General features: G+C 55.7%; 55 protein-coding genes, 1 pseudogene and 1 other annotated feature (1 of these 57 only partly in view). Of the genes and pseudogenes, 14 read left to right on the top strand and 42 right to left on the bottom strand.

The features are described from left to right. The 8 genes and pseudogenes from carA to IPZ49_RS23440 all read right to left on the bottom strand — a co-directional run. Nucleotides 1–405 carry the 5' portion of a glutamine-hydrolyzing carbamoyl-phosphate synthase small subunit gene (gene carA / locus IPZ49_RS09760; RefSeq protein WP_063146409.1) on the bottom strand. The gene continues 744 nt to the left of window position 1, outside the view, so only the first 405 of its 1,149 coding nucleotides appear in the window; the start codon lies at nt 403–405; its stop codon lies off the left edge, out of view. Between the two features lie 454 nt (nt 406–859). Continuing rightward, nucleotides 860–1,681 carry a 4-hydroxy-tetrahydrodipicolinate reductase gene (gene dapB, locus IPZ49_RS09755; RefSeq protein WP_022647011.1) on the bottom strand — a complete coding sequence of 274 codons (822 nt, stop codon included), beginning with the start codon at nt 1,679–1,681 and terminating at the stop codon, nt 860–862. 205 nt (nt 1,682–1,886) lie between these two features. Further along, on the bottom strand, nt 1,887–2,837 hold the full coding sequence (gene ispH / locus IPZ49_RS09750) for a 4-hydroxy-3-methylbut-2-enyl diphosphate reductase (RefSeq protein WP_022647010.1): 951 nt from the start codon (nt 2,835–2,837) through the stop codon (nt 1,887–1,889). 1 nt (nt 2,838) lies between these two features. Further along, nucleotides 2,839–3,288: an FKBP-type peptidyl-prolyl cis-trans isomerase gene (gene fkpB, locus IPZ49_RS09745; RefSeq protein WP_063146408.1), complete on the bottom strand. Its 450-nt coding sequence runs from the start codon at nt 3,286–3,288 to the stop codon at nt 2,839–2,841. A gap of 116 nt (nt 3,289–3,404) precedes the next feature. After that, nucleotides 3,405–3,905 (bottom strand): signal peptidase II, encoded by a 501-nt coding sequence (lspA, locus tag IPZ49_RS09740; RefSeq protein ID WP_048966494.1) that lies wholly within the window; start codon nt 3,903–3,905, stop codon nt 3,405–3,407. Next, nucleotides 3,905–6,721 carry an isoleucine--tRNA ligase gene (gene ileS / locus IPZ49_RS09735; protein ID WP_063146407.1) on the bottom strand — a complete coding sequence of 939 codons (2,817 nt, stop codon included), beginning with the start codon at nt 6,719–6,721 and terminating at the stop codon, nt 3,905–3,907. Before ileS ends, lspA begins: the two co-directional genes overlap by 1 nt. A 45-nt stretch (nt 6,722–6,766) precedes the next feature. Then, entirely contained in the window at nt 6,767–7,693 is a 927-nt protein-coding gene (ribF, locus tag IPZ49_RS09730) for a bifunctional riboflavin kinase/FAD synthetase (protein ID WP_023299293.1), read from the bottom strand. Nucleotides 7,694–7,700: 7 nt separating this feature from the next. After that, a pseudogene (locus IPZ49_RS23440) lies at nt 7,701–7,918 on the bottom strand (DUF2575 domain-containing protein). 101 nt (nt 7,919–8,019) lie between these two features. On the opposite strand from IPZ49_RS23440, the gene rpsT reads away from it, so the two are divergent. Beyond that, a complete protein-coding gene (gene rpsT, locus IPZ49_RS09725; RefSeq protein ID WP_003856458.1) occupies nt 8,020–8,283 on the top strand; it encodes a 30S ribosomal protein S20 in 264 nt (87 codons plus the stop codon). A 58-nt stretch (nt 8,284–8,341) separates the two neighbouring features. On the opposite strand, the gene nhaR is transcribed toward rpsT, so the two are convergent. The 4 genes from nhaR to dnaK all read right to left on the bottom strand — a co-directional run bounded on the left by nhaR (nt 8,342) and on the right by dnaK (nt 13,795). Beyond that, nucleotides 8,342–9,241 (bottom strand): transcriptional activator NhaR, encoded by a 900-nt coding sequence (gene nhaR / locus IPZ49_RS09720; protein ID WP_003856462.1) that lies wholly within the window; start codon nt 9,239–9,241, stop codon nt 8,342–8,344. 58 nt (nt 9,242–9,299) lie between these two features. Beyond that, complete coding sequence (gene nhaA / locus IPZ49_RS09715; RefSeq protein ID WP_023299292.1) at nt 9,300–10,475, bottom strand: Na+/H+ antiporter NhaA; 1,176 nt, start codon at nt 10,473–10,475, stop codon at nt 9,300–9,302. 173 nt (nt 10,476–10,648) lie between these two features. Continuing rightward, nucleotides 10,649–11,794: a molecular chaperone DnaJ gene (gene dnaJ / locus IPZ49_RS09710; protein WP_008502040.1), complete on the bottom strand. Its 1,146-nt coding sequence runs from the start codon at nt 11,792–11,794 to the stop codon at nt 10,649–10,651. A gap of 87 nt (nt 11,795–11,881) precedes the next feature. Beyond that, nucleotides 11,882–13,795 carry a molecular chaperone DnaK gene (gene dnaK / locus IPZ49_RS09705; RefSeq protein ID WP_006810169.1) on the bottom strand — a complete coding sequence of 638 codons (1,914 nt, stop codon included), beginning with the start codon at nt 13,793–13,795 and terminating at the stop codon, nt 11,882–11,884. A 296-nt stretch (nt 13,796–14,091) separates the two neighbouring features. Between dnaK and satP the strand changes: the two genes are divergently transcribed. Continuing rightward, on the top strand, nt 14,092–14,658 hold the full coding sequence (satP, locus tag IPZ49_RS09700; RefSeq protein ID WP_022647004.1) for an acetate uptake transporter: 567 nt from the start codon (nt 14,092–14,094) through the stop codon (nt 14,656–14,658). Here satP and IPZ49_RS09695 read toward each other — a convergent pair. The 3 genes from IPZ49_RS09695 to tal form a co-directional block, all read right to left on the bottom strand. After that, a complete protein-coding gene (locus IPZ49_RS09695; protein ID WP_023305417.1) occupies nt 14,635–15,957 on the bottom strand; it encodes an MFS transporter in 1,323 nt (440 codons plus the stop codon). The genes satP and IPZ49_RS09695 overlap by 24 nt on opposite strands. A gap of 122 nt (nt 15,958–16,079) precedes the next feature. After that, nucleotides 16,080–16,667, bottom strand: a complete 588-nt coding sequence (gene mog, locus IPZ49_RS09690) for a molybdopterin adenylyltransferase (protein WP_003856479.1) — start codon at nt 16,665–16,667, stop codon at nt 16,080–16,082. Between the two features lie 110 nt (nt 16,668–16,777). Then, nucleotides 16,778–17,731 (bottom strand): transaldolase, encoded by a 954-nt coding sequence (tal, locus tag IPZ49_RS09685; RefSeq protein ID WP_003856481.1) that lies wholly within the window; start codon nt 17,729–17,731, stop codon nt 16,778–16,780. 262 nt (nt 17,732–17,993) lie between these two features. Here tal and IPZ49_RS09680 point away from each other — a divergent pair, with 262 nt between their 5' ends. Further along, the gene (locus IPZ49_RS09680) at nt 17,994–19,427 is read left to right on the top strand and encodes a sodium:alanine symporter family protein (protein ID WP_063146406.1); all 1,434 of its coding nucleotides are present in this window, start codon (nt 17,994–17,996) and stop codon (nt 19,425–19,427) included. A 66-nt stretch (nt 19,428–19,493) separates the two neighbouring features. Beyond that, nucleotides 19,494–20,267, top strand: a complete 774-nt coding sequence (gene yaaA / locus IPZ49_RS09675) for a peroxide stress protein YaaA (RefSeq protein ID WP_063146405.1) — start codon at nt 19,494–19,496, stop codon at nt 20,265–20,267. Between the two features lie 31 nt (nt 20,268–20,298). Here the strand turns inward: yaaA and IPZ49_RS09670 are convergent, their stop codons facing one another. The 7 genes from IPZ49_RS09670 to yjjY all read right to left on the bottom strand — a co-directional run bounded on the left by IPZ49_RS09670 (nt 20,299) and on the right by yjjY (nt 27,104). After that, entirely contained in the window at nt 20,299–20,586 is a 288-nt protein-coding gene (locus IPZ49_RS09670; RefSeq protein ID WP_022646999.1) for a DUF2502 domain-containing protein, read from the bottom strand. A 247-nt stretch (nt 20,587–20,833) separates the two neighbouring features. Continuing rightward, complete coding sequence (thrC, locus tag IPZ49_RS09665; protein WP_063146404.1) at nt 20,834–22,120, bottom strand: threonine synthase; 1,287 nt, start codon at nt 22,118–22,120, stop codon at nt 20,834–20,836. Between the two features lie 3 nt (nt 22,121–22,123). Continuing rightward, complete coding sequence (gene thrB / locus IPZ49_RS09660; protein WP_023299286.1) at nt 22,124–23,053, bottom strand: homoserine kinase; 930 nt, start codon at nt 23,051–23,053, stop codon at nt 22,124–22,126. A gap of 1 nt (nt 23,054) precedes the next feature. Continuing rightward, nucleotides 23,055–25,517, bottom strand: coding sequence for a bifunctional aspartate kinase/homoserine dehydrogenase I (gene thrA / locus IPZ49_RS09655; protein WP_023305415.1), 2,463 nt, complete (start codon nt 25,515–25,517; stop codon nt 23,055–23,057). A 24-nt stretch (nt 25,518–25,541) separates the two neighbouring features. Next, nucleotides 25,542–25,659, bottom strand: a sequence feature (Thr leader region). Then, on the bottom strand, nt 25,598–25,666 hold the full coding sequence (gene thrL / locus IPZ49_RS09650) for a thr operon leader peptide (protein ID WP_015572623.1): 69 nt from the start codon (nt 25,664–25,666) through the stop codon (nt 25,598–25,600). It overlaps the preceding feature by 62 nt. A 211-nt stretch (nt 25,667–25,877) precedes the next feature. Further along, entirely contained in the window at nt 25,878–26,564 is a 687-nt protein-coding gene (locus IPZ49_RS09645; RefSeq protein ID WP_063146403.1) for a tRNA/rRNA methyltransferase, read from the bottom strand. A gap of 399 nt (nt 26,565–26,963) precedes the next feature. Continuing rightward, nucleotides 26,964–27,104: a protein YjjY gene (gene yjjY / locus IPZ49_RS09640; protein ID WP_001541509.1), complete on the bottom strand. Its 141-nt coding sequence runs from the start codon at nt 27,102–27,104 to the stop codon at nt 26,964–26,966. Nucleotides 27,105–27,199: 95 nt separating this feature from the next. Between yjjY and arcA the strand changes: the two genes are divergently transcribed. Next, entirely contained in the window at nt 27,200–27,916 is a 717-nt protein-coding gene (gene arcA / locus IPZ49_RS09635) for a two-component system response regulator ArcA (RefSeq protein WP_003856501.1), read from the top strand. Between the two features lie 48 nt (nt 27,917–27,964). Here arcA and creA read toward each other — a convergent pair whose 3' ends face one another. Next, nucleotides 27,965–28,435, bottom strand: coding sequence for a protein CreA (gene creA, locus IPZ49_RS09630; RefSeq protein ID WP_003856503.1), 471 nt, complete (start codon nt 28,433–28,435; stop codon nt 27,965–27,967). Nucleotides 28,436–28,649: 214 nt separating this feature from the next. Between creA and robA the strand changes: the two genes are divergently transcribed. After that, the gene (gene robA / locus IPZ49_RS09625) at nt 28,650–29,519 is read left to right on the top strand and encodes an MDR efflux pump AcrAB transcriptional activator RobA (protein WP_022646995.1); all 870 of its coding nucleotides are present in this window, start codon (nt 28,650–28,652) and stop codon (nt 29,517–29,519) included. Here robA and gpmB read toward each other — a convergent pair. Next, on the bottom strand, nt 29,516–30,163 hold the full coding sequence (gene gpmB / locus IPZ49_RS09620) for a 2,3-diphosphoglycerate-dependent phosphoglycerate mutase GpmB (RefSeq protein WP_006810187.1): 648 nt from the start codon (nt 30,161–30,163) through the stop codon (nt 29,516–29,518). The genes robA and gpmB overlap by 4 nt on opposite strands. 48 nt (nt 30,164–30,211) lie before the next feature. On the opposite strand from gpmB, the gene yjjX reads away from it, so the two are divergent. Beyond that, nucleotides 30,212–30,727, top strand: a complete 516-nt coding sequence (gene yjjX / locus IPZ49_RS09615; RefSeq protein ID WP_022646994.1) for an inosine/xanthosine triphosphatase — start codon at nt 30,212–30,214, stop codon at nt 30,725–30,727. 27 nt (nt 30,728–30,754) lie between these two features. Here the strand turns inward: yjjX and trpR are convergent, their stop codons facing one another. Together trpR and sltY are read right to left on the bottom strand one after the other, a co-directional pair. Beyond that, nucleotides 30,755–31,084: a trp operon repressor gene (gene trpR, locus IPZ49_RS09610; protein ID WP_003856511.1), complete on the bottom strand. Its 330-nt coding sequence runs from the start codon at nt 31,082–31,084 to the stop codon at nt 30,755–30,757. A gap of 55 nt (nt 31,085–31,139) precedes the next feature. Next, complete coding sequence (gene sltY, locus IPZ49_RS09605) at nt 31,140–33,077, bottom strand: murein transglycosylase (RefSeq protein ID WP_063146402.1); 1,938 nt, start codon at nt 33,075–33,077, stop codon at nt 31,140–31,142. Between the two features lie 226 nt (nt 33,078–33,303). Here sltY and ettA point away from each other — a divergent pair, with 226 nt between their 5' ends. After that, entirely contained in the window at nt 33,304–34,971 is a 1,668-nt protein-coding gene (ettA, locus tag IPZ49_RS09600; protein ID WP_014882470.1) for an energy-dependent translational throttle protein EttA, read from the top strand. A 128-nt stretch (nt 34,972–35,099) separates the two neighbouring features. On the opposite strand, the gene IPZ49_RS09595 is transcribed toward ettA, so the two are convergent. Then, the gene (locus IPZ49_RS09595; RefSeq protein ID WP_063146401.1) at nt 35,100–35,999 is read right to left on the bottom strand and encodes a LysR family transcriptional regulator; all 900 of its coding nucleotides are present in this window, start codon (nt 35,997–35,999) and stop codon (nt 35,100–35,102) included. A 107-nt stretch (nt 36,000–36,106) separates the two neighbouring features. Between IPZ49_RS09595 and IPZ49_RS09590 the strand changes: the two genes are divergently transcribed. Next, nucleotides 36,107–37,108 (top strand): zinc-binding alcohol dehydrogenase family protein, encoded by a 1,002-nt coding sequence (locus IPZ49_RS09590; protein ID WP_063146400.1) that lies wholly within the window; start codon nt 36,107–36,109, stop codon nt 37,106–37,108. A 111-nt stretch (nt 37,109–37,219) separates the two neighbouring features. Here IPZ49_RS09590 and nadR read toward each other — a convergent pair whose 3' ends face one another. The 3 genes from nadR to serB form a co-directional block, all read right to left on the bottom strand. After that, nucleotides 37,220–38,452, bottom strand: a complete 1,233-nt coding sequence (gene nadR, locus IPZ49_RS09585) for a multifunctional transcriptional regulator/nicotinamide-nucleotide adenylyltransferase/ribosylnicotinamide kinase NadR (RefSeq protein ID WP_063146399.1) — start codon at nt 38,450–38,452, stop codon at nt 37,220–37,222. Between the two features lie 35 nt (nt 38,453–38,487). Next, a complete protein-coding gene (gene radA, locus IPZ49_RS09580) occupies nt 38,488–39,873 on the bottom strand; it encodes a DNA repair protein RadA (RefSeq protein ID WP_003856523.1) in 1,386 nt (461 codons plus the stop codon). Nucleotides 39,874–39,948: 75 nt separating this feature from the next. Continuing rightward, nucleotides 39,949–40,917, bottom strand: a complete 969-nt coding sequence (gene serB / locus IPZ49_RS09575; RefSeq protein ID WP_003856524.1) for a phosphoserine phosphatase — start codon at nt 40,915–40,917, stop codon at nt 39,949–39,951. A gap of 117 nt (nt 40,918–41,034) precedes the next feature. On the opposite strand from serB, the gene IPZ49_RS09570 reads away from it, so the two are divergent. Continuing rightward, nucleotides 41,035–41,679 carry a YtjB family periplasmic protein gene (locus tag IPZ49_RS09570; RefSeq protein WP_015572615.1) on the top strand — a complete coding sequence of 215 codons (645 nt, stop codon included), beginning with the start codon at nt 41,035–41,037 and terminating at the stop codon, nt 41,677–41,679. Nucleotides 41,680–41,718: 39 nt separating this feature from the next. Then, nucleotides 41,719–42,735, top strand: a complete 1,017-nt coding sequence (gene lplA, locus IPZ49_RS09565) for a lipoate--protein ligase LplA (RefSeq protein ID WP_063146397.1) — start codon at nt 41,719–41,721, stop codon at nt 42,733–42,735. An 85-nt stretch (nt 42,736–42,820) separates the two neighbouring features. On the opposite strand, the gene deoD is transcribed toward lplA, so the two are convergent. From deoD to deoC, 4 genes are all read right to left on the bottom strand, one after another. Next, on the bottom strand, nt 42,821–43,540 hold the full coding sequence (gene deoD / locus IPZ49_RS09560; RefSeq protein WP_003856538.1) for a purine-nucleoside phosphorylase: 720 nt from the start codon (nt 43,538–43,540) through the stop codon (nt 42,821–42,823). A 125-nt stretch (nt 43,541–43,665) separates the two neighbouring features. Then, nucleotides 43,666–44,889, bottom strand: a complete 1,224-nt coding sequence (deoB, locus tag IPZ49_RS09555; RefSeq protein ID WP_063146396.1) for a phosphopentomutase — start codon at nt 44,887–44,889, stop codon at nt 43,666–43,668. Nucleotides 44,890–44,942: 53 nt separating this feature from the next. Continuing rightward, complete coding sequence (gene deoA, locus IPZ49_RS09550) at nt 44,943–46,265, bottom strand: thymidine phosphorylase (protein ID WP_023299277.1); 1,323 nt, start codon at nt 46,263–46,265, stop codon at nt 44,943–44,945. Between the two features lie 100 nt (nt 46,266–46,365). Beyond that, the gene (gene deoC, locus IPZ49_RS09545; protein WP_003856543.1) at nt 46,366–47,145 is read right to left on the bottom strand and encodes a deoxyribose-phosphate aldolase; all 780 of its coding nucleotides are present in this window, start codon (nt 47,143–47,145) and stop codon (nt 46,366–46,368) included. A gap of 263 nt (nt 47,146–47,408) precedes the next feature. Here deoC and IPZ49_RS09540 point away from each other — a divergent pair, with 263 nt between their 5' ends. Both IPZ49_RS09540 and IPZ49_RS09535 read left to right on the top strand, forming a co-directional pair. After that, nucleotides 47,409–48,944: a YjjI family glycine radical enzyme gene (locus tag IPZ49_RS09540; protein WP_063146395.1), complete on the top strand. Its 1,536-nt coding sequence runs from the start codon at nt 47,409–47,411 to the stop codon at nt 48,942–48,944. After that, nucleotides 48,919–49,779, top strand: coding sequence for a YjjW family glycine radical enzyme activase (locus IPZ49_RS09535; protein WP_046619840.1), 861 nt, complete (start codon nt 48,919–48,921; stop codon nt 49,777–49,779). Before IPZ49_RS09540 ends, IPZ49_RS09535 begins: the two co-directional genes overlap by 26 nt. Here IPZ49_RS09535 and IPZ49_RS09530 read toward each other — a convergent pair. From IPZ49_RS09530 to IPZ49_RS09495, 8 genes are all read right to left on the bottom strand, one after another. Next, complete coding sequence (locus IPZ49_RS09530) at nt 49,774–50,556, bottom strand: TatD family hydrolase (RefSeq protein ID WP_063146394.1); 783 nt, start codon at nt 50,554–50,556, stop codon at nt 49,774–49,776. The genes IPZ49_RS09535 and IPZ49_RS09530 overlap by 6 nt on opposite strands. After that, a complete protein-coding gene (locus IPZ49_RS09525; protein WP_023299272.1) occupies nt 50,553–51,605 on the bottom strand; it encodes a patatin family protein in 1,053 nt (350 codons plus the stop codon). The genes IPZ49_RS09530 and IPZ49_RS09525 overlap by 4 nt, the downstream gene beginning before the upstream one ends. A 122-nt stretch (nt 51,606–51,727) precedes the next feature. Next, nucleotides 51,728–51,889, bottom strand: a complete 162-nt coding sequence (locus IPZ49_RS09520) for a DUF1328 domain-containing protein (protein ID WP_003856556.1) — start codon at nt 51,887–51,889, stop codon at nt 51,728–51,730. Between the two features lie 125 nt (nt 51,890–52,014). Next, complete coding sequence (gene osmY, locus IPZ49_RS09515; protein WP_022646982.1) at nt 52,015–52,632, bottom strand: molecular chaperone OsmY; 618 nt, start codon at nt 52,630–52,632, stop codon at nt 52,015–52,017. A gap of 304 nt (nt 52,633–52,936) precedes the next feature. Further along, nucleotides 52,937–54,526 carry a peptide chain release factor 3 gene (gene prfC, locus IPZ49_RS09510; protein WP_022646981.1) on the bottom strand — a complete coding sequence of 530 codons (1,590 nt, stop codon included), beginning with the start codon at nt 54,524–54,526 and terminating at the stop codon, nt 52,937–52,939. A 92-nt stretch (nt 54,527–54,618) separates the two neighbouring features. After that, nucleotides 54,619–55,296 (bottom strand): pyrimidine 5'-nucleotidase, encoded by a 678-nt coding sequence (gene yjjG / locus IPZ49_RS09505; RefSeq protein ID WP_063146393.1) that lies wholly within the window; start codon nt 55,294–55,296, stop codon nt 54,619–54,621. 19 nt (nt 55,297–55,315) lie between these two features. Further along, a complete protein-coding gene (rimI, locus tag IPZ49_RS09500; protein ID WP_022646979.1) occupies nt 55,316–55,759 on the bottom strand; it encodes a ribosomal protein S18-alanine N-acetyltransferase in 444 nt (147 codons plus the stop codon). After that, the gene (locus tag IPZ49_RS09495; RefSeq protein ID WP_022646978.1) at nt 55,728–56,141 is read right to left on the bottom strand and encodes a DNA polymerase III subunit psi; all 414 of its coding nucleotides are present in this window, start codon (nt 56,139–56,141) and stop codon (nt 55,728–55,730) included. The genes rimI and IPZ49_RS09495 overlap by 32 nt, the downstream gene beginning before the upstream one ends. A gap of 102 nt (nt 56,142–56,243) precedes the next feature. Here IPZ49_RS09495 and rsmC point away from each other — a divergent pair, with 102 nt between their 5' ends. Beyond that, the gene (rsmC, locus tag IPZ49_RS09490) at nt 56,244–57,272 is read left to right on the top strand and encodes a 16S rRNA (guanine(1207)-N(2))-methyltransferase RsmC (RefSeq protein WP_023299269.1); all 1,029 of its coding nucleotides are present in this window, start codon (nt 56,244–56,246) and stop codon (nt 57,270–57,272) included. The last annotated feature ends 163 nt before the right edge of the window (nt 57,273–57,435 follow it).

Raw genomic sequence — 57,435 nt, 5'->3', positions numbered from 1 at the left:
CCCTGCGATGATGCAGCCATTTTGTGCACCCTTCTCGCGCAGCAGACGCGTCAGCTTACGGGTATCGATATCGGCAATCGCCACAATGTTATGGCGCTTCAGGTAAGAAGAGAGGTCTTCGGTGTTGCGGAAGTTGCTGGCAATCAGCGGCAGGTCGCGAATGACCAGGCCTTGCGCATGTACCTGAGAGGATTCTTCGTCAGCCGCATTGGTGCCGACATTGCCGATATGAGGATAAGTAAGAGTAACGATTTGGCGAGAATAGGAAGGATCAGTGAGGATTTCTTGATAACCGGTCATTGAAGTATTGAAAACGACTTCCCCAACCGCCGAACCCGTTGCCCCTATGGCCCGACCGATAAACTGGGTTCCGTCTTCCAGAACCAATAGCGCTGACTTAATCAAAACACCCTCCAGAGAATATTCACTCACTTTATTTGCATATTAATTCATAACCATGTCATGGATCAATGCAAATGTGTTGCCAGCGGATTTTTGGCAAACGGCGGCATTCTGGGGATTTGCCATGTAAAAGTCAACTTAAAACGGGGATTTTGTTTATTCTTTTGCAGGCCTGATGGCTTGATTTCAAATTAAGCGGCAAAAAGATCAACTAAATTACTGTGGAAACCGCTTGCGCAGGCAGTTTAAAAGAAACAATCGTCTTGCGGGAATAAAAAGTGGACCAGATGGTCAAAATTTACAGTACAGCAACATAAAATAGCATGAAAACACTTACTTTAAATGAGTTAATTGCAATAATCCTTTGAAATAGACAAAATAAAAGGGCAATAAAATATTGCCCTATGCAATCAAATAGTTACGACTGCAATAACCACATCACGATGGGTAATAAAGCTTACAAATTGTTGAGTTCGAGCACATCTCGCATATCAAAAAGACCATTTGGCTTACCTTTTAGCCACAGTGCGGAGCGTACCGCCCCGTTTGCAAACGTCATGCGGCTGGATGCTTTATGTGTGATTTCGACCCTTTCACCAATATCGGCGAACATAGCGGTATGTTCGCCGACGATATCACCCGCGCGAACGGTGGCAAAACCAATGGTGCCAGGCACGCGCTCGCCAGTGTGACCTTCGCGAGAATAGACCGCGATGTCTTTCAAATCTTTATCCATTGCATAAGCAATCGCTTCGCCCATCGCCAGCGCCGTGCCAGATGGGGCATCGACTTTATGGCGGTGGTGCGCTTCAATAATCTCAATGTCGGTATAGTCGCCCATCACCTTCGCTGCCTTTTCCAGCAGTTTCAGCATAACGTTAACGCCTACGCTAAAGTTCGCGGCGAAGACAATTGCAATGTCGGCGGCTGCTTCCTGAATGGCCTGTTTACCGGCATCATCGAAACCGGTGGTGCCAATCACCATCCCTTTACCGTGCTGGCGGCAAAACGCCAGGTGAGTCAAAGTGCCTTCCGGACGGGTAAAGTCGATGAACACGTCAAAGTCTTCTTTCACCGCCTCCAGGTTGCTCTGCACGGTAACGCCTGTCTTGCCCGCGCCTGCCAGCTCGCCCGCATCGGAGCCCAGCAGGGATGAACCTTCACGCTCCAGCGCCGCGCCAAGTGCCACGCCATCCATCTGTAGTGCCGCCTGAATCAGCTGGCGACCCATACGTCCACCCGCGCCCGCAATGGCGACACGGATCTGTGCATCATGCATAGTTATTCTCTTACGTTAAAATGATGTAAACCGTTTTCAGATTAACCAGCCTTCGCTAAGGCTGCCAACTGAAAACACCAATAATTAGAATTTAACGTGAAACCGACTCAGATATCAGTAAAAGACATGATTTTGTCGTCACGATAAGATACGAAGCAAAAAAAAGGCCAGCACAGAAGGTGCTGGCCTTTCATCAGAAAAGAAATTATTCCACTTCGCGGGCGTCGATTCGCAGCTCTTTCGGCACTTCAAAGACAATGTTCTCTTCACGGCCTTCCAGCGGCACCGCTTCGCCACCACCCAGCTCTTGCAGGCGGGCAATGACGTTTTGCACCAGAATATCCGGCGCTGAAGCACCTGCGGTAACACCGACGCAGGCCGCGTTTTTCACCCACGCTTCCTGAATGTCCGTTGCGTCGTCGATCAGAAACGCCGCTTTCCCCATACGCTGCGCCAGTTCGGCCAGACGGTTAGAGTTAGAGGAGTTTTTTGAACCGACCACCAGCACCACGTCCGCCTGTTCAGCCAACGCGCGCACGGCTTCCTGACGGTTGGTGGTTGCGTAGCAGATATCATCTTTGCGCGGCCCGACGATTTTTGGGAAGCGCTGGCGCAGGGCGTCAATCACGTCTGAGGTGTCGTCCACGGAAAGCGTCGTCTGGGTCATAAACGACAGACGCGCTTCGTTTTTCACATTCAGCGTAAAAACGTCTTCCGGCGACTCAACCAGATACATGCCCCCTTCCGGGTTGCTGTACTGACCCATGGTGCCTTCAACTTCCGGGTGACCGGCATGGCCAATCAGAATCGACTCTTCACCACGACGGCTTGCACGCGCCACTTCCATATGCACCTTGGTCACTAACGGACAGGTGGCATCGAATACGGTCAGATCGCGGCTTTTGGCTTCGTTACGTACGGCCTGGGATACGCCGTGCGCGGAGAAGATGAGGATTGCGCCGTCCGGCACTTCGCTGATCTGCTCGATAAAAATCGCACCGCGCTCGCGCAGGCTGTCGACCACGTAGCGGTTGTGCACCACTTCGTGACGCACGTAAATCGGCGCGCCGTAAATCTCCAGCGCATTTTCAACAATGCTGATAGCGCGGTCTACACCGGCGCAAAAACCGCGCGGGTTAGCCAACAGGATCTGCATTTCAGTCCTCCAGCGCCGGATCGATCTCCAGCACTTCTACATCAAAATGAACGGTACGCCCGGCAAGCGGATGGTTGAAGTCAACGGTGATGGAATCCCCGTTGATTTCGCGGATCACGCCAGGCATTTCGCTGCCGTCCATAGCGGTAAAGAGCATAATCGCCCCGATCTCCGGTTCACCCGCATCCATAAACTCACGGCGCGAGAAGTACTGAATCAGATCCGGGCTTGGCACACCGAATGCCGCATCCGGCTCCAGTGAGAACGCTTTTTTCTCACCCTCTTTCAGCCCGAGAATCTGTTGTTCGAGGCCTTCAGACAGGGAGGTGTCGCCCAGACGAAACAGCGCCGGTTTGCCATTGTTGCGGGTGGACTCGGCCGTGGAGCCGTCATCCAGCTTCAGCGTGAAATGAACGAGAACCGCGCTGTTGCTCTGTACGGATTTAGACATGCAAATTGCTCGCTTGTTTTGGGTCACCTGTTGCCCGGTGGCGCTACGCTTACCGGGCCTACGGGGGCCACAAATTCTGTAGGCCGGGATCGCTACGCGTCACCCGGCTGGTTTTGTTACACCTGCGCTTTCGCGGCCGGTTTAGGCAAGAAGCCTTCCAGCACGATTAACGCTGCACCAACGCATATTGCGCTATCGGCGAGGTTAAAGGTCGCAAAGTGCCAGTCGCCGACGTAGAAGTCGATCATATCGACTACAAAGCCGTGCCACAGGCGGTCAAACAGGTTACCCAGTGCGCCACCAATGATCAGCGCGTAGGCGATGTTATTCAGCTTTTGCGTGGCCTTCGAGCGGTACATCAGCACCGCGAGCACGACGCAGATACCCATTGCGATACCTGCGAAGAACCAACGCTGCCAGCCACCGCTGTCGGCAAGGAAACTAAACGCCGCGCCGTAGTTGCGGGCGTAGTGCAGGTTAAGCGACGGGAACAGCGGGACCGTATCCCCCAGAGCGAAATTCTGGAGGATCAGGAACTTGCTGCCCAAATCAATAATCAGCACCACTACCACCAGCCACAGCCAGCGCAGTCCTGTTGAACAGAGAGTTTTACTCATCAGGCAAACTTACGTTTTTCGCCGTCGCCGGCGACGTTGCTTACACAGCGTCCGCAGATGTCTGCGTGTTCCGCCACCTGGCCGACATCGGTAGTGTAATGCCAGCAACGCGGGCATTTTTCACCATCGGCTTTGCTCAGTGCGACCTTCAGTCCTTTGAGCAGTTCGCTCTGCTGAGCATCAGCAGATGCCTCGGCATAATCCGCAACTTTCGCACCGGAGGTCAACAGGACAAATCGTAATTCATCGCCCAGCGCGGTCAGCTTCGCGGCCAGCTCAGGCTCTGCGTACAGGGTCACCGTCGCTTCCAGAGAGCCACCGACTTTCTTGTCAGCGCGCGCCTGCTCGATAACCTTGTTCACTTCGCCACGGACTTTCAGCAGCTCGTGCCAGTAGGCGTCGTTCATTGCTTCAGTGCTGGAGAGGTCGAACAGACCTTCGTACCACTCGCCGGTGAAGACATACTTCTCACGGTCGCCCGGCAGGTAACCCCAGATTTCATCTGCGGTGAAGGACATGATCGGCGCCATCCAGCGTACCAGCGCCTCTGCGATGTGGAACAGCGCGGTCTGGCAGCTACGACGCGCCACGCTGTCCGCTTTCGCGGTGTACTGGCGGTCTTTGATGATGTCGAGATAGAACGACCCCATCTCAATGGAGCAGAAGCGCATCAGGCGCTGCACCACTTCGTGGAAGTCGTAAGACTCATAGGCTTTCAGAATATCTTCCTGTGCCGCTTTCGCGCAGCCTACCGCCCAGCGATCGAGCACCACCATCTCTTCCGGCTTCACCATGTCTTTTACCGGATCAAACCCGTTCAGGTTCGCCAGCAGGAAGCGCGCAGTGTTACGGATACGACGATAGCTGTCAGCAGCACGTTTCAGGATCTCGTCAGACACCGCCATTTCGCCCGTGTAGTCGGTGGATGCCACCCACAGGCGTAGAATATCCGCGCCCAGCTTGTTCATCACGTCCTGCGGAGAAACGGTGTTACCGATGGATTTGGACATCTTACGGCCCTGACCATCCACGGTGAAGCCGTGGGTCAGTACCTGGCGGTAAGGTGCTTTGCCCTTCATGGCGGTGGAGATCATCAGGGATGACATGAACCAGCCGCGGTGTTGGTCGGAGCCTTCCAGATACATGTCGGCAGCGTGACCGGCGAACTCAGGGCGCACGTCAACCACGGAGGAGTGGGTAGACCCGGAGTCGAACCACACGTCCAGGGTATCCGGCACTTTCTCGTAGTTGTCCGCGTCAGCGCCCAGGATGTCACGGGAATCGAGATCCCACCACGCCTGAATGCCGTCAACTTCAACGCGCTTCGCCACCTCTTCCATCAGTTCCAGGGTGTTCGGGTGCAGTTCCTGCGTCTCTTTATGCACGAACAGCGACATCGGCACGCCCCAGGTGCGCTGACGGGAGATACACCAGTCAGGACGGTTAGCCACCATGGATTCGATACGCGCCTGGCCCCAGTCCGGGATCCACTGCACGCCTTTGATCTCTTTCAGAGACTGCTCGCGCAGGCCTTTCTGGTCCATGCTGACGAACCACTGCGGGGTCGCACGGAAGATAATCGGGGTCTTATGGCGCCAGCAGCACGGATAGCTGTGCTGCATTTTCTCAACGTGCAGCAGCGCGCCGCTGGTGCGAAGCATGTCAACGATGATGTCGTTGGCTTTAAAGACGTTGATACCGTCCAGCGCCGGGTAGGTGCCAGGCAGGTAAGAGCCATCCGGACCGACCGGGTTGGCGATTTCCAGACCGTATTTCAGGCTGATGTTGTAGTCGTCAGGACCGTGGCCGCCGGCGGTATGCACCGCACCGGTACCCGCGTCCAGCGTGACGTGGTCGCCCAGGATCGCCGGAACGTCGAAGTCCAGGAACGGGTGTTTGAAGCGCATCAGCTCCAGCGCGTCGCCTTTTACGGTACCCAGCACGCTGTAATCAGTGATGTTCGCGCGTTTAAGCACGCTTTCAACCAGATCTTTTGCCAGGATAACCGCGCGACCATCAATTTGTACCAGCGCGTACTCAAACTCACCGGACAGGGAAATGGCACGGTTGGCTGGTAACGTCCACGGGGTGGTGGTCCAGATAACCAGCGAGACTGGACCGCTTACGCCTGGCAGGCCAAATTTAGCTTTGATCGCATCCTGATCGACCGCTTCGAACGCCACGTCGATAGAAGGCGAGGTTTTGTCGTAATACTCTACTTCCGCTTCTGCCAGCGCAGAACGGCAGTCCACGCACCAGTGCACCGGCTTAGCGCCTTTATGCAGGTGACCGTTGCCGATGATTTTACCCAGCGCACGGATAATGTTGGCTTCGGTTTTGAAGTCCATGGTCAGGTACGGGTGCGACCAGTCGCCCAGCACGCCCAGACGGATGAAGTCAGCGCGCTGACCGTCTACCTGGGTGGCAGCGTATTCGCGGCATTTCGCGCGGAACTCTGCGGCGGTGAACTTCTCACCCGGCTTACCGTACTCTTGCTCCACTTTCAGCTCGATTGGCAGACCATGGCAGTCCCAGCCCGGAACATAAGGCGAGTCATATCCCGCGAGTCCTTTGGACTTCACGATAATGTCTTTCAGAATCTTGTTTACAGAGTGACCAATATGAATGCTGCCATTCGCATAGGGAGGGCCATCATGCAGAATGAAGGTTTTTTTGCCTTTTTTGGCTGCACGAATGATGCCGTACAGGTCATCATCAGTCCAACGCGCCAGCATTCCCGGTTCGCGCTTGGCGAGATCGCCGCGCATCGGGAACCCTGTTTCCGGCAAATTCAGGGTTGATTTATAGTCACTCATCAGATTCTCGGTTCCGTATTTATCACGTAGGCAGTTAAGCCGGTTCTAAAGCCCAAAAAACTCGCGGGCCGTTAATTCATCTCGCGCGATTTGCGCCTTAAGTTCATCCAGCGAAGCGAATCGCTGTTCATTGCGTATTTTTTTACGCAGTATCACATCTATATGGCGACCGTAGAGGTCCATTACAACGTCCAGCAGGTGTACTTCTAACTGTTGACGCACACCGGAAACCGTTGGACGTGTACCAATGTTGGCAACACCGTAAAAAGGCTTCTCACCCAGTCCTGCCACTTCCACCGCATAGACCCCTTTAACCGGGGAGACCTGACGACGCAGCGGTATATTCGCCGTCGGAAAACCTATCGTGCGGCCCAGCGCATCGCCATGGACCACACGACCTGAAATTGTGAACGGATGACCCAGCAGCGTTTCTGCCGTGTCCAGTTCATCGTTCGCCAGCGCCTGACGTACCGCCGTGCTGCTGACGCGCACCCCGCCCTCACAGAAGGTCATCGTACTGGTGACGTCAAACCCGTACTCCAGGCCAGCCTTCTGTAATAACAAGAAATCGCCCTGACGACCAGCGCCAAAGCGGAAATCATCGCCCACGGCGAGAAACTGCACGCCAAGCTGCCTGACCAACAGATCGCTGACAAAGTTTTGTGCGGTCAGCGCGGCAAACCGACGGTCGAAGCGTACGCACAGGACGTAGTCCACGCCGGACTCCGCCAGGTAGCGTAACTTCTCACGCAGACGCGTCAGCCGCGCGGGGGATTTCTCGCCGGCAAACAGCTCCAGCGGCTGCGGTTCGAAAATCATCACCACAACGGGCAGGCCACGCGCCTCCCCTTCTTTACGCAATCCCTGCAACAGCGCCTGATGCCCACGATGCACGCCGTCAAAATTACCAATGGTCAGCACGCACCCGTGCGGGGCTTGACTGAGATTATGTATGCCGCGTATCAGCTTCATGACTGGCTCAAAACAGTGAAAATCGCCAAAGTATACCTTGTACGGCGGTTAAGGTTAACCGGCGATTGTTCACGCGAAACAGAAAGCCGTATGATTTCATCAGGCTGACCTTTCACAGCAAAAAAATCTGCCCGAGAACTGCGATTTTTATGCCGAAAGGCTGTATTCACGAAAGACAAGCTGGTAGAATCCTGCGCCATCACTACGTAACGTAGCGTCGCTCATTAACGGCGCTTATTTGCACAAATCCATTGACAAAAGAAGGCAAAGAGGGCATATTCCTCGGCCTTTGAATTGTCCACATAGAACATATTTGGGAGTTGGACTTGGCTAATATCAAATCAGCTAAGAAACGTGCCGTTCAGTCTGAAAAGGCTCGTAAGCACAACGCAAGCCGTCGCTCTATGATGCGTACTTTCATCAAGAAAGTATACGCAGCAATCGAAGCAGGCGACAAAGCTGCAGCGCAGAACGCATTTAACGAAATGCAACCAATCGTGGATCGTCAGGCTGCTAAAGGTCTGATCCACAAAAACAAAGCAGCGCGTCATAAAGCAAACCTGACCGCGCAGATCAACAAACTGGCTTAATCGCTACTTGTTGTTGCTTGTTTGAAAGAACCCGCTTAACGCGGGTTTTTTTATGTCTTCAGATTGCCGGCGGCGTAAACAGCGCCGAGTAGTCGCGGTTGCAGATTCGCTGCACCGCCGGGTGCTGAATCATCCTTTCGGCGAATATGGCGTGATACTCTTCCATCACGTTATCCACCCTGCCAATCTCGGTAATCTTGTCGTCTGAATAGAGATCGTGCGCGTACAGCGTCGGGGCAACGAAGATAGCGTTGTGCGCCTCGCCAAAAGCCTTCATCAAAGCCGCATCGTCGAACTCACCGAGGATCTCCACGTTCAGCCCCTGCGAGTTAAACCAGTTCAGCAGCTTACGTCCGAGCATAGACCTCCTACCCGGCACCAGCAGGCGGCGCTCTTCCAGGCAAGCAGGAAACGGTTTTTCCGGCGGCGGATTAATGCACCAGAAACTGACGCCGCATTCGCCAATTTTCACCGAGAACAAGCCTTCCTGCTGCGTGGAGTCGATTGGGCAATCCGAAATGATCATATCCAGCTTATGCTGGCTCAGCTGTTCCAGCAGCATCTCGTGAGTGGACTCAAAGCAGCGTAAATGAATCTGTTCATCTTCCACCACCGCCGCATCCAGCACACCGCTTACCAGCCGTTTGGACAACGCATCCGCCACGCCCACGTCAAAGAGCAGGTTCGACTCTTTGCGATAGTTAACGATATCCAGCATCTCCTGGCTCAGGGTGAACATCTTGTCCGCATAGCGGAACACCAGTTCGCCCAGCTCGCTCGGCTCAATGCCACGTCCTTTCCGCTTAAAAAGCTTGCCCTGTAAGCGCTCTTCCAGGGCTTTGATTTGCCCGGTAATAGTTTGTGGTGTCAGGTAGAGCGCCTCTGCCGCTCCCACGACCGAGCCCTGCTTGTAGACATGCCAGAAGTAATAGAGATGGTTATAGTTCAAATGAGACATCACGTTTTCACTCCCTGATAGTTTATCGGGAGAAGGCTTCCCTTCTCCCGGTTTCCTGTTATGCCTGGGCAGCCTGTCCGGACAACTTCACCTTCAACAAGGTATAACCAATAACCGCGGCCAGTAACGACCCGATAAGAATGCCGAGTTTCGCCCAGACGATAAGCTCAGGCGCGCTGGTGCCAAACGCCAGCGTCGAGATAAAGATCGACATGGTGAATCCAATACCGCACAGCACGCCGATGGCCATAATCTGACTAAAGGTGGTTCCGTTTGGCAATGACGCCAGCTTCAGCTTCAGCGCCAGCCAGCAGAACAGGCTGATACCCAGCGGCTTACCGATAAACAAACCGGCGATGATACCCAGCGGCAGCACAGAGGTGAGTCCGTCCAGGGTAACACCGGCCAGGGAAACACCCGCGTTGGCAAATGCAAACAGCGGCAGGATCATAAAGCCCACCCACGGATGAAGCACATGCTCCAGCTGTCTGGCAGGCGATTTGCCGTCCTGCTCCTTCAGCGGAATAAAGAAGCCAACGATGACGCCCGCCAGCGTGGCATGCACGCCAGACTTCAGCACCGCCGTCCACAGCACCATCCCCACCAGAATATAAATACCCGTGCGTCGGACGTTGAAGACGTTCAGCAACGCCAGCACCGCAATAGCCACGGCCGCCACGCTCAGCGACAGAACCGACAGATCGCTGGTGTAGAACAGCGCGATAATCACGATAGCGCCCAGGTCATCGATAATCGCCAGCGCCATCAGGAAAATTTTCAGTGCTACCGGGACGCGGCTACCGAGCAAGGCTAAGACCCCGAGCGCAAACGCGATATCCGTTGCGGCCGGGATCGCCCAGCCGTCACGCGCAACCGGATCCTGCCACGCAAACGCGAGAAAGAGCAACGCGGGAACGATCATCCCGCCAATCGCCGCGATCACCGGAAACGCCGCGCGCTGACGGCTGGCAAGAGAACCGATCACCAGCTCACGTTTGACCTCCAGGCCTACCAGCAGGAAGAACACCGCCATCAGCGCATCGTTGATCCACAGCAGCATGTTCTTGTTAATTTCCAGCGCCCCGACCTTCAGCTCGACGGGGGTTTCCAGAAATGCGTGATAGAGATCGCGCGTCATACCCATATTGGCGAGCAGCATGGCGGCTGCAGCAGCAATAATCAGGATGACGCCGCCGGATGCCTCACTGCTAAAGAAACGGTGTAGTAATTTCACGTTTAAACTCTCTTTTACAACAATACCTCGGTAAAACCATAATATCAGCGCAAACAGATCGGTAAAAACAGATTAATATTGGTTATAGATTCAGTTTAACCGAGGAATAACGCTATAAAGCAAAAAGCCCGGAATCGCTTCCGGGCTTTAAAGGATAGTAACCAGCTGGCAGGTTAGCGGGTTAAATCGTCGAAGAATTTTTTGACGCCATCGAAGAAGCTTTTGGAGCGCGGGCTGTTTTTCTCACCCGTCGGGCCGCCAAAGCTTTCCTGCAGCTCCTTCAGCAACTGTTTCTGCTTGTCGTTCAGGCCGACCGGCGTTTCAACGACCACGCGGCATAACAGGTCACCCTGCGCGCCACCGCGAACGGATTTAACGCCTTTGCCGCGCATGCGGAACAGCTTCCCGGTCTGGGTTTCGCCAGGGATTTTCAGGTTAACGCGACCGTCCAGCGTCGGCACTTCGATTTCGCCGCCCAGCGCCGCCATCGCAAAGTTGATCGGCACTTCACAGTACAGGTTGTTACCTTCACGCTCGAAGATGGCGTGCTGTTTAACCTGAACCTGAACGTACAGATCCCCTGCCGGTGCGCCGTGCTCGCCAGCTTCACCCTCACCTGCCAGACGGATGCGGTCGCCCGTATCCACGCCTGCCGGGATCTTAACGGACAGCGTTTTGGTTTTCTCCACACGACCGTGACCGTGGCATTTGGTGCACGGATCTTTAATCAGCGTACCGCGACCATGACAATGCGGACAGGCCTGCTGCACCGCGAAGAAGCCCTGGCGCATCTGCACCTGACCGGAACCGTGACAGGTTGGACAGGTCTGTGGCTGAGTCCCCGCTTTCGCGCCGCTGCCGTGGCAAACGTCACACTCTTCCAGCGTCGGGATACGGATCTCTTTGGTTACGCCACGAACCGCTTCTTCCAGCGTCAGGTCCATGTTATAGCGCAGATCTGCGCCGCGCGCCGCGCGCTGACGACCACGACCGCCGCCGAAGATATCGCCAAATACATCGCCAAAGATGTCGCTGAAATCAGCGCCGCCGCCGAAGCCGCCACCACCAAATCCACCGCCGCCCATGCCGCCCTGTTCAAAGGCCGCGTGACCATACTGGTCATAAGCCGCACGTTTTTGTGCATCGGTCAGGACTTCGTAGGCTTCTTTAATCTCTTTAAATTTGGCTTCAGCCTCTTTGTCACCCTGATTACGGTCAGGGTGGAATTTCATGGCCAGGCGCTTATATGCCTTTTTGATTTCACGCTCTTCCGCAGTTTTCGGAACGCCTAAAATCTCGTAATAGTCTTGCTTTGCCATTGGTTTTTTTAAGCCCCTTAACATGCGAGCACGGGCGTGGAGAATACTCCTACGCCCGTGCCGATTAATTACCCTGCATCAGGGCGATTATTTTTTATCTTTCACTTCTTCGAACTCAGCGTCGACAACATCGTCGTCTTTCGCGTTGTTCTGGGAAGCATCAGCGCCCGCCTGCTGCTGTGCGTGCTGCTGCTGAGCGATTTCCATGAGCTTCTGAGAAACCTGTGCCAGCTCCTGCATCTTCGCTTCAATGTCCGCTTTGTCTTCGCCTTTCAGAGACGTTTCCAGCGCGCTCAGTGCAGTTTCGATCGCAGTTTTGTCTTCCGCTGGCAGTTTATCGCCCGCTTCTTCAACCTGCTTACGGGTGCTGTGCAGCAGATGGTCACCCTGGTTACGGGTCTGAACCAGCTCTTCGAACTTACGGTCGGATTCCGCGTTAGCTTCGGCATCACGAACCATTTTTTCGATTTCCGCTTCGTTCAGGCCAGAAGATGCCTTGATGGTGATCTTCTGCTCTTTACCGCTGTTTTTGTCTTTCGCAGACACGTGCAGGATACCGTCAGCATCGATGTCGAAGGTGACTTCGATCTGTGGCATGCCGCGTGGTGCCGGGTTAATACCGTCCAGGTTGAACTGACCCAGAGATTTGTTATCCGCCGCACGCTTACGCTCACCCTGAATCACATGGATGGTTACCGCAGACTGGTTGTCTTCAGCGGTGGAGAACACCTGGCTGTGTTTCGTCGGGATAGTAGTGTTTTTGTTGATGAGCGGAGTCATCACGCCACCCATGGTTTCGATACCCAGTGACAGCGGAGTAACATCCAGCAGCAGTACGTCTTTCACTTCACCCGTCAGAACACCACCCTGAACCGCAGCACCGATAGCAACCGCTTCGTCCGGGTTCACGTCTTTACGTGGCTCTTTACCAAAGAATTCAGCAACTTTCTTCTGAACCATTGGCATACGAGTCTGACCACCTACCAGGATAACGTCCTGAATATCAGACACGGACAGGCCAGCGTCCTGCAATGCAACTTTCAGTGGCTCGATAGAACGGTTCACCAGGTCTTCTACCAGGCTTTCCAGTTTCGCACGGGTCACTTTGATGTTCATGTGTTTTGGACCGGTCGCGTCTGCGGTGATGTACGGCAGGTTCACGTCGGTCTGCTGAGCGGAAGACAGCTCGATCTTCGCTTTCTCAGCGGCTTCTTTCAGGCGCTGCATGGCCAGCGGGTCGTTACGCAGGTCAATGCCCTGATCTTTCTTAAACTCGTCAACGAGGTAGTTGATCAGACGGGTATCGAAGTCTTCACCACCCAGGTGGGTATCACCATTGGTTGCCAGAACTTCGAAGGTTTTTTCGCCGTCAACGTCGTCGATTTCGATAATAGAGATATCGAAGGTACCACCACCCAGGTCGTAAACCGCGATAGTACGGTTGCCAACTTCTTTATCCAGACCGTAAGCCAGCGCAGCTGCGGTTGGTTCGTTGATGATACGTTTTACTTCCAGACCTGCGATACGGCCAGCATCTTTGGTTGCCTGACGCTGAGCATCGTTGAAGTAAGCAGGTACGGTGATAACAGCTTCAGTTACCGGTTCACCCAGGTAATCTTCCGCGGTTTTCTTCATTTTCTTCAGCACTTCAGCAGAGATCTGCGGAGGTGCAGTTTTGGTGCCTTTCACATCAAGCCATGCATCGCCGTTATCGGCTGCGATGATTTTGTAAGGCATGATGGAAACGTCACGCTGAACTTCTTCGTCCTGGAAGCGGCGGCCAATCAGGCGTTTGATTGCAAACAGGGTGTTTTGCGGGTTTGTCACTGCCTGACGTTTAGCCGGCTGACCAACCAGAGTTTCACCATCCTGGGTATAAGCAATGATAGAAGGCGTGGTGCGATCGCCCTCGGCGTTCTCCAGCACACGTGCAGTAGTGCCATCCATAATCGCTACACAAGAGTTGGTAGTACCCAGGTCGATACCAATAATTTTACCCATCTAAACGTCTCCACTAAAAATTCAGTCAACATGTGGTTGTGTACCTGTAATAAGGGCAGAACGTGCTTTTTCAACTGCCCAGATTTGATTTTTTTCAGGTCCACACACTGCGGTTGCTTACAAGATGGGGTCACAACGGCATCCATCAAGGGGGAAGGATAAAAAATTTTTTAATTTCACCCCGATGAGATCATAGACGGCGCCGATGCCGCCCATTATGATGCCGCGCCCCGTCAGGGAGAACTGGCGCGGGTTTAACCATTTCACCATATTAATGATGATTTTTTTGAGGACTTATGGGCAACACTAAGTTGGCTAATCCGGCTCCGCTGGGCCTGATGGGTTTTGGCATGACCACCATTCTGCTGAACCTGCACAACATCGGGATGTTCCCGATGGACGGCGTAATCCTGGCGATGGGCATTTTTTACGGCGGTATCGCGCAAATTTTCGCGGGCCTGCTGGAATATAAGAAAGGCAATACCTTCGGCTTAACCGCCTTTACCTCTTACGGTTCGTTCTGGCTGACGCTGGTCGCCATTCTGCTGATGCCTAAAATGGGCCTGGCAGATGCTTCAAACGCCCATTTCCTGGGCGTGTACCTGGGACTGTGGGGCGTGTTCACCCTGTTCATGTTCTTCGGCACCCTGAAGGCGAACCGCGCGCTGCAATTCGTCTTCCTGAGCCTGACCGTGCTGTTCGCTCTGCTTGCCGCGGGTCACCTGGCGGATAACGAAGGCATCGTTCACGTTGCCGGCTGGGTCGGTCTGGTGTGCGGCGCAAGCGCTATCTACCTGGCAATGGGTGAAGTGCTGAACGAGCAGTTCGGCCGCACCGTATTACCGATTGGTGAAAAACACTGATCCCTCTGTCGTGCCCGCGTCGCGGGCACGACATCCCTCTGACTGGCGAAGCCACATCCCCAATACCAGCCCCATCAGCGATAACGCCAGCACGTACCATGCAGGTGCAAGGGGTGACAGCCCCATCAACACCGTGACCACAATCGGGGTCAGCCCACCGAAAATGGCATACGAGACGTTATAAGAGAATGAGATGCCGGTGAAGCGTACCTCCGGCGGGAAGGCGCGGACCATTACGTACGGTACGGCGCCAACGACGCCCACGCACAGCCCGACGATGCCGTACAGCAGGAACAACTGTTCAGGATGGCTGCCCGCAAGATGGTAGAATGCCCAGCTCGACGCGGCCAGCAGCAGGCTGCCGACAATAAAGGTCACGCTGGCACCGAAACGATCCGCCGCCAGTCCCGCGGCCAGACAGCCAAAGCAGAGCATAATTGTCGCGATACTGTTCGCCTGTAACGTCACAGCAGGCGCAAAACCGTACTGTTTTTGCAGCCAGACCGGCGACATCAAAATGACCACCACGATACCCGCAGACAGCAGCCAGGTCAGAAGCATCGACACGACTACCGCTTTTTTATGCCGCACTACTACGGTTTTTACCGGCAATTCTTGCGCCAGCGCCTTCCGCTGCTGCATTTCCAGAAATACTGGCGTCTCCTGCAACCAACGTCGCAGGTACATTGCCACCAGCCCAAACGCCCCGCCCAGCAGGAACGGGATACGCCAGCCCCAGTCGTGAACGGCCTGTTGCGTCATGCTGGTATTGATGATGGTTGCAACCACGGAGCCAAGCAGAATCCCGATCGTCAGTCCTGCGGTCAGGGTTCCGCACGCAATGCCGATGCGGCGCACCGGGACGTGCTCAGCGACAAACACCCACGCGCCCGGCACTTCCCCGCCGATGGCCGCGCCCTGAAGAATACGCATCAGCAGCAGCAATAACGGGGCGATAATGCCCATCGACTCATAGGTAGGCAAAAGGCCAATCGCCAGCGTCGGCACGGCCATCAGCAGGATGCTGAGGGTAAACATCTTCTTGCGCCCAACCAGATCGCCAAAGTGCGCCATAACAATGCCGCCCAGCGGACGCGCCAGATACCCGGCAGCGAAAATGCCGAAGGTTTGCACCTGACGCAGCCATTCAGGAATATCCGCCGGGAAAAACAGCGCCCCCACGACGGCGGCGAAGAAGACAAAGATGATGAAGTCGTAAAACTCCAGCGCGCCGCCCAGAGCAGCGAGCGTGAGGGTTTTGTAGTCCTGTCGATTCAGAGGTCGGGTGTTATGTGACATAGCGAACCATTGTGCATGTGTTGTGGATTATTTTTTACAGCAATCGTAAAGAAAAAATTACTATATCGTAAATCCATTTACACGCTACTGCGGCTGGCGCTAATGTCACATTTAAAGCATTTTCAGGAGATTGTTTCGCGGCGAGCGCTTTTAGGGCGAAATGCTGCTACCACATTGCCGTCAGTTTCCACGTACGGACCGTCAAGCAGTTGTATACAATACGGTACACTTGCAAAGATACCGTGGACGATAACGCTGCCGTCTTCGGCTTTTACTCCTTCCAGCGTTTCTTTTATCGACTTCGGCTGCCCCGGCAGGTTCAGGATCAGCGCCTGTTTGCGGATCACCCCGACCTGACGGGAAAGAATGGCCGTCGGGACAAAGTGTAGACTGATCTGGCGCATCTGTTCACCGAAGCCCGGCATTTCACGATCGGCGATAGCCAGCGTCGCGTCCGGCGTTACATCGCGGCGCGCGGGGCCGGTTCCGCCCGTCGTCAGCACAAGGTGGCAGCTCATCTCATCCACCAGCTCACACAGGGTCTGCTCGATGATCGGCTGCTCGTCCGGGATCAGGCGAGTCTGGATCTCAAACGGGGTAGTGAGCGCGCTGCCCAGCCACGCTTCCAGAGCAGGGATGCCTTTATCCTGATAAACACCGCTGGAGGCGCGGTCAGAAATCGACACTAAGCCGATGCGTAAGGTATTCATATCCATTCCATTCAAAAAGTACTGATTAAAGGGAATGATACACGCAGAGAGAAAATTCAGACAGAGGCGGGGGAAAGAGGCGTGACCGGGAACCCGGTCACGCAGAATGATTACAGCAGGTCGCCGATCATTTTTTCCAGTTTTTCCTGGTCGATAGCAAACTTACGGATACCGTCCGCCAGTTTATCTACGGCCATTGGATCCTGGTTGTGCTGCCACAGGAACTCGGACTCGGTGATGCGCTCTGGGCGCGCTTTCACTTCACCGGTGTAGGACAGTTTACGCTCGATAGCACCTTCGCTTTCTGCCAGCTCTTTCAGCAGCGCAGGGGCGATGGTCAGGCGGTCACAGCCAGCCAGCTCAATGATTTCACCGACGTTACGGAAGCTTGCGCCCATAACAACGGTCTCATAGCCGTGCTGTTTGTAGTATTCGTAGATTTCCGTCACGGAAATCACGCCTGGATCTTCAGACGCCGCATACTCTTTCTTGTCGGTGTTGGCTTTGTACCAGTCCAGAATACGGCCCACAAACGGAGAAATCAGGTATACGCCAGCTTCGGCACATGCACGCGCCTGTGCGAAGGAGAACAGCAGAGTCAGGTTACAGTTGATCCCTTCTTTTTCCAGCTGTTCAGCGGCGCGAATGCCCTGCCATGTAGAGGCCAGTTTGATCAGGATACGGTCGTTGCTGATGCCCGCATCGTTGTACAGTTTGATCAGGCGTTTTGCTTTGGCAATAGACGCTTCGGTGTCGTAGGACAGGCGAGCATCAACTTCAGTAGAGATACGGCCAGGAACGAGCTTCAGGATTTCCAGACCGATGTTTACTGCCAGTTTGTCAGTCGCATCCACAACCTGCTGCGCGCGGTCATTGCTCTGTGCTTTTGCCCAGGTCACCGCCTCGTCGATCAGTTTGCGATACTCAGGGATCTGCGCGGCGTTAAGGATCAGAGAAGGGTTGGTTGTAGCATCCTGCGGCTGGTACAGCTTCATTGCCGCAATATCTCCGGTGTCAGCGACGACAGTGGTGAACTGACGAAGGGAGGTCAATTTATCCGTCATGATAGTGTTTCTCTTTTAACGTTCCCTGGATAATTCACACTACCGACAGCCTGCCAGCAGCGGAAAAATGACAGGTTTACTTGTTAGGGGGATGTAACCGGTCTGCCCTGATGATAACACGAGTGAGAGGCAGCGCAACCGCAGACAGTGCGCTTAGGCAGAGTATGATAAACTCAGAATATTAACAGGCTGCTAAGTAACAGCATGCACAATCAGTGGTAGCGCTTACATATTCACGTTGGCATCAACAAGAGGGACGTTAGTGCCTGATTTCTTTTTCTTTATTAACGAAGTTCTCTGGGGTTCAATCATGATATACCTGCTTTCAGGGGCAGGTATCTGGTTTACGTGGCGCAGCGGACTGATTCAGTTTCGCTATATTCGCAAATTTGGCAGAAGTCTGAAAAACAGCGTCACACCACAGCCGGGCGGCCTGACCTCATTTCAGGCGCTCTGTACCAGCCTGGCCGCGCGCGTCGGCAGCGGTAACCTGGCCGGTGTCGCGCTGGCAATCGGCGCGGGCGGTCCGGGCGCGGTATTCTGGATGTGGGTGACGGCGATTATCGGTATGGCCACCTCCTTTGCTGAATGCTCGCTTGCGCAGCTCTACAAAGAAAAAGACGGCAACGGTCAATTTCGCGGCGGCCCCGCCTGGTATATGGCTCGCGGACTGGGAATGCGCTGGATGGGCGTCCTGTTCTCAATCTTTTTACTGATGGCCTATGGTCTTATTTTCAATACCGTTCAGGCTAATTCCGTCGCCCACGCGCTGCGCTTTGCCTTCAATTGTCCGGAGTGGCTGACGGGCAGCGCGCTTGCCCTTCTCACCCTGCTGACCATTGTGACCGGGCTGAGAGGGGTTGCCCGCCTGATGCAGTGGCTGGTTCCGCTGATGGCGCTGCTGTGGGTGTCAACCAGCCTGATGGTATGCGCGATACATATCGACGAGGTGCCGAACGTCATCGTCACCATTTTCCAAAGCGCGTTCGGCTGGCGCGAAGCGGCTTCCGGCGCGCTGGGTTACACCCTTAGCCAGGCTCTCACTGCGGGTTTTCAGCGAGGCATGTTCTCCAACGAGGCGGGAATGGGCTCCACGCCGAATGCCGCCGCAGCGGCCGCATCCTGGCCCCCGCATCCCGCCGCGCAGGGCATTGTACAGATGATTGGCGTCTTCACAGACACCATTGTTATCTGCTCCGCCAGTGCGATGATAATGTTGCTGTCCGGCGCCGTTGAACATCCATCCGGCAGTACAGCAGGCATTCACTGGGTACAACAGGCGCTGGTCTCCCTCGTCGGCGGTTGGGGCGCAGGCCTTGTCGACCTTGTCGTGGGGCTTTTTGCCTTCAGTTCTATTGTGGTGAACTATATCTATGCCGAGAACAACCTTATTTTCCTGAAAGTTGACTCGCGTCTTGCCCGCAACATCCTTCGCGCGGGTGTGCTGGCCATGGTATTTGTCGGTTGCCTGCTTAGCATGCCGATGATCTGGCAACTGGCGGATGTCATTATGGCGCTGATGGCCATCACCAATTTGACGGCAATTTTGCTTCTTTCACCGGTTGTGGCGCTGATCGCGCGCGATTATCTGCGTCAGCGCAAGCTCGGCGTACAGCCCGTCTTTGACGCCTCACGCTATCCCGAAATCGAATCACAAATTGCTCCTGGCACCTGGGATGATTTGCCGCGGCAATAACAGCTATCGATCAATTCAGGGCGATTTTTTGTTAAAGTCGCTCTAAATTTCCTGCAAGGACTGGATATGCTGATTCTGATTTCACCTGCCAAAACGCTCGACTACCAGAGCCCGCTCGCCACTGAGCGTTATACCCAGCCGGAATTGCTGGACTACTCGCAACAGCTGATCCACGAGGCGCGTAAGCTTTCGGCTCCGCAAATCGCTTCGCTGATGAGCATCAGTGATAAACTCGCCGACCTGAACGCCACCCGTTTTCATGAGTGGCAGCCTGACTTCACGCCCGCTAACGCCCGCCAGGCGCTGTTGGCCTTCAAAGGTGACGTCTACACTGGCCTGCAAGCAGAAACGTTTAGCGAAGCCGATTTCGATTTTGCCCAGCAGCATCTGCGCATGTTATCCGGCTTGTACGGGGTGCTGCGCCCGCTGGATCTGATGCAGCCATATCGTCTGGAGATGGGTATCCGCCTGAAAAACGCCAAAGGCAAAGATTTGTACCAGTTCTGGGGCGATGTCATTACCGATAAGCTTAACGCGGCGCTGCAAGCCCAGGGGGACAACGTGGTGATCAACCTGGCCTCCGATGAGTACTTCAAATCGGTGAAGCCGAAAAAGCTGGATGCGGACATTATCAAGCCGGTGTTCCTCGACGAGAAAAACGGCAAATTTAAAGTGATCAGCTTCTACGCCAAAAAAGCGCGCGGTCTGATGAGCCGTTTCATCATTCAAAACCGCCTGACGAAGCCAGAGCAGCTCACTGGCTTTAACAGTGAAGGGTATTTCTTCGACGAGGCATCGTCAGGAAAAAACGAGCTGGTGTTTAAGCGTCACGAGCAATAAAAGACAACCCCGCCAGCTGGCGGGGTTTGTGTTAATGGTGCTTCCGGTCCGGCCCCGGGCGATGATCGTCATGACGGTGATGATCGTGACGATCGCGATGTTCATCGTGCGGACGCCAGTGGTTATCGCGCCAGTCATAGTGCGCTTTCCACCAGTCATGGTCGCGCCAGCGGCCGCCATCCCAGTAGTGTCCGTTATTATCCCGATCGCCAATTTGCAGTTTTACCGCAGGGACGAGGGTGATCTCAGCTGCCTGCACCGCCATGGGAGCGACCAGCATCAGTGAAAGCGCGATAAGTGCAGGTTTCAGTGTAGACATAGGTGACTCCTTATTCTTCTTGCCCAACGTGGGCCGATGTAAGGAGAGTACGTGATGGGAACGGTGGATGTTATTCTCTGCAATCCTAAACCCTAAGTGACCGCATTTATTGGGAATTTCTGCTTTTTTCCTGCTGTTTTTCTCCTTATTTTCTCCATAAAAAGCCGGGTGGCGGCTTCGCCTTACCCGGCCTACTTTCTGAAATGTTCCAGGCCCGGTAAGGCGTAGCCGCCACCGGGCAATAAACTCACGCTCGGGTCATCATCAGCTTACGCAGTGCGGCAAAGTCTGCGGGCAGCTCATGGGACAGCAACGGCAGGTCGGCGCGCTCGGCCAGCTCTTTTGGCAGCGGCAGCGTTTCACCCAGGATCGCTTCCACGCTCTCTTTGAACTTGGCCGGATGGGCGGTACCGAGGAACAGGCCATACTCACCCAGTTGAAGCTGATCGCGCAAGGCACGATAGGCAATCGCCGCGTGCGGCTCAGAGGTATAGCCCACCGCTTTCAGCTCGCGCATGGTGGCTTTCGTGGTTTCGTCCGTCACCGCTGCGTAGCCCAGGTCGCCCAGACGCCAGACCTTACGGCGGAACAGCTCTTCCACACGCGGCCAGTTGTTAGGCTGTGACACATCCATCGCATTGGAGAGCGTGGCCTGCGTCGCGTTCGGCGCCCATTTTCCGTCCTTCAGGAAACGCGGCACGGTGTCGTTGGCGTTGGTAGCGGCGATAAAGCGCTTCACCGGCAGGCCGAGTGATTTCGCCAGCAGGCCCGCCGTCAGATCGCCGAAGTTCCCGCTTGGCACAGAAACTACCAGCTGATTGCGCGCGTCCTGCGGCAGCTGGGCCACCGCTTCGAAGTAGTAGCAGATCTGCGCCAGCAGACGGCTGATGTTGATGGAGTTGGCAGAGTTCAGCCCCAGCGCCGCCTTCAGCTCTTCGTCATCAAAGGCCTGCTTCACCAGCGCCTGGCAGGCATCGAAATCGCCGTCGATCGCCACGGTTTCAATGTTGCCCCCAAGAGTGCAGAACAGTTTTTCCTGAAGCGGGCTGATTTTGCCTTTCGGATAGAGGATCACCACGCGGACGTTTTTCAGGCCGTAGAACGCATGAGCCACCGCCGCACCGGTATCACCTGAGGTCGCGGTCAGGATGGTCACCGGTTTGTCGCCGCTGATGTGGGTCAGCATCTGCGCCATAAAGCGACCGCCGAAATCTTTGAACGCCAGCGTCGGGCCGTGGAACAGCTCCAGACAGCCAACGTCAGGCTCCACCTGCTTCACCGGGGCCGGGAAAGCAAACGCCGCGCGCACGCGCTCTTCGAGCAGCTCCTGCGGGATTTCGTCGCCAATAAACGCAGACAGAATTTTGGTGCTGCGGGTGACAAAGTCCTGCTTAAGCAGTTCATCGATTTCAGTCAGTTGAAATTCCGGCAGGTCGTGGGGGAAGAACAGCCCCTGATTTTTGCCCAAACCCTGCGTTACCGCCTGCGCAAAGCTGACCTGCTCGTTATGATCTTTAAGGTTGTAGAGTTTCATTCGTTATCCCAGTACTCGTGCGCCAGCCGTGTCCAGACGGCAAATATGAACAAAGCCTTCCTGATTTTGCAGGTAGTGTTTAGAGAGCCAGTCCGCCACGCGCTGCGCGGTGTCTGGCTTGTCGCATAAGGCGAACAGCGTTGGGCCGGAGCCGGAGATGCCGCACGCCTGTGCGCCGATATCCATGGATGCCTGTCGCGCTTCGTTAAAGCCCGGCAGCAGCTTCGTGCGATACGGCTCGGCAATAACGTCTTTCATCAGTTTCGCCGCCAGCTGCGGCTGTCGGGTATAGCAGGCATGAATAAAGCCCGCCAGATGACGCCCGTGGGCGATACAGTCCTGACGACGATACTGCGCCGGCAGGATCGCACGCGCTTCGGCGGTAGAAACCTTAATGCCCGGATAGGCAAGCACCCACAGCCACTCATCAAACCCTGGCACCTGCTGGCTGATGATGCCATTTTCTTCAATCATCAGCTGCATGCCGCCAAGGAAGCACGGCGCCACGTTATCATAATGAATGCTGCCGGAGATGCGCCCTTCCAGCTCGCCCATCAGCGCCAGCAGGCGGCTGTTGTTCAGCGGCTTGCCGCAGTGCTCATTCATCGCCACCAGCGCGGCGACCACCGAGCAGGCGCTGGAGCCGAGTCCCGAACCAATCGGCATGCTCTTTTCCAGCGTCATGGCGACCGGCACGTTTTTACCGATCTCCTGACAGAAGCGTTCCCAGCACTGATAAACGATATTCTCACGCGGTTCAGGCGGCAGCTTGCTGGCAAAACGGCCGACGTTATTCAGGCTGAAGCGCTCTGCCGCCTCAACCGTTACCGTATCGCCCAGCAGCGAACCATCCACCGGCGTAACCGCCGCGCCCAGCACGTCAAATCCGACGCTCATATTGGCGCTGGAAGCCGGGGCATATACTTTAACCATCTTAAACTCCTAACTTCCATGACAGGGTACGCAGCAGATCGGCAAACACGCCCGCCGCCGTCACATCATTCCCTGCGCCATAGCCGCGAAGTACCAGCGGCAGTGGCTGATAATAATGGCTGTAGAACGCCAGGGCGTTCTCGCCGTTTTTCACCTTGTACAGCGGATCGTTGCCATCCACTTCGGCAATCTTCACGCGACAGACGCCGTCTTCTTCAATATTGCCAACATAGCGCAATACCTTACCTTCATCACGGGCTTTCGCAACGCGGGCGGCAAAGGCGTCGTCAAGCTGCGGCAACCTGGCCATAAAAGCGCTGACGTCGCCGCTGTCATCAAATTCTGCTGGCAGCACCGGCTCAATCACGATATCCGAAAGCTCCAGCTCGCGGCCGGTTTCGCGCACCAGGATCAGCAGCTTACGCGCCACATCCATACCGGAGAGGTCGTCGCGCGGATCCGGCTCGGTGTAGCCCAGCTCGCGCGCGGCGCGGGTGGCTTCCGACAGGCTCATCCCTTCGTCCAGCTTGCCGAAGATAAACGACAGGGAGCCGGAGAGGATGCCGGAGAAACGCTGTAGTTCGTCGCCCGCGTTCAGCAGGTTTTGCAGGTTCTCGATGACCGGCAGGCCTGCGCCCACGTTGGTGTCATACAGAAACTTGCGGCGCGACTTGCTCGCCGCCAGACGCAGCTGGTGATAGTAATCCATCGACGAGGTGTTGGCCTTTTTGTTCGGCGTCACCACATGGAAACCTTCGCGCAGGAAATCCGCGTACTGATCGGCCACAGCCTGGCTGGAGGTACAGTCGACGATCACCGGGTTAAGCAGGTGATACTCTTTCACCAGACGGATCAGACGACCCAGGTTGAACGGCTCTTTCGCCTCTTCCAGTTCCGCCTGCCAGTTTTCCAGGTTCAGACCGTGGACGTTAGTCAGCAACGCTTTCGAGTTCGCAATTCCGCAGACGCGCAAATCGATATGTTTCTTCTTAAGCCACTCCTGCTGGCGCTTTACCTGCTCCAGCAGCGCGCCGCCGACGCCGCCGACGCCCACCAGGAACAGCTCAATCACCTGGTCGGTGTTGAACAGCATCTGATGCACCACGCGCACGCCGGTAGTGGCGTCATCGTTATCCACGACAACGGAAATTGAACGCTCTGATGAGCCCTGGGCAATCGCCACGATATTGATATTGGCCCGCGCCAGGGCGGCAAAGAATTTGGCGGAGATTCCGCGCAGGGTGCGCATGCCGTCGCCTACCACGGAGATCACGGCCAGACGCTCCTGAATAGAGAGCGGCTCCAGCAGCTCTTCTTTCAGCTCCAGGTAGAACTCTTCTTCCAGCGCGCGACGGGCGCGCAGGCAATCGCCCTGCGGGACGCAGAAGCTGATGCTGTATTCGGAAGAAGACTGCGTGATCAGCACCACGGAGATCCCATTACGGGACATGGCCGCAAACACGCGTGCCGCCATGCCAACCATACCTTTCATACCCGGGCCAGAGACGCTGAACATCGCCATGTTATTAAGGTTCGAAATGCCTTTTACCGGCAGGTCATCTTCATCAGCGCTGGCGCCAATCAGCGTACCCGGCGCCTGCGGATTACCGGTATTTTTAATCAGGCAAGGGATCTGGAACTGGGCAATCGGGGAGATGGTACGTGGGTGAAGCACTTTGGCGCCGAAGTAGGAAAGCTCCATCGCTTCCTGGTACGACATCGACTTCAACAGCCTGGCGTCCGGCACCTGGCGCGGGTCGCAGGTATATACACCATCAACATCAGTCCAGATCTCACAACAGTCTGCACGTAAACAGGCCGCCAGCACGGCAGCGGAGTAGTCAGAGCCGTTACGCCCCAGCACCACCAGTTCGCCCTTCTCGTTACCGGCGGTAAAGCCTGCCATCAGGATCATGTGGTCAGACGGGATTTTGCTCGCCGCAATGCGGCGTGTCGACTCGGCAATGTCGACGGTGGATTCAAGGTAGTGCCCCACAGCCAGCAGTTTTTCAACCGGATCGATGACCGTCACGTGGTGACCGCGCGCTTCCAGCACGCCTGCCATGATGGCGATAGAGAGTTTTTCACCCCGGCAAATTAGCGCCGCGTTGATGCTGTCCGGGCATTGACCCAGCAGGCTGATACCGTGAAGGACGTGTTTAATCTGGGCAAATTCGAGTTCCACGGTGCTTTTCAGCTGCGCCAGCGGGAAGCCAGGCTGGGCGTCTGCCAGCCCCTGAAGCAGTTCAGCGAAGATACGTTCGGCGTCGCTGATGTTCGGAAGTGCATCCTGGCCACCGATGGTTTTTTCAATCATCGCCACCAGGTGGTTCGTGATTTTTGCCGGGGCAGAGAGCACGGTAGCAACCTGCCCCTGCCTGGCGTTACTTTCCAGGATATCGGCAACACGCAGAAAACGCTCTGCATTTGCCACTGATGTACCGCCGAACTTCAACACTCGCATGGTTCTACCTCATTTCCTTTAGCCGAAAAAAAAGCCCGCACTGTTCAGGTGCGGGCTTTTTTCTGTTTTTCCTGTACGCGTCAGCCCGCATCGTTACCTGTGGTAATGATGATGGTTGTAGTAATGGTGGTGATGCTGATGCGTTTCATGGATGTTGTGTACTCTGTCATTATTATCTGTCTGTGCTCTATTCTTTTAGGGTTAAAGGATCGGACACCTTAAGTCAATGAATTTTTAATTTGATCACAATTCGGGACATTCTCACGTCCCGCTGCGTGCAGAATTATTTTCATCGGAATACCCCAGATGCAACCCCAGACATTAGCAGGATCGGCCATAATAAAAACTTATGACACTATTTTACTCGGCTAATTTTTTTTCAATATCATGAAGCAATCGGTGCAGCATTGCCGTGTCGCGCTGTTCAAGACGCCCCAGGCGCTGCTGTAACCAGTCCACCATTTTTTGATCGTCAGCGACGCCCAGTTGCTCGAGAAGCTTATCTGTACGAATACGCAGCGCCGCCAGCTGGTTTTCATCCGTTACTGACGCTGGCGGCTGAGAAATTTGTATTAAGGATGCTAATTGATAGCAGTACACCATCACCGCCTGCCCCAGATTGAGTGACGGATAATCCGCCACCATCGGCGCGCCCGTCAGGACGTCAGCCAGTTCCAGTTCTTCGTTAGTTAGCCCGGAATCTTCTCGCCCAAACACCAGCGCGGCTTTCTCCTGCCACTGGCTTTTCTCTTCCAGCATTGGCACCAGTTCAGCAGGCGTGGCGTAATAATGAAACTTCGCCCGGCTGCGCGCGGTCGTCGCGACGGTAAACGAAATATCGTGCAACGCCTCAGCGAGCGTAGCGTAAGTGGTTATATTATCGAGAATATCACCCGAACCGTGCGCCACCCATCGCGCAGCAGGCTCCAGATGCGCCGTGCTGTCTACGATACGCAAATCGGTAAAACCCATGGTCTTCATGGCACGCGCCGCAGCGCCAATATTTTCAGCTCTTGCTGGTGCCACCAGCACAATCGACAGATGCATTTATGCTCTCTTTTTAATCAGTTAGCAGGTAAAAATGTGATTCACTTCAACATATTACGCAGCACGAATTTACAATTTTGCAACACAAATCACCGAAATAGCGTTTCATAACAATTAAAAAAAGCTAAACTATTTTGTGGCTGAACAATCAGTTAGAATGTTAACAGAAGTCCATTATCCTTATGTTTTGTAATGATAATGACCTTATGAATACTCTTTTCCGATTGGATTCGTACCGTTTATCAATCAATGTCCGCAACTAGTTGGTTTATTGAAAAATTGTGACAAAGGCTAGCATTCAGCTACGATGATTTCATCAAACTGTTAACGTGCTACAATTGAACTTGATATATGTCAACGAAGCGTAGTTTTATTGGGTGTCCGGTGTCACTTAGCCTGTTATGTTGCTGTTAAAATGGTTAGGATGACAGCCGTTTTTGACACTGTCGGGTCCAAAGGGAAAGTACCCACGACCAAGCTAATGATGTTGTTGACGTTGATGGAAAGTGCATCAAGAACGCAATTACGTACTTTAGTCACGTTAAGCCGATCATGTTAATTTGCGACATGCATCAGGCAGGTCAGGGACTTTTGTACTTCCTGTTTCGATTTAGTTGGCAATTTAGGTAGCAAACATGCAGACCCCGCACATTCTTATCGTTGAAGACGAGTTGGTAACACGCAACACGTTAAAGAGCATTTTCGAAGCAGAAGGCTACGATGTCTTTGAAGCGACCGATGGCGCAGAGATGCATCAGATCCTTTCTGAAAATGATATCAACCTGGTGATTATGGATATCAATCTGCCGGGCAAAAACGGGCTTCTTCTGGCGCGCGAACTGCGTGAACAGGCGAACGTCGCGTTGATGTTCCTGACAGGCCGTGACAACGAGGTTGATAAAATTCTTGGTCTGGAAATCGGCGCGGATGACTACATCACCAAGCCGTTCAACCCTCGCGAGTTAACCATTCGTGCACGCAACCTGCTGTCCCGCACCATGAATCTGGGTACGGTCAGTGAAGAGCGTCGTAGCGTCGACAGCTACAAATTCAACGGCTGGGAACTTGATATCAATAGCCGTTCGCTGATTAGCCCGAACGGTGAGCAGTACAAACTGCCGCGCAGTGAATTCCGCGCGATGCTGCACTTCTGCGAAAACCCGGGCAAGATCCAGTCCCGTGCAGAACTGCTGAAGAAAATGACCGGTCGTGAGTTGAAGCCACACGATCGTACCGTTGACGTAACCATCCGTCGTATTCGTAAACATTTCGAATCTACACCTGATACGCCGGAAATCATCGCCACGATCCATGGTGAAGGCTATCGTTTCTGCGGTGATCTCCAGGAGTAATCCTCCCGTCACGCAGTAAAAAACGGCGCTTTTGCGCCGTTTTTTTTATCAATGCCACGGCATAATCGGCACCGCGCTAATCGCGTTTTTCGGTGAGCCTTCCACGACTTTGTCGGAATAAGCCAGATAAGCCAGTGTGTTGCGCTTCGCGTCATAAAAACGGACCACCTGTAGCTTTTTGAACACCAGCGAGGTCCGTTTCTGGAATACAACGTCGCCCTGCGCTTTGCCGTTTTTAATTTTGTCACTCAATTCCACCGGACCAACCTGCTGGCAGGAGATGGCCGCGTCAGACGTGTCTTCAGCCAGCCCCAGGCCGCCTTTAATCCCGCCGGTCTTCGCCCGGCTGACATAGCAGGTGACGTTTTTAACGTCCGGATCGTCAAAGGCCTCCACCACAATTTTGTGGTCCGGCCCAAACATTTTAAACACGGTGTCCACGGAGCCAATTTGCTCCGCCTGTGCCACGCGCCCTGCCATCAGCGCCAGTGCTGCAAAGACTAAAACCTTGTATTTCATATTGTTACCATTCATAAAAATTACGCTGAGCGATTATTCAACAGGTTAGATAAAAATGTAGCAAGATCACAGGATTAGAATATATCCGCACTTAAATCACCACAAAAAGCATTTATGCGCAAAAAAAACACTGAATGCTAAAACGTCAAAAAATGCTATTATCCGCTAACCTGTAAACAGGCACCTGCGGCAGTTTTAAGGATGAGGATAGTATATGGATCAGGCTGGAATTATTCGCGACCTGCTCACCTGGCTGGAAGGTCATCTCGACCAGCCTTTGTCACTGGATAATGTGGCGGCAAAAGCAGGCTATTCCAAGTGGCATCTGCAAAGGATGTTCAAGGATGTCACCGGTCATGCTATCGGTGCCTATATTCGCGCACGTCGTTTATCAAAGTCTGCTGTCGCGTTGCGCCTGACCGCGCGACCAATCCTGGATATTGCCCTGCAATATCGCTTCGATTCACAGCAAACCTTCACTCGCGCCTTTAAAAAACAGTTCTCGTTAACGCCAGCGCTTTATCGCCGCTCGCCGGACTGGAGCTCCTTTGGTATGCGTCCGCCGCTGCGTCTGGGCGAGTTTGCGATGCCAAAATATGAAATCATCACCCTGCCGGAAACGCACCTGGTCGGCACCACGCAGAGCTACTCCTGTTCCCTGGAGCAGATCTCCGAGTTCCGCCATCAGATGCGCGTTCAGTTCTGGCGCGAATTTTTAAGCCACGCTCCGGCGATCCCGCCGATTCTGTATGGCCTGAACGAAACGTATCCAAGCCAGGAAAAAGATGACGAGCAGGAAGTGTTCTATACCACGGCGCTGACGCCTGACATGGCGAACGGTTACATTCATGGCTCGAAGCCTGTCGTGCTGGAAGGCGGCGAGTATGTGATGTTCTCATACGAAGGGTTAGGAACGGGCGTTCAGGAGTTCATCCTGACCGTTTACGGGACCTGCATGCCAATGCTGAATCTGAATCGCCGTAAAGGTCAGGACATTGAGCGCTACTATCCGGCGCAAGATGCAAAACCGGAAGAAGGCCCTATCAATCTGCGGATGGAATTCCTGATTCCGGTACGTCGTTAACGCTGCAACTCATCCAGTGCAGGGGCATCAAGATGCGAAATGTCCCCTGCCATCTCAACCACCCACCCCGATGCCAGCCAGGCACTTTCCTGATAGTCGATACGGGAAATGGAACAGTTGCGCAGACGCAAACGGCGCTCGGCGTAAGCCGGCAGCCCCAGAATGGTACTCACCAGGCAACCCAGCGCGATACCGTGGCTCACCAGCAGCGGTCGGCTACCTGCCGGGAGTTTCAGGCACTCGGCCAGCGCGGCATGCATGCGCACGCTCAGCTCCTGCATGGATTCCCCCTCAGGGATGCGACCATCTTCAGTGCCGTTCACCAGCGTGCGACGCCAGCCTTCTTCGGTTTCCGTCAGCGTATCGATAGGGCGTTTTTCCAGCACGCCCATATCCAGCTCGCGCAGGCGCGGTTCAAGGGTCACGTCGCAGCCACAGGCATCGGCGATGATGCGTGCCGTCTGCTGCGTGCGGCCTAAATCACTGGAGATGACGTGAGTGATACCCAGCGTTCTGGCGCGCTCCGCCACCTGCCACGCTTGCTGCACACCTTTGTCGGTGAGAGGACTGTCTGACTGGCCTTGAATACGTCGCTCGGCGTTCCACTGCGTTTCACCGTGGCGAACAAGGTATACCTGTAACATGCTTTTTTTCCGTTATACTGCGATGAATTTTTTAAATCGAGCTTAATTATGCACCATGTTGTCTCTGCTACCACCAATCCTGCCAAAATTCAGGCAATTCTAAGGGCATTTGAAGAGATCTTCGGCGAAGGATCCTGCCATATTGACGCCGTCGGCGTCGAGAGCGGTGTGCCGGAACAGCCGTTTGGCAGCGAGGAAACACGCGCTGGCGCACGAAATCGCGTGGCGAATGCAAAAGCCGCCGCGCCAGATGCTGACTTCTGGGTCGCGATTGAAGCAGGTATCGACGAAGGGGCGACCTTCAGCTGGGTTGTCATCGAAAGCCGCGAGCAGCGCGGCGAAGCGCGTTCAGCCACGCTGCCGCTGCCGGAGGTCATACTGGAGAAAGTCCGCGCGGGTGAGGCGCTGGGGCCGGTAATGTCGCACTACACCGGCATTGATGAGATTGGTCGTAAAGAGGGGGCGATTGGCGTCTTTACCGCGGGCAAGCTCACCCGTTCGAGCGTTTACCACCAGGCCGTTATTCTGGCGTTAAGTCCGTTCCATAACGCGATTTATCGTTAAGTTTGTAGGCCGGATAAGGCGAAGCCGTCATCCGGCGTTTTTCAGCAATACCGCTTCAAGCCACTGACGCAGTTCAACCGGCGCCGACTTCAGGCTGTTTGAACCCCGGGTAATCGTCGCGATGCCCGCGCCCAGCTCGTTTTTCAGTTCACGCTGGCTCATTTCGCCACGCAGCAGTTCCTCAATAATGCGTACCCGTGTACCCAGCGCTTCACGCTCGTCTGGCGTCAGCATCAGCTGTAGCAAGGGTAAATGCAGATCTTTGTCGTAAGACTGGCGGAGCAACTCCACAAAACGAAGCCACTCCTGATGACGCTGTTCGGCCATGGCCGAGGAATACGGGGAATGCTGGGTCATGTTATGCTGCCTCTTGTACTCATTAGCGAGTACAGCATAACACAACCCACGCCGATCAGTAACGTCTCTGCCACTCGGCATCGCTCATCAGGGCATCTTTCTCCCCCATGAAGTGCCGATAGTAGGCGTCATACGCCAGCACGTTCTTCACATATCCGCGCGTTTCCGAGAACGGAATGCTCTCGACGAACGCCACGGCGTCGAGTCGCCCTGCGCTGTTACCAAGCCATGTCCGCACGCGGCCTGGCCCGGCGTTGTACGCCGCTGACGCGAAGATACGGTTATTACCGAACTGCTGATAGACGTACTGCAAGTAGCTGGTACCGATGTTGATGTTGGTCTCCGGATCCAGCAGCTGGGACGGGCTGCTGTAGCCTGGGATATTAAACATCTTCACCGTGTGCGTCGCGGTGCCCGGCATAATTTGCATCAGGCCGCTGGCCCCCACCGGCGAACGCACTTTCGGGTTCCAGGCGCTTTCCTGACGGGCAATGGCCATCGCGTAGCTTTGCGGAATATCTTTGCCGCTGGTGTAGCGATCGAACAGATCCTTATAAGCCAGCGGGAAACGCTCTTCGAGATGATCCCACAGCTTGCCGGCGATCGTCGCCTGCACGCTCAGATCCCACCAGCGATTATCAAACGCATAGCGGGCAAGCTGCGCCTTCTCGTCGGTGGTACGGCTGGTGACCAGGTTGGCCCATTCGCTGCGCGCGGTATTATCCAGATTCCAGTACATCAGCTCGCGCACGCGCGCCATTTCCGGCCCCTGCGTCAGCGCCGGGTTCGCGTTGGCTGGCGCTTTGTCGATCTTCAGTGTGTACTCCTCGCCCAGACGCTGCGCCGCCGCCATCGGGTAGAAGCCGCGCTGCTGCATCAGGGACTGGAGGATCGCTTTGGCTTCGTCTTCACGACCACGCTCCAGCAGCAGGTCCGCCTGCCAGTAACGCCATTCATCTTTCTCTTTAGCATCCATCGGCAGGCGCGCCAGCCAGGTATTGAGGCCACGACGATCGCCCGTTCCCAGCGCCATGCGCACGCGACGCTCCACCAGCGAGACAGAGTTTGAACGCATTACCGCGTCGTCACGCCAGCGCGCCTGTTCGTCGGTGACATCTGTTCCCATCAGTCGCCATGCCACAATATCGCGCAGTTCCTGGGTTTGATCGTCATTAAGCTGCTGGGCCTGCACCAGCTGCGGGATCATCAGCCGGGCGTTTTCCACATCCTCACGCGCCACGCTGGAAAAGGCCACCGCCGCCATCTGGCGGGTAAAATCGGTCGCGCCGGTGGTACGCGCAAACGTCAGCACGGTATTGGGATCGTTTGCCAGACTGATAACGGCAGAGGCAATGGTCTGATAATCCGCGGGCATCTGGCCCGCCAGCACGGTAACCAGCCGGGTGTTACCGGCCTTCATCGCCAGGCGAATACGTTCCAGGTAAGAGAGCGGATCCTGCTTGCCCGAGGCGCGCCAGGCGCTGAACAGCGGGTCACAGGCGTTTGGCTGGCTTTTGCCCGTCAACCACAGCTCTTTCGCGCCGGTCCAGGCTTCCTCCTGCTGACCGGTCGCCCATTTCGCATAATAGTAATTACACTGCGCTTCCGTCGCGCCCGGCTTATCCGGGCTGAAAGCCAGCAGGCCGCGCCAGTCTTCGCGACGGGCCAGCTCGTTCACAAACCGTGACTTCAGGGTGCGCGCAGGCGGCAGTGTCGGGTTCGCCTGAATGAAGTTATTTACGGTGACGGTCGGTTGATTCATGAGATCATCAGTGATCTGACGATACTCCAGATACGGATACAGCGGATAATCCTTCAGCGTCGGCATCAGCGCCTGCACGGTATCCATCTGCTTGTTGTCCCATGCCTGCTTAATCTGGGCATAGCGGTTACGTTGTTCATCCAGTGAATCGGCATGCACCGCCTGGCTTACCGCCATTACGCATACGCTGGCAGCCAGCAGACGCCAGACCACCCGTTTGGCTTTTTCCACAAGCTCTTCCTCATTGTTTTTCGTCAGTTGCAGCGTCTTGCCACGTTAAAGTTACCTCAACTTATGCTAACCAGGCATCCCACAACGCGCCACGTCATGGACACTTTTTTACCTTTCTTGCGCGTTTTAACACTCCCGACGTTCCTGGCTGGGATTAGGGCGTGAAAAAGGCTACACTTCGAGGCTGAAATTCATTCTCATCACGATAAAAGAGGCGAAGTCCAACGTGGCTCAATTCGTTTATACCATGCATCGTGTCGGCAAAGTTGTCCCGCCGAAACGTCATATTCTTAAAAATATCTCGCTGAGCTTTTTCCCGGGCGCAAAAATCGGTGTTCTGGGTCTCAACGGTGCCGGTAAGTCCACCCTGCTGCGCATCATGGCCGGCATCGATACAGACATCGAAGGTGAAGCCCGTCCGCAGCCTGGCATCAAGATCGGCTACCTGCCGCAGGAACCTCAGCTGAACCCGGAACACACCGTGCGTGAATCCGTTGAAGAAGCGGTATCCGAAGTGGTTAACGCCCTGAAAGGTCTGGATGAAGTGTATGCCAAATACGCCGAGCCGGATGCGGACTTCGACAAACTGGCCGCTCAGCAAGGCAAATTTGAAGAGATTATCCAGGCGCACGACGGTCACAACCTGAACGTGCAGCTGGAGCGCGCGGCAGATGCCCTGCGTCTGCCGGACTGGGATGCGAAAATCGCGAATCTCTCCGGTGGTGAACGTCGCCGCGTGGCGCTGTGCCGCCTGCTGCTGGAAAAACCAGACATGCTGCTGCTCGACGAACCGACCAACCACCTGGATGCGGAATCCGTGGCGTGGCTGGAACGCTTCCTGCACGACTTCGAAGGCACCGTGGTGGCAATTACCCACGACCGCTACTTCCTCGACAACGTGGCGGGCTGGATCCTGGAGCTGGACCGCGGCGAAGGTATTCCGTGGGAAGGTAACTACTCCTCCTGGCTGGAACAGAAAGATCAGCGTCTGGCGCAGGAAGCGTCTCAGGAAGCGGCGCGCCGTAAGTCTATTGAGAAAGAGCTGGAGTGGGTTCGTCAGGGCGCGAAAGGCCGTCAGTCCAAGGGCAAAGCCCGTCTGGCGCGCTTCGAAGAGCTGAACAACACCGAATACCAGAAGCGTAACGAAACCAACGAACTGTTTATCCCGCCTGGAGCACGTCTGGGGGATAAAGTGGTTGAAGTGACCAACCTGCGTAAGTCATACGGCGACCGCCTGCTGATCGACGATCTGACCTTCTCCGTACCGAAAGGTGCGATTGTGGGCATTATCGGTCCGAACGGCGCGGGTAAATCCACCCTGTTCCGCATGATGTCCGGTCAGGAACAACCTGACAGCGGCTCTATCACCCTGGGTGAGACCGTGAAGCTGGCCTCCGTTGACCAGTTCCGTGACGCGATGGACAACAGCAAAACCGTGTGGGAAGAAGTCTCCGGCGGTCTGGATATCATGCGTATCGGCAACACCGAGATGCCAAGCCGCGCCTATGTTGGCCGCTTTAACTTCAAGGGCACCGACCAGGGCAAACGCGTGGGCGAGCTGTCTGGCGGTGAGCGTGGTCGTCTGCACCTGGCGAAGCTGCTTCAGGTTGGCGGCAACGTTCTGCTGCTCGATGAACCTACCAACGACCTGGACATCGAAACCCTGCGCGCGCTGGAAAACGCCCTGCTGGAATTCCCGGGCTGCGCCATGGTTATCTCGCACGACCGCTGGTTCCTTGACCGTATCGCGACCCACATTCTGGACTACCAGGACGAAGGTAAAGTGGAGTTCTTCGAAGGTAACTTCACCGAATACGAAGAGTACAAGAAACGCACGCTGGGCGCAGACGCGCTGGAGCCGAAGCGTATTAAGTACAAGCGTATTGCGAAATAAAAGCAAAACGGCAACTTCGGTTGCCGTTTTTTATGTTTGTTCCCTCTCCGCGTGGGAGAGGGCCTGGGTGAGGGCATCAGGCCGCACAGTGTGTAGGCCGGGTAAGGCGAAGCCACCACCCGGCTTTTTTATTTGCCCACGTAATACCGCTTCACCTCATCAAACTGCATCGCAAAGTCGATATAGCTCATCAGCGCAGGCGAATTGAGCTTACGGCTCGGATAGGCCAGCCAGAGATCGTTCCCCTCAACGCGCCACTCCGGTAGCACCTTTACCAGCGCGCCCTTTTCAATTTTATCTTCCAGCAGGAATGCGGGTAACAGCGTGATCCCCGCCCCGGCAATGGCGCATTCTCGGGCGTACACCAGGTTATCCGTCATGTGGGCGTTATCCGGCAGGTAGCGGTAATCCTCACTCTCGCTTCGCAGAAGCCACTCCGACCATGCCCGGTGCGTAATGCAGCGGTGATCCACCAGCTGTCGTGGATGGATTAACGGCGCCCGACGTGCCAGATAGTCAGGCGAGGCCAGCATGTAGCGCGGACAGTGCCCAATCATGCGGCCAATCAGGGAAGAATCCTGCGGTTTGCCGGTGCGCAGCGCCACGTCAAAGCCCGACTCGACCAGATCCACCACATCGTCTGAAATTGATACATCCAGCGACACGTCAGGGTAGCGAAGCTGGAACTCGGCATTCATATGCGCCAGCAGCGTCGCGCCAATCCCTGCCGGACAGGTGATCCTCAGCCGTCCGCTGGGGTTTTCTCGCAGCCGCTGAATGGCATACTCCGCGCGCTCGCTGGCCGCCAGCATCTCGCGGCAGTGCACCAGATAGTGCTCGCCCGCAAACGTCAGGCTTATTCTGCGCGTCGTGCGGTTAAGCAGGCGGATCCCCACCTGCTGCTCCAGCTGGCTGATGCGCTGGCTGACGCTGGATTTCGGCAGCTCAGCTTTCAGCGCCGCCGCGGTAAAGCTGCCCATCTCAGCCACCAGCGCAAACAGCGCCATATCCTGTAGCTGTTTAAACATGATTGTTCACCCTGTACGAACGCTGAGTTCTTGATTGTCCATCTTATCATGCAGCTGACCACTTAATAGACTAGCCTCAACACAACGCATTCATTGAGGAGAACACCATGTCTGTTAAAGCCATTGCCGTTAACCCAGAAAATCCCTCCACCTTCGTTGAAATCACCCCGCCGATGCCGCAGCCCGGCGAGTACGATCTGCTGGTGGAGGTGAAAGCCGTCTCCGTAAACCCGGTGGACACCAAGGTACATGCAGGCATTGCTAAAAGCGGGTTGAAGGAGCCGCGCATTCTCGGGTGGGATGCCAGCGGGATCGTCAAAGCCGTCGGGGCTGGCGTCACCGGATTCAAACCGGGTGACGAAATATGGTACGCGGGGGATATCACCCGACCGGGCAGCAATACCACGCACCAGCTTATCGATGCGCGCATTGTCGGGCACAAGCCTGCAAACCTTGGCTGGGCCTCTGCGGCAGCACTGCCGCTGACGGCGCTCACCGCGTGGGAAGGCCTGTTTGAACGGCTGAAGATTCAGGATGCCGACGCAGATAAAACGCTGCTGATAATTGGCGGCGCGGGTGGAGTCGGATCGCTGGCGATCCCGTTTGCGAAGCACAACAGCAAGGTGAAGATCGTCGCAACCGCCTCACGAGAAGATTCCGCCCGATGGTGTCGCGATCGCGGGGCTGACGTTGTCGTAGATTACCGCGACCTGAAGGGTGAACTGGCGAAACAGGGGCTCACCTTTGTGGATTACATTTTTATCCTCAACGACACCGACGGGCACTGGGATGCGGTCAGCGATCTGATTGCCCCTCAGGGACACATTTGTTCCATCGTTGAAAATGCGCATCCGCTAAACCAGGACAAGCTGAAGTCCAAATCTGCCGCCCTGCACTGGGAATTTATGTACACCCGCAGCATGTACCAGACCGCGGATATGGCGCGCCAGGGCGAGATTTTAAATGAGGTGGCGAAGCTGGTGGATAACGGCGTGGTGGAAAGCTCGCTCAGCGAAACGCTGCACGGGCTGAGCGTGGAAAGCATTACCGAAGCGCACCGCATGGTGCTGGAGGGGCATATGCGTGGGAAAGTGGTGGTTGAGTTCTGAGTGGTTTGTTCCACCTCACCCTGCCCTCTCCCCACGGGGGAGAGGGTAAAGACAGCTCCGTGCGATCCCCTCTCCCCTTTGGGGAGAGGGTTAGGGTGAGGGGTAAGTTTTTTACCCCTGCTCACCCATCATCTCTTTCACCAGCTCGACGCAGCGCAGGAAACGGGTGTCGTAATCCGACTCTTCCACATGCACAAACTCAACGTTGTTCTCGTTAAGCATCTCCACCAGCATGGTCTGGAACTCACGCCTGTCTACCGAGCTGCCCAGGCTGCGCATGCCGTCGGCTACCCATGGGGTGTTGTTTTCCAGCAGGATAACCAGATCAAAGCGGTATTCATCAATCAGCGCCTGCACAAACGGGTGCTCGCGCCCCTCGTACTTTTTACAGAATGCCTGCGTGGTGACGAAATCGGTATCAATAAAGGCGACTTTATTGGCGTATTTCACCGCGAAATCAATGTACTGGGCATGACCAAGAGCGATTTTATCGTAGTCGGAATACTGTAATGCCATCTCGTCACCACCGAGGTGTGAGAAGACGTAATCGCGGCCATACTCCCACGCACTGGTGGTATTGAAGATATTCGCCAGCTTATTCACCAGCGTCGATTTCCCGCTCGACTCGCCGCCGAGGATCGCCACCGTACGCACGAAGAACGGCTTCACCTCGGTCGGAATGTAGTCCCAGTAGCGGAACGGGTTCTCGCGGATCTGCGCCCCGCTGATGTTCATAAAGGTGCGTTTAGGATCGATCAGCACGGTTTCGATAGCCAGATGCTCGCGGAACTGTGGCGCGTCGGACTCTTCAGAGGTGTAGATCCAGTTAGGCGCAATGCCCTTCTCTTCCATAAACGCTTTGATGCCGTTGCTCCACACGTCCCAGCCGTGCGGGTACGGCTCCATGCCCTCTTCGTTAAAGGCATGAATACGAATATTTTTCTGATACTTAAATGTCTGAAGTAGCCAGCGCAGGCGGTCCGGCACGGTGGGCTGCTGCGACATGGCGCTGTCTTCAAACAGCTGGCGATCGCGGGTTTCATCATAACCCATGATGATATGCAGCTCGTCGACCTGGCTACAGGCGCGCTGGATCAGATAGATATGCCCGGTATGCAGCGGGTAGAACTTACCGAACACCACGCCAATGTTCTTTTGCATCCGCGGAAATTCAAGCCCCAGAAAACGGTGCAGCGCTTCCAGCTTCTGCGCGCTGGGGCTTTTGATTTTGGCGTTCAGCAGTTGGCTCAGGTAGCCCTTGGTCATGCCGCTGGCGTCCGCTACCTGCTGTAACGTGCAGCCCTTCTGGCGGATAGCGGTCTTGATGTAGTCAAATGATGACATAAATTACGGTGCCTCCTGCAAAATCGAATACGTAATTATAAGTCGTCAAAGACATTTAACGCATCTGCGAGTTTTTTAACGCCAAAAACCTGCATCCCTTCCGGGATTTTTTTCGGCACGTTGGCGGCCGGAACAATTGCGCGGCGGAAGCCATGTTTTGCCGCTTCGGAGATACGCTCCTGACCGCTCGGCACCGGGCGAATTTCGCCCGCCAGCCCTACTTCGCCAAATACCACCAGATCCTGCGGCAACGGTCTGTCGCGCAGGCTGGAGACCATCGCCAGCAACAGCGCCAGATCCGCGCTGGTTTCCGTAACCTTCACCCCACCAACCACGTTGACGAACACGTCCTGATCCGCCATTTGCAGGCCGCCGTGACGGTGCAACACCGCCAGCAGGATCGCCAAGCGGTTCTGTTCCAGACCGACCGCCACGCGCCGCGGGTTGCCCATCATCGAGTGATCCACCAGCGCCTGAATTTCAACCAGCAGCGGACGCGTCCCCTCCCACAGCACCATCACCGAACTACCGGACGTAATTTCGTCGCCACGGCTCAGGAAGATGGCCGACGGGTTGCTGACTTCGCGCAGCCCCTGCTCGGTCATGGCAAACACGCCCAGTTCATTCACCGCGCCGAAGCGGTTTTTATGGCTGCGCAGGGTACGAAAACGGGAATCCGCATCGCCGTCGAGCATCACCGAGCAGTCGATACAGTGCTCAAGCACTTTCGGGCCGGCCAGCGAGCCGTCTTTGGTGACGTGGCCCACCATCACTATCGCTACGCCGCGCGTTTTGGCAAAGCGCGTTAAGTACGCAGCCGTTTCACGCACCTGCGCCACGCTCCCCGGTGACGACTGAATGTCCGCCATGTGCATCACCTGGATGGAGTCGATCACCATCAGCTTCGGCTGCTCTTCTTCGGCGATCATGCAGATCTGCTCGATGCTGGTTTCCGAGAGCATATTCAGATTGCCGGTCGGCAGACCGAGGCGGTGCGCGCGCATCGCCACCTGCTGGAGTGACTCTTCGCCCGTGACGTACAGGGTTTTCATCTGTTCGGCGAGCTTGCAGAGCGTTTGCAGCAGCAGGGTCGATTTACCCGCGCCCGGGTTACCGCCGATCAGAATAGCGCTGCCCGGCACTACGCCACCGCCGAGCACGCGGTCAAATTCTTTGAATCCGGTTGAGAAGCGCGGCAGCGCCTCAAGGCTGATATCCGAAAGTTTTTGTACCTTCGACACGCCTGCATTGCCCGCATAGCCGCTCAGGCGTTCATTGCGGGCCACGCTCGGCGAAGCCGCCACACCACGCACTTCGGTGATGGTGTTCCAGGCATGACAGGCGCTGCATTGCCCCTGCCAGCGCGGATAATCCGCACCACATTCATTACAGACAAATGCGCGTTTTGGAGCTTTCGCCACGGTTTACCTCGTTATTTCTGTGCGGTCTGCGCGCCGGATAGCGCTGACGCTTACCCGGCCTACAAAAGCAGGCCGCTATTTTTGATTAATGCTGCCGGAGAGAATGCAGAACACGCCCATCAGGTCAGCATGACGGATAGTGACTTCCGTCTTTTCATTCACTTTCGGCTTGGCGTGGTAGGCAATACCCAGTCCGGCAACTTTGATCATCGGCAGATCGTTCGCGCCATCGCCGATGGCGACGGTCTGTTCGACCGGAATGGCGTATTTCTCCGCCAGACGCGTCAGCGTATTGGCTTTGTACTGCGCATCCACGATGTCGCCAATCACTTGTCCGGTGAGTTTGCCGTCCATGATCTCCAGCTCGTTTGCCACCACGGTGGTCAGACGCAGCTTGTCACGCAGGTAATCGGCAAAGAAGGTGAACCCACCGGAGGCAATCGCCACTTTCCAGCCGAGCGTCTCCAGCTTGAGCACCAGCTGCGTCAGCCCTGGCATCAGGGGCAGTTCATCGCGCACCTGACGCAAAATGTTAGCATCGGCCCCCTTCAGGGTCGCCACGCGCTGTCTCAGGCTGGCGGTGAAATCCAGCTCGCCGCGCATCGCGCGCTCGGTGACTTCAGCCACCAGCTCGCCGCTACCCGCCAGTTTAGCAATCTCATCAATACATTCGATCTGAATGGCGGTGGAGTCCATGTCCATTACCAGCAGGCCGGGCGTTTTCAGGTGCGGAATTTTGCCGAGCGGGGCTACGTCCAGCCCGGCGTCGTGCGCCAGACGCGTGGCGCGCTGCGTCAGGGAACCCGCCAGGCGAATAACCTGATAATCTTCCACGCACCAGGCCGCAACGATGACCATCGCTGCGCCCAGTTTAGTTTGATACTGGGTGAGGCGTTGCTTATCCAGGCCGCGTCCGTACAGCAGCCAGCCGCTACGGCCAGCGTGGTAATCGAGAGGCATCACCTCATCGCCACTTAAAGAGAGCGGCAATCCTGGCCATAAAGAGACATCCGTTGGCAGGTCGCACCAGGTAATGTTCGGCATTGAAGCTCCTGTAATTTCGTTCGCGCCGGAAGGTTCCAGAGGGAAAATAACGCATGAGGCTACCCTGTAACCATCACTTCTGGCAACATTAAGCCGTAAATTTTAAGCAGGTGGAATATGGCTCGCGCAAAACTGAAATTCCGGCTTCATCGCGCCGTGATTGTCCTGATCTGTCTCGCACTATTAGTGGCGCTTATGCAAGGGGCATCCTGGTTTAGCCAGAATCACCAACGACAGCGTAACCCGCAGTTTGAAGAACTGGCCCGTACGCTGGCGCGCCAGGTGACGCTCAACGTTGCGCCGTCTATGCGCACCGAAACGCCGGATGACAAGCGGATAGCCCAGGTATTGCGCCAGCTTACGGAAAACAGCCGCATTCTGGATGCGGGCGTGTACGATGAACAGGGCGACCTGATTGCCCGCGCGGGTGAGCATGTCGACGTGCGCGACAGGCTGGCGCTGGACGGCAAAAAAGCTGGCGGTTATTTCAATCAACAAATCGTTGAACCCATTCAGGGCAAGAATGGCCCACTCGGCTATTTACGTCTGACACTCGACACCCACACCCTGCCAACCGAAGCCAAACAGGTGGATAACACCACCAATATTTTGCGCCTGATGCTGCTGCTCTCGCTGGCGATTGGCGTGGTACTGGCGCGCACGCTGCTGCAAGGCAAGCGCACCCGCTGGCAGCAGTCGCCGTTCCTGTTAACCGCCAGCAAATCGGTTCCCGAAGAGGAAGAGAGCGAGAAGAAAGAATAGTGATAAAGTAGGCGGATGATTCGGAAAAGGAACTCTGCCATGTCGACGTTACGCCTGCTTATCTCTGACTCTTACGATCCCTGGTTTAATCTCGCGGTGGAAGAGTGCATCTTCCGCCAGATGCCCGCCACCCAGCGCGTCCTGTTTCTCTGGCGCAACGCTGATACGGTCGTTATTGGCCGCGCGCAAAATCCGTGGAAAGAGTGTAACACCCGCCGTATGGAAGAGGACAACGTCCGCCTGGCGCGCCGCAGCAGCGGCGGCGGTGCGGTGTTCCACGATCTCGGCAACACCTGCTTTACCTTTATGGCGGGCAAGCCGGAATACGACAAAACCATCTCGACCTCCATTGTGCTCAATGCGCTCAATTCGCTCGGCGTGACGGCTGAAGCCTCGGGTCGTAACGATCTGGTAGTGAAAACACCTGAAGGCGACCGGAAAGTGTCAGGCTCAGCCTACCGCGAAACGATGGATCGCGGATTCCACCACGGCACATTATTGCTGAATGCCGATCTGAGCCGTCTGGCAAACTATCTGAACCCGGACAAGAAAAAGCTCCAGGCGAAAGGCATTACCTCCGTGCGCGGTCGCGTGGCGAATCTGGTGGATCTGCTGCCGGGGATTACTCATCAGCAGATTTGCGACGCGATCCGTGAAGCCTTTTTCAAGCATTACGGTGAACGCGTAGAAGCCGAGGTGATTTCTCCGGATAAAACCCCGGACCTGCCCAACTTCGCGGAAACCTTTGCGCGCCAGAGCAGCTGGGAGTGGAACTTCGGTCAGGCACCGGCGTTTTCACACCTGCTGGATGAGCGATTTACCTGGGGCGGCGTTGAGCTGCACTTTGACGTGGAGAAGGGCCATATCACCCGCACGCAGGTCTTTACGGATAGTCTCAATCCTGCACCGCTGGAGGCGCTGGCCGCACGTTTACAGGGCTGTCTGTATCGGGCGGATATGTTGCAGCAGGAGTGTGATGCATTAATTGGGGATTTTCCGGAGCAGGAAAAAGAGCTGCGGGATGTATCGGCGTGGATTGCTCAGGCCGTGCGCTAGTAAAAAAGCCCGCTGGCGCTGCGCTTAGCGGGCCTACAAAACCGTAGGCCGGGTCAGGCGAGGCCGCCACCCGGCACAACAGCTCTTACTCTTTATCGCCCAGCAGAACGGATTCCAGCGCGATTTTGATCATGTCGTTGAAGGTGGTCTGACGCTCGGCAGCGGTGGTCTGCTCGTGAGTACGGATATGGTCAGACACGGTGCAGATGGTCAGCGCTTTCGCACCGAATTCAGCCGCCACGCCGTAGATACCGGCCGCTTCCATTTCCACGCCCAGAATGCCGTATTTTTCCATCACGTCGAACATGTCGCCTTCTGGCGAGTAGAACAGATCGGCAGAGAACAGGTTGCCCACGCGCGCGTCAACGCCCAGCGCTTTTGCTGCGTCAACCGCGTTACGCACCATGTCAAAGTCAGCGATGGCCGCAAAGTCATGATCTTTAAAGCGAATGCGGTTGACTTTAGAGTCGGTGCACGCGCCCATGCCGATCACCACGTCACGCAGCTTAACATCCATGCGCACCGCGCCGCAGGAGCCGACACGGATGATTTTCTTCACGCCGAAATCGGTGATCAGCTCTTTGGTGTAGATGGAGCAGGATGGGATACCCATGCCGTGACCCATCACGGAGATTTTGCGGCCTTTATAGGTACCGGTGAAGCCCAGCATGCCACGCACGTTGTTCACTTCACGCACGTCTTCCAGGAAGGTTTCTGCAATGTGTTTCGCGCGCAGCGGGTCGCCCGGCATCAATACGACGTCAGCGAAATCACCCATTTCTGCATTAATGTGAGGAGTTGCCATCTTCAGTTCCTTTTACATTGTTGTTTTTGCCGGGTGGCGGCTGCGCCTTACCCGGCCTACATTCTCTTCTCCCTCTCCCACAGGGAGAGGGTCGGGGTGAGGGCATCAGGCCTCACCCAATCCGTTTAGAACATAGCCTTGCCATATTCCATGTCAGACGTACCAAAGTATTTCGCAATCGTCTGGCCGATGTCCGCGAAGGTTTCACGATGACCCAGCGAGCCCGGTTTGACTTTCGGGCCGTACACCAGCACCGGAATGTGCTCACGGGTGTGGTCGGTACCGGTCCAGGTCGGGTCACAGCCATGGTCAGCGGTCAGGATCAGAATGTCATCTTCCCCCACCAGCTCCATCAACTCTGGCAGACGGCGGTCAAACAGCTCCAGACCCGCAGCATACCCGGCGACGTCGCGACGGTGACCCCAGGAGGAGTCGAAGTCCACGAAGTTGGTGAAGACAATGGTCTTGTCGCCCGCTTCTTTCATCTCTTTGATGGTGGCGTCGAACAGCGCATCCAGACCGGTCGCTTTAACCTTTTTGGTGATGCCGCAGTTAGCGTAGATGTCCGCGATTTTACCTACGGAAATGACCTGGCCGTCTTTCTCGTCGACGAGTTTTTGCAGCACGGTCGGCGCCGGTGGCTCCACGGCCAGATCGTGACGGTTGCCGGTACGCTGGAAGTTACCCGCTTTGTCGCCGATAAACGGACGCGCGATAACACGGCCAATATTGTAGCCGCCTTCGGTCAGCTCTTCACGGGCGATCTCGCACAGCTCGTACAGTTTATCCAGGCCAAACGTCTCTTCGTGGCAGGCGATCTGGAACACAGAGTCAGCAGAGGTATAGAAAATCGGTTTGCCGGTTTTCATGTGCTCTTCGCCGAGCTGATCCAGAATCACGGTACCGGAAGAGTGGCAGTTGCCGAGGTAGCCCGGCAGGTTGGCGCGCTTCACCAGCTTATCGAGCAGCTCCTGCGGGAAGCTGTTCTCGTGATCGGAGAAGTAACCCCAGTCAAACAGCACCGGCACGCCAGCGATTTCCCAGTGACCGGACGGCGTATCTTTACCGGAAGAGAGCTCGTGCGCCCACGCGTAGGCGCCCACCACTTCCGCGTTTCCGTCCATACCGGCTGCGATTTTACCGGTAGAACCTTCATGCGCTTTTACCAGCCCGAGGCGGGTCAGGTTTGGCAGATTCAGAGGGCCTTTACGACCGTTGTCCGCTTCGCCTTTTGCACAGGCTTCCGCGATGTGACCCAGGGTATCGGAACCCACGTCACCAAAACGTTCTGCATCTTCGGTTGCGCCGATGCCGAATGAGTCCAGCACCATAATAAATGCACGTTTCATAATTGTTCTCCGTACTTAGTGCTTCATAAAAATGCGATCAGATCAGTATACCGCTATTCAGTGATACGACGATAGACCGTCGGTGTGGTTTCCGGTGCTTTATCGTCAAGAGTTATTGCCGCCTTCACCGCTTTCGCCGCGTCCTGCCAGCTGGCTTCGTCTTTCGCGTGGATCACCGCCAGCGGACGTTGGCCGTCAACGCTGTCGCCCAGACGGGCCATATCGGTAAAGCCGACGCTGTAATCAATGGTGTCCGATGCCTGACGACGACCGCCGCCCATAGACACGACCGCCATGCCGAGCGCGCGGGTATCCATAGCCGAGACGAAGCCTTCGCTGTCCGCATAGACCGCTTTGCTGAGCATCGCGGTGGGCAGGTATTTCGCGTAGTTTTCCACGAAGTCGGTCGGGCCTTTCTGCGCCGCCACCATCCGACCAAAGATCTCCGCCGCTTTGCCGTTGTCCAGCACCGCCTGAAGCTTCGCGCGCGCGTCAGCGTCGTCTTTGGCCAGCTTGCCGGAGATGAGCATCTCAACGCACAGCGCCATGGTGACATCGAACAGGCGCGGGTTACGGTATTCGCCTGTGAGGAACTGCACGGCCTCGCGGACTTCAACGGCGTTACCGGCGCTGGACGCCAGCACCTGGTTCATGTCCGTCAGCAGTGCGGTGGTGCGCACGCCCGCGCCGTTGGAAACGCCAACGATCGCTTCAGCCAGCGCCTCAGAGAGTTCATAGGTCGGCATAAACGCGCCGCTGCCCACTTTCACATCCATCACCAGTGCATCCAGCCCTTCCGCCAGCTTTTTGGCGAGGATAGAGGCGGTGATCAGCGGGATGGAGTCTACGGTCGCGGTAATGTCACGCGTCGCGTAGAAACGCTTGTCTGCTGGCGCAAGAGAGCTGGTCTGGCCGATAATCGCCACGCCAACGTCTTTAATAATGTCGCGGAAGCGGTTGTCATCCGGGAAGATATCGAAGCCCGGAATGGCTTCCAGTTTGTCGAGCGTACCGCCGGTATGACCCAGGCCGCGCCCGGAAATCATCGGGATGTAACCGCCGCAGGCTGCCACCATCGGGCCAAGCATCAGGGAGGTCACGTCGCCCACGCCGCCGGTGGAGTGTTTGTCCACAATCGGGCCGTTGAGGTTAAGGCTTTTCCAGTCCAGAACGGTTCCTGAATCTCGCATCGCCATGGTCAGTGACACGCGCTCAGGCATCGACATATCGTGGAAGAAAATGGTCATCGCCAGAGCCGCAATCTGCCCTTCAGAGATGGTGTTATCACGAATGCCGTTGATAAAGAAGCGGATCTCTTCGTCGCTTAATGCATGACCATCACGTTTTTTACGAATAATTTCTTGTGCGAGAAACACGGTAACCTCCATGCGGAATCGGGTGAATGGCGGCGGGTATGTTGACCCGCCCTACGATCCTGTAGGCCGGGTTAGCGTAGCGCCACCCGGCAATTCAAACTTAGTAGCTGCTTGCGCTCTTACCGTCACCGTGACCCAGCGCTTTCAGCAGGCTGGCCAGCAGGCTGGACGCGCCGAAGCGGTAGTGGCGGGAGTCCGCCCAGTCGGCGCCGAACAGCTCGTCGGCAATCGCCAGAAACTGCTGCGCGTCTTCTGCGGTACGCACGCCGCCTGCCGGTTTGAAGCCAACGGTTTTGGACACGCCCATATCACGGATAACTTCCATCATGATGCGCGCGCTTTCCGGAGTCGCGTTGACCGGCACTTTACCGGTAGAGGTTTTAATGAAATCCGCGCCCGCTTTGATAGAGATTTCAGACGCTTTACGAATCAGCGCCTCTTCTTTCAGCTCGCCGGTTTCGATGATCACTTTAAGCAGCACGTTTGCCGCCGCACATGCGTCTTTACAGGCTTTCACCAGGTCAAAACCGACCTGCTCGTTGCCGGCGATCAGCGCGCGGTACGGGAAAACCACGTCAACTTCGTCTGCGCCGTACGCAATCGCCGCGCGGGTTTCCGCCAGCGCGATCTCGATGTCGTCATTACCGTGCGGGAAGTTAGTCACGGTCGCAATGCGCACGTCCGGCGTGCCCTGTTCTTTCAGCGTTTTGCGGGCAATCGGGATAAAGCGCGGGTAGATACAGACGGCGGCGGTATTACCCACTGGCGTTTTTGCCTGATGGCACAGGGCGATGACTTTTTCATTGGTGTCGTCATCATTCAGGGTGGTCAGGTCCATCAGTTTCAACGCGCGCAGGCTGCTTGCAGTTAAATCGGTCATAACATTCTCCAACGGCAGTGCCGTATAAATTTTACCTTGCGGGTCTGTGAGTATTCTAACATTCACCCGCATCCACACTTCGACATTCATCACAGTTAATGAAAACTGTGTGCAAATTTGCATTACTGTAATGAGATCTTCTTCAAACTTTCATGCGTCAACCGCCGACAAAAGCAGCGATACCCCCTGTCGGATCAAAAGCCCCGGCAGGCTGGCTTCTTACAATTCGTTCACCATCCGCAGAACCCTCAAGGAAGTTGAACATGCCCGACGCCCTGCAACAACGATGCCAGCACATTGTGACCAGCCCGGTGTTAACCCCGGAACAAAAACGTCATTTTCTGGCGCTGGAAGCGGAGAACAATCTGCTCTATCCCACTCTGCCAGAGGCGGCCCGCGCCGCGCTGGACGAGGGATACATCTGCGACATGTTCGAAGGCCATGCGCCTTACAAACCGCGCTACGTGCTGCCGGACTACGCTAAATTTCTGGCTAACGGCTCAGAATGGCTGGAGCTGGAAGGGGCGAAAGATCTGGATGATGCCCTCTCACTGCTCACTATCCTTTATCACCATGTTCCGTCCGTCACATCGATGCCAGTCTATCTGGGTCAGCTCGATGAGATACTCAACCCATATGTTAAAATTCTAACACAGGATGAAATCGATAGCCGAATAAAACGTTTCTGGCGTTACCTGGACAGAACCCTGCCCGATGCCTTTATGCATGCCAATATCGGCCCGGCGGATACGCCCGTCACGCGTGCCATTTTGCGAGCGGACGCAGAGCTGAAGCAGGTCGCGCCGAACCTGACCTTTATTTACGACCCGGACGTCACCCCTGACGATCTGCTGATGAGCGTGGCGAAAAACATTTGTGAGTGTAGTAAGCCGCATATATCCAATGGCCCGGTAAATGATAAAATTTTCACAAAAGGTCGCTATGGCGTGGTGAGCTGTTACAACTCCCTGCCGCTGGCGGGCGGCGGCAGCACGCTGGTGCGCCTTAACCTGAAAGCGATTGCGGAGCACAGCCGCTCACCGGAAGACTTTTTCACCCGTACCCTTCCCCACTACTGCCAGCAACAAATCGCGATCATCAATGCGCGCTGCGATTTTTTATATGAACAATCCGGCTTCTTTGAGAATAGCTTCCTGGTGAAAGAGGGGCTGATTGATGCCGATCGTTTTGTACCGATGTTTGGCATGTACGGTCTGGCCGAAGCGGTAAACGTGCTGTGCGAGAAAGCAGGCATTACGGGACGGTACGGTAAAAACGAGCAGGCCAATGCGCTGGGTTACCGCATCAGTGAACAGCTGGCGGCGTTCGTTGAAAACACGCCGGTGAAACACGGCTGGCAGCACCGCGCGATGCTGCACGCGCAGTCAGGGATCAGTTCTGATTCAGGCACCACGCCGGGGGCGCGTCTGCCGTACGGTGACGAGCCAGATCCCATCAGCCACCTGCTGGCCGTAGCCCCGCACCATAAACACTATCATTCGGGGATCAGCGATATTCTCACCCTGGATGAGACGGTTAAACGCAATCCTGAGGCGGTGGTGCAGCTGTGCCTGGGGGCGTTCAACGCCGGTATGCGTGAGTTCACCGCGAATGTGGCCGGAAACGACCTGGTGCGCGTTACCGGGTATATGGTGCGGCTCTCCGATCTGGAGAAATATCGGGAGGCCGGCTCGCGCACCAACACCACCTGGCTCGGCGAGGAGGCCGCGCGCAATACCCGTATTCTGGAACGTCAGCCACGCGTGATAAGCCATGAACAGCAGATGCGCTTTAGTTAGTCAGGTTATTCCCTTCTCCTGCGTGGACGGGCCGGGCAGCCGCCTGGCGCTGTTCCTCCAGGGCTGTAACCTGCGCTGCAAAACCTGCCACAACCCGTGGACCATCGGGCGCTGCAACGACTGCGGCGACTGTGTTCCCCACTGTCCTCATGATGCGCTGACGATTCAGGCCGGGCGCGTCTGGTGGCAGGAGAGTCACTGTCAGCAGTGCGATACCTGCCTGCACCTGTGTCAGCAGCAGGCGACGCCGATGGCGCAGCGATACAGCGTCGAGGAGATCCTCTCACGGATCCGCACGTCCGCGCCGTTTATTGAGGGCGTGACCGTCAGCGGGGGTGAGGCCACCACGCAGCTGCCGTTTGTGGTTGCGCTGTTCACCGCGATCAAAGCCGATCCGTCCCTGCGCCATCTGACGTGCCTGGTGGACAGCAACGGCCTGTTAAGCGAAACCGGCTGGCAAAAGCTGTTACCGGTGTTTGACGGCGCGATGGTGGATCTGAAAGCCTGGGGCAATGAACATCACCGTTTTCTGACCGGGCGCGAAAACACGCTGATCAAGCAGAGTATCCGCTGGCTGGCCGATCGTCATCGCCTGACGGAGCTGCGCCTGCTGGTGATCCCCGATCGGTGTGATTATCTGCAACATCTGTCATCGCTGACCGCTTTTATCCACGCGTTGGGGAACGTTCCGGTGCGGATCAACGCGTTTCATGCCCATGGGGTTTACGGGGAGGCGGCGCGATGGCGGAGCGCCACGCCGGAGGACATCGAGCCGCTGGCGCAGGCCCTGGAACGACAGCAGATCACGGTGATCCGCCCGGCCCTTTATCTATAGCGTGATGCCGAAGACCGCGCGGGTATTTTCCAGCAGCGCGCTGGCAATCACATCTTCAGGCTCCTGACGCAGCTCGCACAACACATCAAAAACGCGCGCCGCCTGCTCCGGACGGTTGGGCTGGCCCTGAAAACCATTCAGCGGCATGTCAGGGGCATCCGTTTCCAGCAGGAGCGAAGACAGGGGGAGCTGCGCCATCACATCCCGGGTTTTGCTGGCACGCGGATAGGTGATAGTGCCACCGACACCAATTTTATAGCCCAGCTCGATAAAACGCTGCGCCTGCTGAAGGCTTCCAGCGAAACCATGGACCACGCCCCTGCGCGGCACGTCGATGCGCTTCAGGTGCATCGCCAGTTTGTCATGGGTGCGCCTGGAGTGGAGGATCACCGGCAGATCGTGGCGCTTTGCCAGCCGGAGCTGCGCATCCAGGATCGTCTGCTGGCGTTCAAACTGCGGATCTTCACGATAGAGATCGAGGCCGATCTCACCGATGGCAACCAGCTTCGTATCCGCGTTTTGCAGCGTGGCATCCAGCCTGTCGAGATGGTCATCAAGATGGTGCTCAATCACGATCGGATGCAGACCCAGCGCGGCATACAGCGCATCGTGACCCTGGGCAAGCGCCAGGACTTTCTCGAATCTCGCCGCTTCAATAGCGGGCACAATAATGGCTCTCACACCGGCCTCAGCCGCACGCGCAATACTTGATGTTTCCACCCCGCTAAACGGCGGGAAATCAAAGTGGCAATGGGTATCGATAAAAGAGTGCGTCACGCCAGGTCCTCGTTATCGAGTATGCCGTCGTTGGCCTGCGGCGCGTCCACCAGCGGCATCGCCACCGCGTCATTGGCCACACTAGCGGGTGGCAATATGATGCTTTTATGCCGATGAAGAGGCGGTTGCTCGGCCAGCATTTTCCCGACGGTCGCCAGGAAGTAACGCCCGCATAGCCGCCCCGTTTTGTAATCCATACGCAACGCAGGCAGCCGACTGCCCAGCGCCATGCTCAGCAGCGGCTTCGGCGGGTAAATTTCAAAGATGCGCAGCTTGCCCGGTGGTTTTTCAATAAAACGCTGCATCGCGCCGTAGGTGGTTTCATGCTGCTTCGCGATATTCACCAGCGGTTGCAGGCTGCTGTCGCCCAGCCAGCGTTCCATCCGCTTAAACCACTGTGGGGTGTAATACATCTGAGAAGGCACCGTGCGGATCACCACAATGGTTTTCGCCCCGCGACGTGCGGCCTCCTGTACCGGCACCGCGTCGCTGATACCGCCGTCAAGATAGTTTATCCCCTCCAGCAGCGCCCCGGTACGGTAGAAACCCGGGATCGCGCTGGAAGCGCGAATGATATCCAGCCAGTTCTCTTTCTGCGGCGAAAAGTAACCCGGTGAATAGTCATCGCCACGGCTGGCGCACATCCAGAACGCTTTGCCGGTATCGAACAGTCGTGACGCGGTATCCATGGCCAGCGGCATCTGGCTGGAGGTGGCATCCAGTAACCAGTCGAGATCGATCAGGTTCCCGCCGCGCACGAAGCGTACCGGATTGAAGAATTCTTTGGAGGTGGTGTAGCGCATAATCACTTTGCGCGCATAGCCGGGCTGGTTGCAGACATAGGCGGAGAGGTTCTGCGCCCCGGCAGAGGTACCGAAGTAGAGATCGAACGGGTTGAATTGCGCGCGCATAAATTCGTCGAGCACGCCGGCGGTAAAAATACCGCGCTGCCCGCCCCCTTCACAGACCAGCGCAAGCTGGCCTGCATGAAACGGTTTTAACGTCAGCGGCGCAATATTGCCGAGCGTCACGGGAATTCGTTGCCCCACCTCTGCCTTCCTGTTTTCATTATTTTGATGAGACACAGTAACGCACATTCCCGATGGTTCTCAAACGAGAAAAAGCCAGTCACGAGGACTGGCTTGAGTTTGTTTAATAACTATTGCGTTTGCTACGGGCGACGTCGACCCGTAAACAGGCTGACCAGGAACAGAATAATACCGACGACGAAAACAATTTTCGCTGCCCATGCCGCGGTACCCGCCAGTCCACCAAAGCCCAATGCGGCGGCAATTAACGCGATAACCAGAAATATAATGCCCCAACGAAACATAAGCCTCTCCTTTACCATAGTTAATGTCGGCCGCTAAACGTGAGCGCTCAGGTCACTCACCGGCTTTTCCAGAGTCGTTTTTATTTCGCCCGCGGTTTTCAGCCAGACGGGCGAGTGGTACTGCTTTACTTCGTTTTCAGATCGTTTTTGACGCTTTTCACACCATCAATAGCTTTCGCAATTGACTCGGCACGATCGCTTTGTGCCTGGTTCTCAACCGTACCGGACAGCTGGACCACACCATCAGTGGTTTCAACTTTCACCATACGGGATGGCACGATGTCGTCAGCTAACAGTTTAGCTTTGATTTCGCTGGTAGTTGCTGCATCTCCGGCATAGCCCTTCACCGACGATTCTTTGCTGTCACGTACGTGCAGTTTGTCGCTTACAGAGCTTACGCCCTCAACGCCTTTCGCTACTTTAACGGCCTCTTCAGCCTGAGTCTGGCTTTCAACGAAACCGCTCAGAGTGACAACCTTATTGTCGGTTTTAACAGAAATATCGGTGCTCTTAATGGATTCATGATCCACCAGTGCGGCTTTCACTTTTGCTGTGATAGAGCTGTCATCCATGAAATTACCGACTTTATTCATAGAGCTATCGATTTTTTCCCCTGCGGTATTAGCGGTATTTTGCGCTTTATCCATGGTGCTGGATTCCGCCAGAGCAGAACCGCTTACCAGGACACTACCCAACGTTACAGCCAGCAGAGTTTTAGAAATCTTCAGTCTTGTCATATTCATCGATTTATTCCTGTGTTTTGCCCGTTATTTGGGCGACATACTTCCCTAAATCTTGGTTTTATATATTGCGAATTAACACACGGGCGAAATGGAGAACCAGTGGACATGCATTGAACAGTTAATTCATCCACGCCCGGTGCTAAACACTGAGTTAAATATAGATCACAATCAGAGGGGTGCATTCAGAATTGGGGAAAAAACGAACGAATAGCGAAAAATTACGTTGAATTAAGAACATTCCGCAAGGGTTTAATAACACTGGAATTAAAGAAGAGCACGGCGGCTGCCGTGCTCTGTGAGGGAATTAATGCTCGCGCGTTTTGCGGAACTGAACGTCGGGATAACGTTCCTGCGTCAGGTTCAGGTTAACCATAGTCGGGGCGATATAGGTCAGATTATCGCCACCGTCCAGCGCCAGCTGAACTTCGTTCTTACGCTTAAACTCTTCGAATTTCTTCACGTCTGAACATTCAACCCAGCGCGCGGTCGCCACGTTCACCGATTCGTAAATCGCTTCCACGTTGTACTCGCTCTTAAGACGGGCAACTACCACGTCAAACTGGAGCACACCCACCGCGCCCACGATCAGATCGTTGTTGGCGATAGGGCGGAACACCTGTACAGCCCCCTCTTCCGAAAGCTGGACCAGGCCTTTCAGCAGCTGCTTCTGCTTAAGCGGATCGCGCAGGCGAATGCGGCGGAACAGTTCCGGCGCGAAGTTCGGGATACCGGTGAACTTCATCATTTCGCCCTGCGTGAAGGTATCGCCGATCTGAATGGTACCGTGGTTGTGTAAACCAATGATGTCACCCGGATAGGCTTCTTCCACGTGCGAACGGTCGCCCGCCATGAAGGTCAGCGCGTCGGAGATCACTACGTCTTTACCAATACGCACCTGACGCAGCTTCATGCCCTTTTCGTACTTACCGGAAACCACGCGCATAAAGGCGACGCGGTCGCGGTGTTTCGGGTCCATGTTGGCCTGAATTTTAAAGACGAAGCCGGAGAACTTCTCTTCCTTCGCTTCTACTTCGCGGGTGTCGGTTTTACGCGGCATCGGCTGCGGGGCCCACTCAACCAGACCGTCGAGCATATGGTCAACGCCGAAGTTGCCGAGTGCAGTACCGAAGAAGACCGGGGTAATGTCACCGCTCAGGAACAGCTCTCTGTCGAACTCGTGAGAGGCGCCTTTGACCAGCTCAAGCTCATCGCGCAGTTGCGCGGCCAGCTCTTCACCGACAGCGGCGTCCAGCTCCGGGTTGTCCAGCCCTTTCACGATGCGGACTTCCTGAATGGTGTGGCCCTTACCGGTCTGATACAGGTAGGTTTCGTCTTTATAGAGGTGGTAAACCCCTTTGAACAGCTTGCCGCAGCCAATCGGCCAGGTGATTGGCGCGCAGGCGATTTTCAGCTCGTTTTCCACTTCATCCATCAGCTCCATCGGATCACGGATGTCACGGTCGAGTTTGTTCATAAAGGTGAGGATCGGCGTATCGCGCAGACGAGTGACTTCCATCAGCTTGCGGGTACGATCTTCAACACCTTTCGCGGCGTCGATCACCATCAGGCAGCAGTCCACCGCCGTCAGGGTACGGTAGGTATCTTCGGAGAAGTCTTCGTGCCCCGGGGTGTCCAGCAGGTTCACCAGGCAGTCATGATACGGGAACTGCATCACGGAGGTGGTAATCGAAATACCACGCTGCTTTTCCATCTCCATCCAGTCGGATTTAGCATGCTGGCTGGAGCCACGGCCTTTAACGGTACCCGCGGTCTGGATCGCCTGTCCGAACAGCAACACCTTCTCGGTGATGGTCGTTTTACCGGCATCCGGGTGCGAGATAATGGCAAAAGTGCGGCGTTTGGCCACCTCTTGCAGATAAGGAGACAACGTCATAATCAATTCTTCTTAGGTAAGCGCGGCAGCAGGCCGCGCATCATGGAATACGAAAAATGCGGCTATTTTACCCATCAACAGGGGGCAGGCAATCATTGTTTACACAGGAGCTGCTCCAGTTCGTTCAATGACGTAACGGTCCAGGTCGGCTCGATGCCTTCCGGCAGCGTGCGGCCATGCGTATTCAGCCAGACGGTCGACAGGCCCGATCTCATACCTCCCAGAATATCAGATTCTGCCGTATCCCCCACCATCAGCACGCGATCGCGGTCAGGATTGCCCGCTTGCGCCAGCGCATAATCGAAAATACGCGGATCCGGCTTCGGCACGCCTACCTCTTCGGAGATCACCAGCGCGTCGAAATGATCGCGCAAGCCAGTGCATTCAAGGCGGATCTGCTGAAGCGCGGTAAAGCCGTTGGTGATGATCCCAAGCTTCACCTTCCCTTTCAGCGAATCCAGCAGAGAAACGGCGCCGGGCAGCGGCGCGCAGATATCCGCCATCGCATTCAGGAAGGCCTCGTTCAGCACCCCAGGACTGATGTTTAACCGTTCAGCCCAGACGTCAAAACGCTGATGCTGAAGCTGTAACGCGGTGATGGCTCCGTTCTGGTAATCCACCCACAGCGGCTTGTTCACCGCCTGATAGTCCTGAAAATCTTCCGCGGTGAACGTCACGCTATAGTCGAGAAACATCCGCTGTAGGCCGCCGAACGAGTCAAACGTAAACAGCGTTTCGTCGGCATCAAAGAAAATCCAGTCCCATTTCATCGTTACAACCTTATTTTCGTTATCCAATCGGCAGAGCCATGATAATGGCGTCTTCACGTCCCTCTGCGGTGGGGTAGTAGTTACGGCGGATAGTCGCCTCGTTGAAGCCTAAGCTTTCATAGAGCGCGATGGCGGCGACATTGGACGCGCGCACCTCCAGCCACAGGGTGAAAACGTCACGGGTTTCCAGCTCACGAATGAGGTGCTCAAGCAGATCCCTGCCCAGCCCGCGGCGCTGGTAAGCGGGATCGACCGCGATATTAAACAGCGTCGCCTCGTCCAGAACGACCTGCGTGATGGCGAACGCGGCCATCGCACCGTCAACGTCCAGGCGGAGATTTAAATAGCGTTCGCCCTGATTGCTGGCAAACGTCTTTTCGCTCCACGGAAAGGCATGGGCGCGTGTTTCAATCGCGAACGCGGTGGCCAGGTCAGCCGTCGTGAGGGAAGAAATCGTGTTCATATTCGCAAATTTGTTGCCATAGCGCGCTACGCGCTTTTGGGTTGGCTTTCAGTTCGTCCAGCGCTGGCGAGCTGATCTGGCTTCCTTCAAGAGGTAGCTCATCCACCGCCCCGATTCGCCAGCTGTTACAGCGGCTGTCAGGGGGAAGCATCGCGACGCTTTCGGGCGCCAGCTGTAATACCTGATCGTTTGTCACCTTCAGGGTGCGAAGGACATCCTCAATCAGGGGTTCGTTCAGGGCAGGCGGCGCTTCTGCCACCATCACCAGGCGGACATGCGCAGGGATGGAGATGGCTATTTCGCCCCGCAACGCCGTCGGGCGACGCAAAGCCCACTGGGTGATGCCCAGCTGCTGCAACTGCCAGTCTCGTCGGGATGTCATAGCTAAAACTCCTGTCTCTCAGGCGCGCAAATATAGCAAATGTGTCGAAACTGCGCCATCTACCTACTATAATCCCCGCCTGAGTTTATTGAGGAACAATTCATGTCTGCATTTACCCCGGCAAGTGAAGTCTTGCTGCGTCACAGTGATGATTTCGAAGAAAGCCGTATTCTGTTTGCCGGAGATATGCAGGATGACCTGCCCGCACGTTTCGACTGTGCTGAAAGCCGTGCCCACACCCAATACTACCACCACTGGCAGGTGCTGAGCCGCCAGATGGGCGAGCGCGCACGCTTTAGCCTGGTGGCGGAGCAGAGCGATATTGCTGACTGCGATACGCTCATTTACTACTGGCCGAAGAACAAACCGGAAGCCCAGTTCCAGCTGATGAACCTGCTTTCTCTGCTGCCGATCGGCTGCGATATTTTTGTCGTCGGTGAGAACCGCAGCGGGGTGCGAAGCGCAGAGCAGATGCTCGAAGGCTACGCGCCGTTGACGAAAATCGACAGCGCCCGACGCTGCGGCCTGTATCATGGCCGTCTGGAAAAACAGACCACTTTTGATGCCAACACCTTCTGGGACGAGTACCAGCTTGACGGACTGACCATTAAAACCCTGCCGGGTGTGTTTAGCCGTGACGCGCTTGATACGGGCAGCAAGCTGCTGCTGTCCACCCTGACGCCGCACACCAAGGGCAAGGTGCTGGATGTCGGCTGTGGCGCGGGCGTGCTGTCAACGGTTCTCGCCAGCCACTCACCAAAAGTGCGTTTAACCCTGTGTGACGTGAGCGCCCCGGCGGTAGAAGCCAGCCGCGCCACGCTTGCTGCGAATGGCATTGAAGGCGAAGTGATTGCCAGCAACGTCTTCTCCGACGTGACCGGTCGCTTTGACATGATCATCTCTAACCCGCCGTTCCACGACGGGATGGAGACCAGCCTTGAAGCGGCGCAAACGCTGATCCGTGGCGCAACCCGTCACCTTAACAGCGGCGGTGAGCTACGTATTGTGGCGAATGCCTTCCTGGCGTATCCGAAAGTGCTGGATGAAACCTTCGGCTTCCACGAAGTAATCGCCCAGACAGGCCGCTTTAAGGTGTATCGCACCGTGATGACGCGCCAGGCGAAAAAGTAATTCCTCTGCCCGGCGATGGCTGACGCTGCCATCGCCCATTTTTGCAGCAATCAAAACAACGTGCGCAATTTTCTGTTGACGTAAAGCTGAAAACATCTAGAATGCGCCTCCGTGGTTACGATACTTTTACAGTGTCGATGGTATGCGAAGGTGGCGGAATTGG

The sequence above is a fragment of the Enterobacter cloacae complex sp. S2 genome, from assembly GCF_015159675.1.
In the GTDB taxonomy this organism is placed as follows: domain Bacteria; phylum Pseudomonadota; class Gammaproteobacteria; order Enterobacterales; family Enterobacteriaceae; genus Enterobacter; species Enterobacter intestinihominis.
The sequence above is the reverse complement of the archived record's forward strand: the minus strand, read 5'-3'. Positions and strand labels throughout refer to the sequence as shown.

Excerpts from the sequence above, each read along its gene's own strand:
- dapB (WP_022647011.1), bottom strand. The coding sequence starts at position 1,681 with ATGCATGATGCACAGATCCGTGTCGCCATTGCGGGCGCGGGTGGACGT.
- ispH (WP_022647010.1), bottom strand. The coding sequence starts at position 2,837 with ATGCAGATCCTGTTGGCTAACCCGCGCGGTTTTTGCGCCGGTGTAGAC.
- fkpB (WP_063146408.1), bottom strand. The coding sequence starts at position 3,288 with ATGTCTAAATCCGTACAGAGCAACAGCGCGGTTCTCGTTCATTTCACG.
- lspA (WP_048966494.1), bottom strand. The coding sequence starts at position 3,905 with ATGAGTAAAACTCTCTGTTCAACAGGACTGCGCTGGCTGTGGCTGGTG.
- ileS (WP_063146407.1), bottom strand. The coding sequence starts at position 6,721 with ATGAGTGACTATAAATCAACCCTGAATTTGCCGGAAACAGGGTTCCCG.
- ribF (WP_023299293.1), bottom strand. The coding sequence starts at position 7,693 with ATGAAGCTGATACGCGGCATACATAATCTCAGTCAAGCCCCGCACGGG.
- nhaR (WP_003856462.1), bottom strand. The coding sequence starts at position 9,241 with ATGTCTCATTTGAACTATAACCATCTCTATTACTTCTGGCATGTCTAC.
- dnaJ (WP_008502040.1), bottom strand. The coding sequence starts at position 11,794 with ATGGCAAAGCAAGACTATTACGAGATTTTAGGCGTTCCGAAAACTGCG.
- dnaK (WP_006810169.1), bottom strand. The coding sequence starts at position 13,795 with ATGGGTAAAATTATTGGTATCGACCTGGGTACTACCAACTCTTGTGTA.
- satP (WP_022647004.1), top strand. The coding sequence starts at position 14,092 with ATGGGCAACACTAAGTTGGCTAATCCGGCTCCGCTGGGCCTGATGGGT.
- IPZ49_RS09695 (WP_023305417.1), bottom strand. The coding sequence starts at position 15,957 with ATGTCACATAACACCCGACCTCTGAATCGACAGGACTACAAAACCCTC.
- mog (WP_003856479.1), bottom strand. The coding sequence starts at position 16,667 with ATGAATACCTTACGCATCGGCTTAGTGTCGATTTCTGACCGCGCCTCC.
- tal (WP_003856481.1), bottom strand. The coding sequence starts at position 17,731 with ATGACGGATAAATTGACCTCCCTTCGTCAGTTCACCACTGTCGTCGCT.
- yaaA (WP_063146405.1), top strand. The coding sequence starts at position 19,494 with ATGCTGATTCTGATTTCACCTGCCAAAACGCTCGACTACCAGAGCCCG.
- IPZ49_RS09670 (WP_022646999.1), bottom strand. The coding sequence starts at position 20,586 with ATGTCTACACTGAAACCTGCACTTATCGCGCTTTCACTGATGCTGGTC.
- thrC (WP_063146404.1), bottom strand. The coding sequence starts at position 22,120 with ATGAAACTCTACAACCTTAAAGATCATAACGAGCAGGTCAGCTTTGCG.
- thrB (WP_023299286.1), bottom strand. The coding sequence starts at position 23,053 with ATGGTTAAAGTATATGCCCCGGCTTCCAGCGCCAATATGAGCGTCGGA.
- thrA (WP_023305415.1), bottom strand. The coding sequence starts at position 25,517 with ATGCGAGTGTTGAAGTTCGGCGGTACATCAGTGGCAAATGCAGAGCGT.
- IPZ49_RS09645 (WP_063146403.1), bottom strand. The coding sequence starts at position 26,564 with ATGCATCTGTCGATTGTGCTGGTGGCACCAGCAAGAGCTGAAAATATT.
- arcA (WP_003856501.1), top strand. The coding sequence starts at position 27,200 with ATGCAGACCCCGCACATTCTTATCGTTGAAGACGAGTTGGTAACACGC.
- creA (WP_003856503.1), bottom strand. The coding sequence starts at position 28,435 with ATGAAATACAAGGTTTTAGTCTTTGCAGCACTGGCGCTGATGGCAGGG.
- robA (WP_022646995.1), top strand. The coding sequence starts at position 28,650 with ATGGATCAGGCTGGAATTATTCGCGACCTGCTCACCTGGCTGGAAGGT.
- gpmB (WP_006810187.1), bottom strand. The coding sequence starts at position 30,163 with ATGTTACAGGTATACCTTGTTCGCCACGGTGAAACGCAGTGGAACGCC.
- yjjX (WP_022646994.1), top strand. The coding sequence starts at position 30,212 with ATGCACCATGTTGTCTCTGCTACCACCAATCCTGCCAAAATTCAGGCA.
- trpR (WP_003856511.1), bottom strand. The coding sequence starts at position 31,084 with ATGACCCAGCATTCCCCGTATTCCTCGGCCATGGCCGAACAGCGTCAT.
- IPZ49_RS09595 (WP_063146401.1), bottom strand. The coding sequence starts at position 35,999 with ATGTTTAAACAGCTACAGGATATGGCGCTGTTTGCGCTGGTGGCTGAG.
- IPZ49_RS09590 (WP_063146400.1), top strand. The coding sequence starts at position 36,107 with ATGTCTGTTAAAGCCATTGCCGTTAACCCAGAAAATCCCTCCACCTTC.
- nadR (WP_063146399.1), bottom strand. The coding sequence starts at position 38,452 with ATGTCATCATTTGACTACATCAAGACCGCTATCCGCCAGAAGGGCTGC.
- serB (WP_003856524.1), bottom strand. The coding sequence starts at position 40,917 with ATGCCGAACATTACCTGGTGCGACCTGCCAACGGATGTCTCTTTATGG.
- IPZ49_RS09570 (WP_015572615.1), top strand. The coding sequence starts at position 41,035 with ATGGCTCGCGCAAAACTGAAATTCCGGCTTCATCGCGCCGTGATTGTC.
- lplA (WP_063146397.1), top strand. The coding sequence starts at position 41,719 with ATGTCGACGTTACGCCTGCTTATCTCTGACTCTTACGATCCCTGGTTT.
- deoD (WP_003856538.1), bottom strand. The coding sequence starts at position 43,540 with ATGGCAACTCCTCACATTAATGCAGAAATGGGTGATTTCGCTGACGTC.
- deoB (WP_063146396.1), bottom strand. The coding sequence starts at position 44,889 with ATGAAACGTGCATTTATTATGGTGCTGGACTCATTCGGCATCGGCGCA.
- deoC (WP_003856543.1), bottom strand. The coding sequence starts at position 47,145 with ATGACCGATTTAACTGCAAGCAGCCTGCGCGCGTTGAAACTGATGGAC.
- IPZ49_RS09540 (WP_063146395.1), top strand. The coding sequence starts at position 47,409 with ATGCCCGACGCCCTGCAACAACGATGCCAGCACATTGTGACCAGCCCG.
- IPZ49_RS09535 (WP_046619840.1), top strand. The coding sequence starts at position 48,919 with ATGAACAGCAGATGCGCTTTAGTTAGTCAGGTTATTCCCTTCTCCTGC.
- IPZ49_RS09520 (WP_003856556.1), bottom strand. The coding sequence starts at position 51,889 with ATGTTTCGTTGGGGCATTATATTTCTGGTTATCGCGTTAATTGCCGCC.
- osmY (WP_022646982.1), bottom strand. The coding sequence starts at position 52,632 with ATGAATATGACAAGACTGAAGATTTCTAAAACTCTGCTGGCTGTAACG.
- prfC (WP_022646981.1), bottom strand. The coding sequence starts at position 54,526 with ATGACGTTGTCTCCTTATCTGCAAGAGGTGGCCAAACGCCGCACTTTT.
- yjjG (WP_063146393.1), bottom strand. The coding sequence starts at position 55,296 with ATGAAATGGGACTGGATTTTCTTTGATGCCGACGAAACGCTGTTTACG.
- rimI (WP_022646979.1), bottom strand. The coding sequence starts at position 55,759 with ATGAACACGATTTCTTCCCTCACGACGGCTGACCTGGCCACCGCGTTC.
- IPZ49_RS09495 (WP_022646978.1), bottom strand. The coding sequence starts at position 56,141 with ATGACATCCCGACGAGACTGGCAGTTGCAGCAGCTGGGCATCACCCAG.
- rsmC (WP_023299269.1), top strand. The coding sequence starts at position 56,244 with ATGTCTGCATTTACCCCGGCAAGTGAAGTCTTGCTGCGTCACAGTGAT.